The organism is Brevinematales bacterium, from assembly GCA_026415355.1.
GTDB lineage: Bacteria > Spirochaetota > Brevinematia > DTOW01 > DTOW01 > SKYB106.
On the sequence record JAOAHF010000001.1, the window covers coordinates 1 to 57,671 of the forward strand.

Sequence of the window (57,671 nt, forward strand, 5' to 3'; positions counted from 1 at the left end):
TCCTATAACATTTGAAGCACCTGTTACGGGTCCTTACCAGATAGAGTTTAATGATGCTACACTTGCTTATACCATAAAATATGTTGGTAGCGTGCCAATAACTACGATAGTATTAAGATCCTTTGTCGGAGGAGCAAACTTTGTCGGAGTTTGCGGTAGTTATTCTCCACCTACGAGTGCTAATGATAACAACAATATAGTTCCCGGTATGACTTGGTGGGGTAGTGGTCCTGCTACTGTAATGACATACAAAGGTACTGATAGTAGCGGTAGAAATATATGGGTCTGGACTTCTACTTCGGTTCCTAGTGGTAGAAATATTGAATTTAAGTTCAGAAGGAATGGTGTAGATTGGACACCAGGTGATAATTACAAAGTTGTAGGAGGTCAATCAGTAGATATAACTTATGACTGGGGTCTAACATCTAGTCAAGGTGCTCCTAATATGAATGATACAACACCACCGACTGTTAGTGTATCATATCCAGCAAGCAATCAGATGATAATGAACCAAACCAACATAACAATCTACGGTAGTGCCTCGGATGATAAAAGTGGCGTAAAAGAAGTGTTTATATCTATAAATGGATCTCCTTTCGTCTTGGCTTCAGGAACAACAACTTGGAGCTATACAACTAATCTTTCAATAAATACGACTAACCTGTTAAGGGTATTCGCAAGAGATGTTTCAAACAATGCAAGTTCTACTAATGCTATACCATTTACAATTACAAATATGCCATCCACCGGAATAACAGTCAAGTATTTTAACAACAGTTGGAGTAGTGTGAATATCCATCACAATATCAGTGGTAATTGGACTGCTCTTCCAGGTGAATCAATGGCTAGTGAAGGAAATGGTTGGTGGAGTAAGACAATAAACGGAACTTCTGAAACTTTTGATTTCGTATTTAATAATGGCTCTCAGTGGGACAACAACATGAATAGAGACTACATCTCGAAAATATCGTATGGTAATCTGATACATGTAAGCAACGGAATAGTTAATGTTGGAGGATTGTATACAGGAACTGCTCCTGTTAGTGTTAAAGTTAGATATTATAGACCTGATTGGACTACAGTCAAGATACACTACAATAATGGTAGTACTTGGACTACTGCTCCAGGTGAGGATATGGTAAATGAGGGAGGTGGTTGGTGGAGTAAGACCATAAATGTCGTTGGTAATAACTACGCTGTAGTCTTTAATAATGGAAGTGGAACTTGGGATAACAACGGAGGACAGGACTACAAAGCAAATATTGCATTCACAAACGTAATAATAAGAGGAATTAAATAGAGAACATAAGGGGGTATCCCCTCTTAAGGTTTTAGATTTCATTTCAAGGTAAATGTAGAATTGTATGATGTTTATTGAAAAATAAATTAGGTTTTGTTATACTTCCATTCGGCAGGATGGTATTATGAAATCTAATTTTGGTGTATTTTGTTTATTTCTATTTGTTATTGTTTCAGGTGGTTATGCTGTTGATATTGACATAGTTTTGGGTATACCTTTTTATGAAGATGGAACTGGAGTTATAGTTGAAGTATTACCTAGAAGTAGTTTAAAAAGCTTGTTTGGTGTTAATGTGCCTGTTTATCTTAAGGGTGGGGTAGGGGGACAGTATGCTTTTGGATCTGATGGAGATTATGTTGTCAACCTTTTAAAGTTTAATTTGATAGTTGGTAGTGATTATATGTTTAGATTCAGTAAGATTAATTTCGGTATAGGTGTAGATTTAGGGATTTCGTATGGTGTTGGTTTTAGTGAGCTAGGTAGTATTGGAAGTATTGGAGTTGATGTAAGGCCTTCTTTTGGTATAAGCTATGATATTTCTGATAGATTTGGAGTATTTACTAGATTTGGTTATAATACAGGTATATACAATTTCTATCTGGGATATGTTTATTTTAACTTAGGGGTTTCTTTAGGTCTTTAGGAGTGGTTACTGAAAATTGGTAGTTTGTGTTTGAGTAAATTGTTTGTTAATGTTACTACTGGTATTTTGCTGTAATTTCAGGCATTTATGTATGTTATAATACTTTTATAGGTCCATTACTAATACCGCTTAGAAACTGTTTTGTGTATTCATTTCCATTTGATATCATATCAAAAAGGTTGCCAAAGAATACAATACTTGCATTCTCAAGCATAATCACTTTGCCACCAATTTTCTTCATAACTTCGATATCATGTGTAACAACTACTATTGGTATGTTTAGATGGTTTTTGAGTTCTATTACGGATGATATAACGTAATCTGATGTTATTGGATCTAAGCCAGTTGTGGGTTCATCGAGAAATAAGATTTTTGGGTATGTTGATATAGTTCTTGCTAAAGCAACTCTTTTTTTCATTCCGCCACTCAGTTCAGATGGCATTTTGTTGCCTACATTGGGTAATCCAACCATCTCCAAAACTTCTTTTGCTCTTTTTTTAGCGGTTTCTCCTGTTATGCCTCTTACATTTTCTAGAACAAAAAGTATATTTTCTTCAACTGTAAGTGAATCAAACAATGCTCCGCTCTGAAACAGAAAACCAACTTCTCTCCAGAATTCCTCTAATTCTTTCTCACTAAGTGATGATACGTTGATATCGTTAATATATACTCTACCTCTATCTGGTTCTAATAGTCTAACGATACTTTTTATGAGTACGCTTTTGCCCATTCCACTTCTTCCTATTATGAGTAACCTATCATCTTCAATTGAGAATGAAATATCTCTAAGTACCAGGTTATTCCCAAAAGATTTATACAAATTTTCAACTTTTATAGTATTCATAATACTACTTCCAGTGTTTTTTTATAATATCTAGTGCTTTTTGGATGATATTATAAACAGTTCTAGTGGAACATCCAAAAGTAGTTGAGATCTCTTCGGGTGAAAGATTTTGGTAGAATCTTAAGAAGATAACTTCTCTTTCTCTATCAGGTAACCTTAATACTATATCTCTTACTTGGTTGATAAGTTCAATTTCAAACTCGTAAGGATTTTTTGTATATGAAGTTATTCTATAATTTTCGTTTTGGTATTTGTGCTTTTTCAAAAAGTCGTAGGCTGTGTTCCTAACTATTGAGTAGAACCAAGGGAAAAACTTTTTTCTAATGTCAAAACTGCCTATTCTTTTTATAACTTTTAGGAATACTTCTTGAACAAAATCTTCACAGTTTTCCCTATCTATACCCATTGTTCTGCCAAAATCATATACTAAGTTATGATATTTATTGTATAACAAGGTAAAAGCCTCTTTTTTGGCATTACCTTGTTTGGATAAAAATTCTTTTATGATATCTTCATCTGTGATCATCTGAAGTTTATTCTTCGGGTATTGGTGGTATTATTAGTTCTGTTCCTACTTCGATTATATCGGGGTCTGTTATTTTATCTTTGTTTAATGTGAATATCTTTGGCCACCACCAATATTGTCCTCTGAATAATTTGCCTGCTATCCTTGATAGGAAGTCACCACTTTTGACAGAATATATGTTTTTAGAAGGTTGTTTGGCAAATTTTGCTTTTCTCTTTTCAATTTCTTTTTCTACGATGTTGAATTGGTTTAACTTTAGTGAATATACCTCAAGCAACTGATTTATTCTGTCTAGTTTTTCTAATGAATCTTCGTAGTTTGAGTTGTTGTAATCTTCCTGTGCTTGAGAGTATAGGACTTTGATTTCTTCTTTTATTGATGATAGTTCGGTTTCTAAAGAGTTCTTATAACTTTTGAGCTCTTGATCTGACATTTTTGAAACATCAATATTTTCTTGTTTTGGAGATGCTGCTTCTTCGTATACTAGCGCTATTTTGATTCCAGTGTTTTTTAGTGCGTTATATACTATTTCTTTTGAGCTTGCAAAGTATAAGAATTTTATTGAAATACTGTTTATTTTATACTCCTTAAGCTTTTTACCTGTGTTATCAAGTTCTTGTTCGTTTTTCTGTTTTAGTTTTTGGACTATTTCGTCTATTTTGGTGTTTGCCTCTCTTGATTTTTGGATACTTTCGTCTAATTTGGCTTCGTTAAGTAAGTTTCTAGCTTCATTTATAGTTGCTTCAATTTCTTGGACTTCAGCTGATAACCATTTTGCTACTTTCTTTAATCTTTCCGTTCTTGATATTACTCTATTTAGCTCTGACCTGGCAGTATTCCATTTGTCCTTGAGTTCCTTTAAAGTTATTTCTACTTCTGATATAGTTTTTTGTGAATTGTTAAGAGATTCTACATAGTTTGAGGAGTTATAAAGTGAGATAGATAATGCATAAGAGTTTGTATAGTTATTATAACTCTCAGGATATACAACATCCATTCTTAATGATTCTGCTTCTTTTAGTAGATTTTCTAATTTTGATAGACTTTCCTGAGCTTTTCTCATTCTAGTGTTTAATATTGCTCTTTCGGAATTTGTTATAGATATCAGTGCTTTTGTTTTGGCATCTTCGTTTTTACCTTGGTTGACTAGGTTCGTTGCGTCTATATAGTTTTTTTCTGCTGTTGTAAAGTCTTCTTTAGCAAAAACAGGCGCTTCTTCATTTTTTGCAATTTCTAGTTTTTCTTTAGCAAGTTCCAACTCTTTGTCTGGTCTAGGAGCAGGACATCCTAGCATTAAAAATATGAATATTACTGTTAAGCCTAAGTAGAAAACTCTTTTCATAATCTCCTCCTACGAGAAATAGTATAAAAAAATCTAATCCTCTTTTCTACTTGATTTCAAATTAATTAGTGGGTTTAGTATGTTGTTAATTTTGGGATTTTTTGTTTAGGTAGAGTGTTTGGTTTGATTGTAAAACTTTTGATTTGAGAGAAGGCCATTGGTTTACAAGTATAGCATTTATTTAGTTTGTAGTATTTTGGATATGAATTGAAGATTTATTTTATTGAAATTTATTTAGTACATACTTTTAAATTCACATTTAGGAGGGTTTTATGAAAAGATTGGTCTATGTAATGATACTCTTGATTGTAATTTCTTTTGCGAGTAGTTTGTATTCTCTTTCAAAGGATTTTGATCTTGCATCGACAGGTGGAACTGGTATAATAATGTATCCATCTTTAGATGTATCAAAGTCGTTTGAGATAGGAATAGGAGGACAAGTAGTTTTGTTGCCAGATGTTGTTTTTTCTCCTGCTTTGAGTATTGCATTTCAAGGCTTTAATTTAGGTGTTGCTGTTGATTACTCAACTTCTGGTGGAATTCTACCTGTTATATTTTCAGCAAAGTATCAGATAGCATCTGGTATAGGGATATATGGTGATTTACAATGGTTTACTCAAGTTGATGACATAGCATTCTCATTGATGCTACTTGGTGGTAATGGACTTTTTGGACTTAGCATAGGTGGTGGTTGGGATTTGACATTTGGTTTTGGAATGGCGTTTACTCCTAGATATGATTGGAACTTGAATGTATTTTTCGGAGTACAGAAGTCTGTATATGCTGATATTTTATTTATTAGAGCAGAGTTGGCTAATTACTCTTATAGAATTTTCTACGATCCATTCTTTGCTAACGATAGAAGAGGGGTGTTTAATCTAGGTTTAAACATCGTACCTGCTAAGTGGATAAGTATTGGTGTAAATGGACTTGATTTGTTAGATGCTAATAGAAGTTTAGCATTGTCTTTTGCTCTTAGATTCAACCCCTAATGCATATCTTATGGCGTTAAGCATACTTATGTGATTAGCAATTCCTTTTCTTGCTATATTAAAAGCAGTCCCATGATCAGGACTGCTTCTCACAAAAGGTAATCCTAGTGTAACATTAATTCCGTCTTCGAAGTGTAATATCTTAAATCCTATTAATCCTTGGTCATGGTACATACATATAAGACAATCCAATTTTTCCCTTTTGTACTCAACAAAAGCAGTATCAGGTGGTAGTGGACCTATGATTTCGAAGTCAAAAAGTTCTATAACATTTTTTATTATTTTTTCTTCTTTACCTATTTTTCCCCCCTCACCAGCATGAGGATTTAATCCGCAAATTCCAATCTTTATGTTTTCTCTATTTTCTAACTCTAATATCCATTTGTAAGCATTTTGTATAGTTGTTTTTAGTTTACCTTCGGATACATATTTGGGTACATCCTTTAGTGGAATATGTTCTGTTAAAAGTACTATTCTTAAATCGTTACTGTAGAAAGCCATGTTGTAGTTTTTTATGGTGAATTTGCTAGCATAGTACCCAGTATGACCTTTGAAGTTTGGTAGAATGGAAGAGATTCTTTCTTTTGATACTGGACTATTGACAACTCCTTTTATTTTTTTATTTTTCAAGAGATAAATAGAAGCGTCTATACTTAAAAGTGATATCTTTGTTGAAATGTCTAGTGATAATTCATCAATGGTATTTATATCAACTCCTACATCAAAGACTTTTATACCTTCTTCTGATTTTTTTGCATAATTGACTAATTTCAAATTTATTCCGTAAAACTCAGCCCAACTTCTGAATAAGTTTATACTGCCTATAAGTATGATATTGCTTTTTTCTTCTTCAGATAGGTGTAGTAGTGATTTTATAAGTACTTCTGGCCCTACACCAAGAGGATCTCCTATGGTTATTCCTATCATTAAGCTCCAAGTATTGCTTTTAGCCTTTCGAGAACTTTTTGTCTGTCAAGAGGCTTGAGGATGAAACCTTTTGCTCCGTTCATTATGGCAGTCTTAACTATGTCCTCTCTTCCTAGTGCGGTAACCATTATCACTTTAGCATTCTTATCGAATGATAGGATTTCCTTTAGTACCTGTAATCCATCGATGTCAGGCATAGTTATATCAAGTGTGACAAAATCAACATTAGGATAGAATTCTTTGTACATCCTTATAGCATCTTCTCCCCTTGGAGCGTTACCGATAACTTCGATACCTGCAGACATTAGAATTTGGGTAATCTGTTTGAGTGTGAATGCAGAATCATCTACTACTAATGCTTTGTATTTACTACCATCGGGTTTTACTATATTTATTTGTTCTACCATAATCTATAACCTCCTCTAGAAGCTTTTGACTGCTAAGAACTCATTTGGATATATTAAACTTTCGTCTATACCTTCTTCAACTAAAATGTTTTTGATTTTTTCTCTTAAGAGTACTATTCTTATATTGCTAGTATTACTTTGTAAAACTTCTTTCAATTTACCTAGTGTTTCTGGATTTAAATTAGATGAACTAATACCGTTTAGTGATATTATTACTTTTGTATTATTTTTTAATATTTCCTTAAGTTCTTTTATGATTTCTTCTTGGAAATATCCGAAAATATTGACAGTTATTATATCATTCACTTTTCTTGTATATATGGCAAATCCTTTTTTGATGTTTCTTTCGTTTATTTCTTCTTTTGATTGGTATTCTTTGAGGAGTTTGTTTAGTATTTCTAGATCAAATGGTTTTTTTATGTATTTGTAGATTCCTAGTTTTAGAACTTCTAACAAGTCTGTGTAAGATTCATTATTACCCAACACGAATATAGCTTTGTTTGCATCTAGCTGTTTGATTTTTGATATAGTTTCTTTTAAATATGAAGGAAATACATCCACTATTATGATATCGGCTTTTTTTACAAAGTCTGCTATGGTATCTTTAGAAACTTGATTAGAAGATAAAACACTACCACTAAACCCCTTCTTTTTGAGGAATGATAGTAAATTGTTACCGCTTATGGAAATACTACTTATTATTCCTACGTACATACTACGATTCTTTAAGTGCTATGTTTATATCAATTTGGCCTATTGGTGATATTACGGGAACTACTAAAGTTTCTATTTGTGGAGTGTCTATTTCGTAATCTTTTCCTATAATAACTGTTGGTGGAGTAAGAACAAATGTAAACCCTTTTTTATATAGTCTAGTTATTGCATTTCCTGTTATCATGTTCCCTAACTCGCTTAATGCTGACTTTTCATAGTCCCCTAGCTGCGAGATAGAGTTGATTTCAGAAGAGGTCATTATAGATACTACCTTGATTGCTGTTGTTTCGTCCATATCAATTATTACTCTGCCATTTGCTGGTCCAGTAACGCCAACTATTATACTTACAGAGTGTGTGGGGGATGTACCTTTCTTAAGAAATAAGTCTCCTCTTTTTATTTGGTCTGTCTTTAGAATCTCAGAGAGAATTTCGAATGTTGCTTCTATAAATGGATTTATATATTCTATCCTCATTATTACCTCCTTGATAGTTTGTAAAAATCCTTATTTGTTTTATCGATGTACTTTATGATGTTTTGGATGTCTATGACACCTATTAAAGCATTGAACTCTTTTACGTCCACGAAAAATTTTATAAATCTAAGGTCTTTCCATATGTTTTCTGTATAGCTTTTTATATTTTCATCACTTGCATATATAACTTTGTAAAGTTTATCAACAAGTAAGCATAGTTTCTTGTCGTTAACTTTACATGTTATGATGTTTGTCAAAGTATTTCCTGTTATGTCTTGTTTAGTTCCAAACAAAATGTTTTTTAAGCTGAACACTGGTATTATTTCTCCCCTTATATTTACAAGTCCTACAGTAAAGCTAGGAACTTTAGGAATTATGAAAAATTCTTTGCTACTAATTATCTCAACAACATTATCGATTTCTATTCCGAAAAACTTATTATCTATACTAATAGGTATTAATGATAAAACCATCTGATAGTTATTATGAAAGATGTTTCAATTAGTTTTCTACTGGAGATTACATCGAGGGGGCAAAGATGTTTAGAAGAATGTTGAGAAAAGATTACTCTCTTGTAAAGGATGAAAGTAAAGTTATAAAACGATATTTAGTAACTTATTTTCTTAGTTTCTTTTATTTTTTTCTCTTCAATAGTTAGAAATTGTTTTTCTTCTAGTAATTCCTCGATAAGTTCCTGATCTGGTGAGGTTTTTGAAACTTTTTCTATGATGCTCTGAAGTTCTTTTTTCTTTTCTCTTATTGTTTTTATTTTGTATAGTGTAAGCAAAAATTCAAAATCATCTTTTAGGTTTTCAGAAAAGGTCTTTATTATTGAGGATGCTTTTGATTCAACTTCAGACTGAAGCAAGTAAAGAGTATTGATCTTATCGTCATCGATTTCTTCATTATTCAAATAGTTATCTAAGAAACTTAGATAATTTCTTGAGGTTTCATCTTTTATATCTTGAATATCCACTTCTGCTTTTAGGTTTTCTAGTAGGGAGTTGTTTTTACTTATAAAGTATGAAATTACAATTTCTAAGCTGGAACTAGGTAATTTTGAATATGATATTGAAATATTATCACTTATGATTTTCTGCTTCTGTTGATATTTTTCAAACTCTGATTTTATTATAACTTCGCTAACTTTCATAACTTCAGCAATTTTTTTCAAGCCTTCTTCTTTATCGTAGATATTTTTTAGTAAAGATATAAAGTAAAACATTCTTGTTAAGAAAGACATTTTTATATTTTTATCTGATGTCCTTATTTGCTCTTTGTTTACTTCCAAGAAGAAATCAATTATGTTATAGGAGTATTTAGTTATAAGGTTTTGATCTATTGTTTCAGTTTTGTGTTCAAATGATGATATAAATTCATCAGGATCTTTATAAGGTGTTTTTACTATTTTTACTTCTAAATCTGAGTTATTGATTATGAAAGGAATTGTTCTTTCAGTAGCATTTAGTCCGGCGCTATCATTATCAAAGAATAAATAAATCTCTTTTGCCATCTTTGAAATTAATCTTAGCTGCTCTAATGTAAGAGCAGATCCCATAACCCCACAACTATTTGTTATATTGTTCTTGTGAAGTGATATTACATCAAAATATCCTTCTACTAATATGACTCTTCCTGTTTCTCTTATAGAATTTCTAGCGTGGTTTAGTCCGAAAAGAATGTTTCTTTTTTTGAATATTGGGGTTTCAGGTAAATTTAGATATTTTGCCTTTTCATCTTTAGATAACGTTCTACCAGCAAAACCTACAATCTCCCCATACTCATTCTCAATCGGTAATGTGATTCTATATCTAAACGTGTCTATTGGACCACTACTTGTGTTAACAACTAGTCTTGACTCAAATATGGTGTCATCAGTAAAGAACTTCGATTTCAAAAACCTGTATAAGGTATCCTTTGAATTTGGAGCCATACCGAATTTAAACTTTTCGGCAGTTTTACTATCTACCTTTCTACTTTTTAGATATTTTATTCCTTCTTTTGATTTATCTCCTTTTGTTAGGTAAGATGAAAAAAATTTCTGTGCTTCTATATTGATCTGTTTGAGATTTGAGATGAGTTTTGAACTTTTTGAACTTTTGGACAAAAACGAATCTATATCAACACCATATTCCATAGCTAATTTTTTAACTGCTTCCATAAACGATATTTTTTCAATTTCCATTACAAATGTGAATATATCACCACTTTTGCCACATCCAAAACAATGATAAAATCCCTTCTCCGATGATACTGTAAAGGATGGGGTCTTGTCATTATGAAATGGACAGTTTGCTATGTAATTTTTCCCAGACTTTTTAAGGTTTATGTATCTGCCTATAACTTCTTCTATTCTTATTCTATTTCTTAATTCCAATATAGCTTCTTTTATGCTCATAAAAACTAAAATTCAAGTAAAAAGCGTTTTAAAACTTTCTCACCATTTTTATGACTTTTTTCGGGATGAAATTGGACAGCAAATACATTGTCGGCGAAAATGGATGATGTGAACACCTCTCCATTGTAGTTTGTAGTTGTGTTTATTATTGTGGTATCTTTGGGAATTGCATAATAAGAATGGACAAAGTAGAAAAATTTACCGTTATCTTCATTTCTAAAAAAATTAGATTCATTTACAATTTCTATTTGATTCCATCCTATGTGCGGTATAGGTTCTGCTTTGGAGAATTTAACAACTTCTCCTTTGAAAATTCCTATACCTTCGTAAGTTCCGTTTTCGTATCCTACTTCGAATAAAACTTGTAACCCTACACAAACACCCATAAATTTTTTGCCTTTTTTTATCCAATCCCTTACTAGTTTATCTATACCTTTTTGTTTAAGATTCATTATAACATCACCAAAAGCTCCTACACCAGGTAATATTAGCTTATCTGCTTCTTTTAGAGTTTCAATATCAGAAGATACTATAACTTGAATTCCAACACTCTGTCCGACCCTGATAATAGCATTAACCATACTTCTTATGTTGCCAGCTCCATAATCAATTACCGCTACCATAAGTTAATTATAAAAATATAAAGCTTCAGCTTTATACAAACAATTACTTTTATCAATGGTACTTTACAGTTAATAAAAACATTCTTTTTAGTCACGTAAGAATTACTAGGAGGTCAGAAGATTAAGCAAAATTTTAGTATCAGATGGTAAATATAACATTAAGTACAAAAATGAGATCTTACAAAGGTATTCTATTGGTAGTTTGGATTTTTGAAGATTTTTGTTATTAGTCTGTTCGACAAAGTTTACGGACTGTCAAGAAAGCAGCTAAAACAAGTTTCACTTTTTCAAAGCATTTATCGTAAGTAATGAAAAATTTCTGACTTGAAAAACTCAGAAAAAAATCCTACTATATTAATAGAAATTTATTTAGTGGAGGTTGTGTATGGTTAGGGTAACTAGACTGATAGTTTCATTTACTTTGTTAGTGTTTCTCTTTGCTGGTGTATGGTTTTTGTATACAAGTTGTTCGCCTGCACCAGCTGGTAATCAAACAGATAGTATGACTCAGCAACAGCAGACTATTACCATATCGGGAAAGATAATCAACTATGTATCTAGTTGGAAGCCTTTTGCTACCAAAGATAATGTGAATTTCATATATGGTACAGTTGCGAGTAGTGGAGAGCCCAGGGATTATTCTGTAAAAGTTCCTATAAACTGGGGGATTGCTACTGTTGGTATTTATAAAGATGACAATAATAATGGTTACGTTGATCCTGGCGAAAGTAAGATTACTAAACAAATTACTATTGGAACTGCCAATCTAACTGTTGGATTTGAGGTAGTGCCTATACTCACGGTTAGTGGAACACTTACGGGGTATCCATTACCTCAGTGGAAAGTTGTTGCTATTGTAGGTACTCAATACTATATATATGGTGTAGTTAATACTTCAACTTATTCATACACTATCAATATAGCTTCGAATACTTATGTTTATAAAATAATTGCTTTTAAAGACAACAATAACAATGCTCAGTACGATTTTGGAGAAGCATTTGTTGAAAGTTCTTTGAATTCCTTTTATATAACGAATAATGTTACTCAGGATATTAATATACCTAACCTCCAAACTATGACATTAAAGGTAGGTATTAGCAACAATATCTACGGTCTTAGAATAGGTGTTTATGCTTTTTCAAGTACAGGTAGTTATGTTGAAAAAACGCCTACAAACTTAATTAATTATGAACATACTATACAAATTGATGGTTTTCCAGGAGGTAATGTAACTATAGGTTTATACTATGATATAAATAATAACAATTCTCTTGATAAAACAAATACTTTATATTCTCCAATACCTTTGAATTTGGAGGGTACTCTTGAGGTTACAAATGTATTTTTTGATGCTGTAACTGTTAATGTTCCCGTTAATCTAGTACCACATACGATAACAGGTAAAGTTGAATACATAAATGGTGCAAGTGGTTTTAAACCTGCTGTTAGTGCTGTTTCAAGTCAGTCATTATTTAGTTTATACTTGTTGTCCATTGGTAGTGTTGCTGGTAGTAGTTATGTTGTCAGATTCTACACTGTAACAAATATGACTAATACTGATATTGTGGTTAGTATGTTTAAGGATATAAATAACAATTCTTTGAAAGATCTTTCTGAACCTGCTGTGGAATGGTACTCTACAGGATTTTTTGGTGGTAGTTCATCAAACATAACAATCGATCCTGAGACACCTTCAACAAATACTGCTAACTTCCACATATTGAGAACATTGATTAATTTATCTTTGGTAGGTACTGATGCTAATCAATTTAAATTTTTAGACTTAGAGTATTTTATATCATTACTAGCAGGTAACGTTTACCAAGGTATAAATTTACCTCTAAACAACTACGAGTTGTATATCGATACAAATACTAATTTCAACTTTTTTATTATTATTGCTAAGGATGATAATAATAATGGTATTCTAGAATTACAAGGTTTTTCAGGGAGTTCGGAGTACGATACAACTGGATTTTATCATGTTATAATTTCCAACCAAACAACTGTAAATTTGAATTATAATCTTGTGAAAGCTACAATTACTAATGTCATAAATGGTACTCCAAATTCAAGTTATAATCCATTCTTATTTGGTTGTGGATTGTTTGGAGATACTGGTCAAGGTTATATTTGCTCAACTAGGAAGGTTGAAGCTAATACTGTAGTTATAAACCTATATTCGACTAAGACATTGACAGGTGGTATATTTAGCTGTAAGTTAGTTGATGACAATAACATAAACGGTGGTGACTTTTCAGATTTTTCTATTGCAACAAACACGGTAAATGGAACTGGGGAATATAGTCTGTTGTTTGTTGGTTCAGATGTTTTTACTAATGTGACTTGGTATTATACTAACTGATATTAAAGGGAGCATCTATGCTCCCTTCTTATTTTTGGAATCAAAATTTTAGTTACGTTATTTACATTTGTGGCAGCATTTTGTCATTCAAAAAAGTTTCAATCGGAATTCAGTATGTAATATTTTTTACTATGTTAGTTGGTTTTTGCATTTTTAGTTGATTACTCTGTTTTTCTATTTTTTTTCTCTTATAAGTAGATATAGAGCTGGCAAGCCTAATACAAAGTTTGAATACCATGCTCCGACTATTGGATTCATTTCTCCGTTTCTTATTGGTATTTCTGCTACGAATGTTAGGTATGTTTGGAGTAGTATTACTACTATACCGATTATAAGAGATCCACCTTTACCAGTTCTTACTTTTATCATTATACCGAAGACAAATCCAATAATTCCATAAACAATCGCTGATACGGGTATTGAAGTTTTTTTATGCTGTTCAAAAACGAAGATATTGTAGTTTACTATTTCCGGAGTTGTATTTATAGTTTTTATCTTTAGATTTAAATCTGAAATGTTAGATATTATTTTTTGCAAATCTCTATGACTTTTGTTTTTTGTATCATTATCTCTTAGAAGAGATGTTATGTAGATAGGTAGGAAGTATATTAGCTTCTTGTACTCTTCCATGATTTTTTGGTTCAGTATTTCTAGTTCCTTTAGTTTAGCTTTGACAAGATTTTGAGATGCTATATTGATTATTATTCTTTCTGTTTTATATCTTGACATCAATCTAGGTTGTTGTTCTGTATTGAATGATGGAATGTAAGATACTTCATAGTCTACCCTTAGTTCTGCTTCTTTGAACTGTGATGAAAAGATGCTACCATCGGATGATTTTTCAATATATGTTCCGTTATGAAGTAGTATAGTATAATATGGAGTATCTTCTGTTGATATTATTCTTCCTGTACTTGCTTTGATTATTCTTTCTGAGTTCTGTAGTTTTTGGTATATTTCAACTCCTTTCATGTCGCTACCTTGTATATCTTCAAATCCTATGTTGAAGTCTCCTATTTTTGGAAACTCTCCAGGACTTATGTCGATGAATGGTTTTTCTATTCTCATTTTTATCATTGATCTTAGGTACATTTCATTGCCTTTTATTAATATCGTATCGAAGAATACATAGGTTAATCCTGCTACAAATATAGAGAATATAAGTACAGGTAAAAATAATCTAGTTTTTTTAATACCACTTGCTCGTAAAATTAGAATTTCTAAGTTGGTGGATAGCTTGTTAAATGTCAAGAGGGTTCCCATAATCATACCTGCGGGTATTGTTATTGCCATAGTAAATGGAAGACTGTAGAAAAATATACTTATGGTAGTCCAAAACTGTGCCCCTTTTTGTATGTATTGTATGTATATTAGATATATCTCTTTTATCCAGACTACTAGTGATATAACGAGGAATGAGAGGGTATAACTTACTGCTAAATCTTTGTAAATCATTATGTCGTATCTTTTTATTGGTAGATACTTTGAACTTATGTGTTTAGAAAGTTTCTTGAGCAGGTTATTTGTGAATACTATTATTTTATCCATTTTTTATAAACTTATTCTTTTTGAGTTTCTCTGCTAAACTCAAATTTTCTAATATTTCGGAGAATTTGGTAAGGGAAAATTTTGTAAATGTAACTTTGGTAGAGTAATAGATTTTTAAATAGAAAAATGATAGGATAGTTTTTTAAAATTTATAGGAAATGTCGGATTTTAGAGGTAAAAAAGTTTTTATTGAAACACTGGGGTGTGCTAAGAATGTAGTTGATTCTGAAAGAGTTTCTTATTTACTTGCTCAAAAAGGGGCTACTATAACTAATACTCCTGAAGAAGCGGATATTATTATGGTAAATACTTGTGGATTTATAGAGGATGCTAAACAAGAATCTATTGAATATATACTTTCATACGCAAAGATTAAGGAAGAAATAAACAGAAAGCGACCAAATGTACAAAAATTAGTCGTGTTTGGTTGTTTAGCGGAGAGATATAGAGATGAGTTGCTCAGGGAAATACCAGAGATAGATTACATATCTGGTGTAAGAGATTACTTAATGATGGTGGAAATGTTAGGTAGTGATAGTAAATCTAAAATTTTGGATACTTCTTTGGAGTACAGAGATATAGTTTTTGCTGAAAGAGATTTTAGAAGACTTGTGAATACTGATTTACCTTATGCTTATGTTAAGATATCTGAAGGGTGTAATCACACTTGTTCTTTTTGTGCTATACCCATTATAAGGGGTAAGCAAAGAAGTAGAAGTATTGAAAGTTTGGAAGATGAAGTTAAATTTTTGGTTGATAACGGTATAAAAGAAATTATACTTGTATCTCAAGATACGAGTAGTTATGGTATTGATTTGTATGGTAAACCAAAGTTATCTGAGCTTTTGTATAGACTAAGTAAGATACAAGGGGTAGAGTGGATAAGATTACACTACCTATACCCTACAGAGGTTAGTGATGATATAATAGAGTCTATTGCATCAATTGATAAAGTTTGTAAGTATGTAGATATTCCGTTTCAGCATGCTAGCGATAGAATTTTGAAACTTATGAGAAGGGGTGGTAGCAAAGAGGATTATATAAGGCTAATCAATAAATTGAGAAATAGAATAAGGGATGTTGCTATAAGAAGTACCTTTATAGTTGGTTTTCCCGGTGAGACTAAGGAAGATTTTGATGAGCTTAAAGAGTTTGTAGAGGATGTTAAATTTACATGGGTAGGTATTTTTTCATATTCTAATGAGGAGAATACGTATGCTTATAGTATGGTAGATAATGTACCAAGGGCTACAAAAACAAGACGAAGAAATGCATTATTAAAACTTCAACAATCTATAACTCAAAACAATTTGAAGAGAATGGTTGGCAAAGTTAAAAAGGTGTTGGTTGATGTTGTTTTAGATGACAATAACTATATAGCTAGGACAGAATATAATTCTCCTGAAGTTGATGGTTCAGTTCATTTAGTTTCTTCAAAGAAACTTAAAAAGGGAGATTTTGTTGATGGTTTTATAGTTAAAGTAGTAGGATATGATCTGTATGCAAGAACAGTATAGAGTTAAGATTTTCATAGTGAATGCTTTTACTTTATCTAGAATTTTGATATTACCAATAATATTTTGGTTAATAGTTAGTGGGGGTGTTGTTAATTTTTTTATATCTCTAATCCTTTTTATTTTGAGTGCCTTAACTGACGCTTTTGATGGTATTTTAGCAAGGAAGTACAATGTTGAGACTAAGTTTGGATTTATTCTTGATCCTATAGCTGACAAAATTTTGGTTTTAGGAACTTTACTTGCAATTTTGACAATAGACTACCTTATGATACCATTATATTTCTTTTTTATCATATTGGTTAGAGACTTTATAGTTAGTTTACTTAAGCCTATTTCTGACAAAAAAGGTTTTCCAATTCCTACCACATTTTTTGCTAAGGTCAAAACTTCAACACAGTATGTATTAGTGGTATTCGTACAAATCTACCTTGTAATCGTCAATTTGGTTATTGATAAGCCTACGAAAGAACTGTTGTTTTCAAACTTAGGGATTTTTTCGTTATTTCCTTACTATTCCACACTTATTCTTGTATTGATTACAGTAGTTTCTGGTATTGAATACTTAGTATTGTTTATCAAAGGAATATTTGGTAGGAAAGTCTAATTATGGAGATAGATTTAACAAGGTAAGATAGTTTTGTGAGTATTTTAGGAGATAAATTTAATTTTGAGTTTTTCTTATAGGACTTTAAACTTTAGTTTATATTCCGAAGATAATATTAGAGGTTTTTTATGTGGGAGAAGGAATTAGTTGATATTCTTGAGGAAGAGAGAAAACTTCTTGAGTTGATATTGGAGAGAGAATGTGAAAAGAGAGAAAAGCTATTATCTAGAAGTATTGAAAGTTTACCAGATATAAACCTTCAGGAAGATGAAATATTCAAGGAATTAGATAGGTATGAGTTTATTAGAAATGAACTTACTAAGAGGATATCAAAAAAGCTTAACCTAGATGGGGAGGTAAACCTGTCTAGAATAATAGAATTTGCTTCTAATCGAGATCATCTTATAGCTTTGAGAGATAGGATAATATCAATAATTTCTAACATAAGGGAAGTTTCTTTTGAGAATAGGATTTTAATAGAGAGTTCCATGAGTGTATCGATGGCTGTTTTGGAGAAGATGATTTCTTGTAAAACGTTTCAGGAGAACTACAACAGTAGAGGACAAAAAGAAATAACATCGGTAGACATAAACACTTATTCTACTATACTATAATCTTTTAATCAAACCAGGATGGATCATATAAATATCTGAAACAATTTGGACACTGTACAATATCTGCTTTATGCTTTATTTTTTCTATGATTACATAAGGTAATATTATGTTACATCCTGTACAATATTGGTATTCTTCCTTATATTTTTTAGTTTCGCCCAATTTACTAATAGGTACTATTGCTACACCGCTTTTCTTTTGGAGTATATTTGAGAAGTGTTGCGCTATATGTAAAGGAATTTTTGAGAGTTTCTCCTTTTGTATATCTTCTAATCTTTTTATTTCTTTTGAGACTTCTTTAGTTTCTTCTTCTAGTACTTTTTCGTCAGCTTGAAATTCTATTTTTAGATTTTCATATCTCGTTTTTGTTTGGTTGTATCTATCTTCTATGTCGCTTATCTGTTGATCTATATCTCTAAGTTCTTCTGATATAGTACTTATTGTTGCTCTTATTGTAGTAATTTCTATGTTGTAGGACTCAATACTCCTCTGATTTCTTGCTATTTCTTCTTCTCTTTGCATTAGTTCAATTAGTCTTTCTTTGTTTGATGTTAGGTTATCATTTACAACTTGTTTTTGTATTAACAATTCTTTTTTCTTGCTTTCGTATTTTTGAAGGCTTCTTTGTAATCTAGATAATTCTCTTTTATAGCCGTCTATTTTTTGATATTTTTCTTCTAGGTTTTTTTTGTGCTGAGTTATGTTTGAATATATATTCTGAACTTGGATTAAGGTAGAGATAATATCCAAAACTTCTTGGGGAGTTATTTCTTTTACTCTCATCTGTTTATACCTTATGTGGGCCCGGCAGGACTCGAACCTGCGACCCGCTGATTATGAGTCAGCTGCTCTAACCGACTGAGCTACAGGCCCTTTGCTTGGGAAGGGGCGGAATCGAACCGCCGACGCAGGGCTTTTCAGGCCCTCGCTCTACCGACTGAGCTACCTCCCCACATTGGAGAGAGGAGGATTTGAACCTCCGAAGGCGTAAGCCAGTAGATTTACAGTCTACCCCCGTTGGCCGCTTGGGTATCTCTCCAACCTAAAGCAACATATAGTATAACAATTTTAATCATTTCTTGTCAACTTTAAACACTTCTTAGGATCCTAAAGTTTTGCTAAGCTTTGAAAATTGATATTTCTAAATTTTTTAAATAGTGACTTTTGAAATTTATTGTAGTATACTATATAGTTTAAAATAGATTTGTGCTTTATTTTATAAACGTTATTGTTAATTCAAGTGGTACGCTTTTATCAAGAGGTCTTGGACTTTTTAAGAATATTCTTGTTAATTTCTACTTTGGTCTTGCTGATACTTTTTGGGGAGCTTTTCAGATAATAAACACATTTAGAGTTTTTGTTGGAGAGGGTGCTATAAACAATGTTTTTATACCTAATTATAAGAAACTTAAAGAATCTAATCAGGATTATCTTAAGTACTTTGTTTTGAAGTCATTTCTATTTGTATTTTTATTATCATGCTTATTTGTAATACTTCTAATCGTGCTTTCATATCCTATTTCAAAGTTAATTTTACCAGGTTTTAGCGAAGATAAAATTCTTGAGACATCATTTCATATAATGATAATGTCTTCAGTTGTTTTAATGATTAGTGTTCAATCTTTTCTATCTGCTTTTCAAATTGCTAAGTTCAACAATTTTTTTGGTTTTGCATACAGCCCTGTTATAGCTAATATCTTTACTATAGTGGTAATAGTACTTTTGAATGCTGTAGGTATATATTCTTTATCTTGGGCTGTTTTAGTGGGTGCTTTTGGAATGGTTTTATTTCAGATTTTGCTCCTTATAAGAAGAGTTGAGGTATATAGGCTTAGTCTTGATATTAGAGAAATTTTTAGAATTGATGATTATACAAAATCATTTGTGATGGGCTTTTTATCTATTATAGGTATTTCTATGATAACTCAGATGAATAGTCTTGTATCGAGATTTTTTAGTTCTTTTTACGAAGGTGTTGTCGCTGCTTCTACAAATGCTTATATACTTATGCAAGTTCCTATAGGTATTTTTTCAGTAGCTATATCTGTTGTAGGACTTAATTCTCTTTCAGATTACTTCTCAAAAAACAAGATTGAAGATTTTAGAAAATTCGCCTCGCAAAGTATTAGAGTGTTGAACTTGATAATTATACCAATAACCATTTTTATGTTTGTTTTGAGTAAAGATGTGGTAAGAGTTGTGTATAGGGATATCTCTGGAATTATTTTGGGAGGTGTAGGTAAGTATTTAGATTCAGCACTTGATCTTACGCATGAGTTGTTTTCGGTATATTCTCTGTCAATCTACTTTTTGTCAATATCTTTACTACTGGTTAGAATAAGCTTCTCGAGGGGAAATACGAAAATACCTATTCTTAGTTCAATAATAAACTTTGCAGTTAATTTGGTGGTTAATATGTTTGTATTTTTTGTTTTTAAGTCGTACGTTGGAATACCTTTAGCATTTTTGCTTGCTAATGTTATATCTTCGTTATATCTTTTTATAGTAGAGTATGATAGTATTAGTCACAAAAGCATAATTTTTTCTGAAATGTTTAGATTATCTTTGATATCACTAGTTTTATCCTTTTCTATCAAGTTTTTTTACTCTTTCGTTGATTTTTCGAATTATATAATTTCGTTGATTTTGATTTCTTCTGGCGGATTGATTTTCTTAATAGTATTTGCATTGTTAGGATATATTCTGAATATTAAAATCGTACATTACGTTTTGGATAGAGTTAGAAATCGGTAGAAATAATAAAAGTGAGGTCTAATTTCGCGTTAAGAAAGGGACTTTTTTATGGAATGAGTGCTTAATAACGAGGCAACTTTTGAAGCTAATGACATGTATATTCCTGATACGTAATGATTTTCGTCTTCAATTACTATTGGAGTACCCTTGTCACTATATTCTGCTACTTTTGGATCTAGAGGTATTTCTGAGAGTATTTCAAGTTTTTTGTTGTCGAGATAGTTATTTATATCTGCTTTGGGAAAAATGTAGTTTTTGGTTCCGCAATCTAAACAAACGTAATATGCCATATTTAAAACCATGCCTAGTATTGGTACTCCCATCTTTTCAAACATATTAACTCCTTTGACAGTATCTATTACAGCTACTAATTGTGGGGTTGAAACCATAACAATTCCTGATATTGGTATATTTTGAGAAAGTGTTATTTGTATATCACCTGTTCCTGGCGGTAGGTCAAGTACTAGATAGTCAAGTTCTCCCCAGCCAACATCTTCAAATAGTTGTTTTACTGCAGTAGTTTGAATAGGTCCTCTCCATATTATTGGTGATGAGTTGTCTGTAAGTAACCCTACAGATAAAACTTTAATTCCATATATTTCTGGTGGTATGATTTTGGAATTTCTTATTTTGGGTTGTCCTACTAATCCTAGCATAAGAGGTATGTTAGGACCATGTAAATCGAGATCAAGTAGTCCTACCTTAGAACCATACTTAGCTAGAGAAAGTGCTAGATTAACTGAAACGGTTGATTTACCTACACCTCCTTTGCAGCTATAAACTGCGACTATATTTTTTACATCTTTTATATTTTCAAGATTTATTATTCTATTTACGGGAGTCTTGTAAGTTGGGTTTTCAGGTGCTCTAACAACTTTACTATTCATAGAAACACTAATTTTGTACTTATCTCCAAATCTTTCCTTTAAAACATAGTTAACATCTTCTTCAATTTTTGATTTAACAGGACATGCAGGTGTTGTTAATACTATTTCACATGTTATCTCGTCTTCTTTGATGTCAATGTTTCCTACCATCCCCATCTTAACAATATCTACTCCTAAGTCAGGGTCTAGCACTTGTCTTAGTGTGGTTATAACATCTTCTTTGGTTACCATATTGTTTCTCCTTGTCTAAATTTGTTTTATTATATTAATAAAATTTGAACCATTTTTCAAATAGAGTGATATTTCTTGTGATGTACCGATAATTCTTGCTGGATTTGTAATAATTTTGGATATTTTGGCGACATTTTTCCAGAGAAGGGTAGAGTTTGATTTATAATTTGTGTATGAATTCATACAGGATCGACATAATAAGAAAATTTCTGAATGATAAGAATCTATTAAGTAGTGATTTTGTTGAATTACTTGATAAGATGTTTGAAAAGCTTAGTGATGAAGATCTTTATTATACTCTCAATCCTTATTATTCTTCTTTCTTTTCGCCTTTTGAATTTAGAGATATGCCAAAAGCTGTTGATAGAATAATCAAAAGTATTCGCAAAAATGAAAATATACTTATATTTGGAGATAAGGATGCTGATGGAGTTTTAGCAACTTTTATGTTGAAGAAATTTTTAGAAGACTTGAAGAAAAGGTTAGGTTCTGTTTCAGAGATATTTTACGAAGTTCCGGAGGGTAACGATGTTTATGGTATTATGCCTGAAGATGTTGAGGACTACTATGGTAAAGTTTCTTTAATTATAACTGTTGATAATGGTATATCTGCTGTTGATGCAATTAGAAAAGCGAAAAAAATGGGTATAGATGTAATAATAACAGATCATCACGAGTTACACAACAAGGATATATTCGATTATGCATATGCTGTTATAAATCCTAAAGTGGATAAAAAAGAAGGTGTGTATTTGTCTGGAACTGGTGTTGTATTTTTCTTGATACTTGGATTGCTTATATATGAAGAGTATGGAGACGTAAGGTTGAGTTTTATATTTGATGTGGATGATAAGATTGAGATTGTAGATATCATAAATTTTGTTCCTAGAGTTAGGATATTTGACACACAGGAGATAAAAAAATACTCTTCCAAGAAGATTTTTGTTTTTATAGATGAAAAACATTTGAGTAGAACTCTCAAAATTGTACCTAACTTAAATGAAATAACTTATCAATTTATATATCTTAGGAGAATATGTGAAAAGTTTAATGTGAAGTTTAGCAGTCTAGAAAACCTTTATGAAAGATATATGATACCAAACTTTTATGTCTATGGTCAAAGGTTTTCTAAGCTTATATTCATCTTACACATATTGGGGAATACTCGTATAAAGAGTTATATAGATAACTTTAGTCCAATAGTTGGTTTATCTGTTTTATCTGACAGTATGCCTTTTATATCTTACAACAGATTTTTTATCAAGAATGCTGTAGAAAGGATATCAAAAATTGAAATTGACAGTATTAAGTATGTAGTTTCGAAGGTTATGAGTGATAATGCGGTTACTTATAGAAGTTTAGTTATGTTACTAGTTCCGTTTATAAACACTCCTGGTAGGATGGGACAGACTAAGAGAATTATTGAGCTACTTATAGAAGGGGATTTAAAAAAGATTGAAAGCCTTGTTTCAGAGATAAGCAAATTAAACGATCATAGGAAAAAGGTGGTATCTGAGTTTATGAATGTTTTTTCAGAGAAAATAAAGTCCGAAAGAGTTTTTGTTGGAACTGATATAGACAAGGGGGTTATAAGTCTTATATCGACTAGAATATCAAGTGAAGTTAATTATCCTATTGTTGTTATGAGTAATGGTGGAAATGGAGATGTTTTTTCGGGATCTGCTAGGTTTAATAAGGGAGATGTGTTTTCCATTATTAAAATGCTTTCATCTCATCTTGAAAATTTTGGTGGTCATAAAAAAGCAGCAGGTTTTGTTATAATGAAAGATAAAATAAGTGACTTCATACAAGAGTTTATGAGAATAGATTATACAAAGTTTTACGATAAGCTAATTCCTTTGGTTAGGATAAGTATAAATTACTTCTATAAAAACTATTCAAGGCTTTTGTATTCAATAGAACCTATGAACGAGGAGTATAAACCTATTATTGAGGATGTAGTTGTTATAGAAGACTTTAGAAAGTTATATAATGCCTACCAAGTCAAAATAGGTGGTGATTGGTTTAACACAACAATTAACGAAGATTCAATTAGAGAGTTTGTTGGTAAAAGGGTGATAATTATATATTCGTATGATATTAAGTTTGATGTTAGACTTCAGAAAGATATTTTTATCCCGAAAATTTTGGAGATAAAGGATGCTTGATGAGGGTATCTTTGAAAGTCAAAAAATAACTGCTTTTTTGAAAAGATTGAGAACAATAAATGCGGTAATTGAGGTGATTTATCAAAATACAAAAACAAAGGCTTCGATAAGATATGTAGGTGATTATAGTTTTGAAGTTTATTGCCAAAATCCGATAGAGGTAAATGATCCTGTTATAGAATTAGAGTTGCCTTTTGAAAATAAAATTTACCATATAAAAACTGAAGTTTTGAATAGGAGAGACAATGTCTTGCTTCTTATGATGCCAACTAAAATAGATGTATGGACTAAAAGAAAGTTTCCGAGAAAAAATGTGTATGGTAAGCTATTTATTAGTATTTCATTTATAAAGCCAATTGATTACTCTATGGTTTCTGAAAGAAATGAAATTCCCGATAAACTTAAAAATATAAAAGATGAGCTTGATAAGGATGTACCTGATCTCAAGATTATAGTGAGTATGGTTCTAAAAGAAATAGAGAGTATTGCTGAGAAGTATGACTTCGTGTTTTACAAAAGAGGTATGACTTTGCCTTCATCTGCTTTAGTTAGCATGTACTTTAAAAAACCCCTTCTAGTTGAAGATACTTCAAATCTAGAGAGTTATATTACTGCATATGAAGGGTTTAACATAATAACCTATGGAGATTATATGAGGAAAATGTCTTGGAATGATGAAAAGGTTTTGGAACAAATAAAGAAACTGAGAGCAACATTTCTGGAACAGAATGTTAAAAGTTTTTTATGTATTCCTATAAGGGTTATAGATGACATAATAGGTTTTATATTTTGTAGAAATTCAAGTAGAATGTTTTCTATAAAGGATGTTCTTTACATAAGTGCTTTAGGTGATGTAGTATCTGAAGCTTATGTTAAGAATAAAATTAATTCTCTTAAGAACACAGGAGAACTTCAGTTTCCTGTAATAGACATAAGTGCTGGTGGTGTTAGATTTGAGGTCGACGGTATAATAAGTAAATTGATTAAAGTTGGAGATTCAATTAGGATGTTTCTAAATATAGAAGGTAGAAGTATTCAGACTATTTCAAAGGTACTTAGGATAGATACAACGAAGAATCTAAGAAAATTGTGGGTTGCTACTATGTTTACATTCATAGCACCTGATGATCAGCAATTTATATTATCATATACATCAAAAACTTAGATTATTTGAGCAATATTCGTTTTTAGGAATTTGGTTTCTGTAATTGTGATAAATTTTTGTGTTCTTATCCAAGTGTGTGTTTGTTCTTGAGTTTACCTAGGTTGTAGAGGAATTCCGGTTGAAATTGATTTAGATGGTCTACTCTTGTTTTCTGGAATTTTTAGAAAAGTTTAGTGTTTTTTGCAAAAGAGTATTCTAAATATAAATTATTCAAAAAATTCTCAAATCTTCTTCTCACAATTCTTACTATGTCCTACCTTGGCTAAAAGTTGTAGGTTATACTTTACTTTTACTTCTTTCTTCAAGCTACTTCTTACACTATATTATCCCATAAAATGGTAGCTTTTTTGAGAATAATGTTATCGATAAGGTTGTAAAAGTAACCTCTGTATTGATTTTATGTTTTTGGAATTTGATAAACGATTTTTGAAAGTCTTAAAATAAAATTCATAATTTATGAGGAGGTTTACATGGCTGATGTTATAGTTGATGTCATTGGTAGAGAGATACTTGATTCAAGGGGTAATCCTACTGTTGAGGTTGATATTGTGCTTGATAGTGGTATTGTTGGAAGAGCGGCAGTTCCATCGGGTGCTTCAACTGGAGAAAATGAAGCAGTTGAATTGAGAGATAACGATAAGAGTAGATATCTCGGAAAAGGTGTTTTGAATGCTGTTAAGAACGTTAATGAAGTGATAAAGAATGAAATTGTTGGTATGAGTGTCTTTAGGCAAGTTGATATTGATAAAAGGTTAATAGAGCTTGATGGTACTCCTAATAAATCAAAACTAGGTGCTAATGCAATATTGGGAGTCTCCCTAGCAGTAGCGAAAGCAGCTTCTAATCTTCTTGAAATACCACTTTATAGATATATAGGTGGTACCAATGCTAAGGTTTTACCAACTCCTATGTGCAATGTACTCAATGGTGGAAAACATGCAGATAGTAATGTTGATTTTCAAGAATTCATGGTTGTTCCAACTAATGCTCCTTCCTTCAGAGAAGCCATAAGGATAGCAGCTGAGACATTTCATGCTCTGAAAAAGGTTTTATCCTCAAAAGGATTGTTTACGGGGGTAGGTGATGAAGGTGGTTTTGCCCCTAATCTTTCTTCAAATAGACAGGCAATTGAAGTTATTATTGAAGCAATTGAAAAAGCAGGATACAAGCCAGGAAAAGATGTATATTTAGCACTTGATCTAGCGTCAAGTGAGTTGTATGATACATCTAGAAGAGTTTATGTACTCAAAGGAGAAGGTAAAGAGCTTACTTCTGAAAAAATGGTTGATCTGCTTGAAGATTGGGTGAAGAGCTATCCTATAATTTCGATTGAGGATGGTATGTCGGAACACGATTGGGATGGATGGAAAATGTTAACAGATAGAATTGGTAAAAAAGTTCAATTGGTGGGCGATGATTTGTTTGTTACTAACACTAAGATATTAAGAGAAGGTATACTGAAGGGTATAGCAAATTCAATACTTATAAAGGTTAATCAGATTGGTACTCTAACTGAAACTCTTGATGCTATAGAGCTAGCAAAACAAGCAGGATATACTTACATAATTTCTCATAGATCAGGTGAAACAGAGGATACTACTATAGCTGATCTTGCAGTTGCAACGAACTCAGGACAAATAAAAACCGGATCTTTGTCAAGGACTGATAGGCTTGCTAAGTATAATCAGTTGATAAGAATTGAAGAAGATTTAGGAAGTAATGCTATATACAAAGGTTTAAAATCTTTCCAAGGGCATCTTTTTGAGTAAGGGGTAGAATATGCCTAAGGGCAATAAACCGAATACTTCAGCACAAAAAAGGTTTAAAATAACAGGTACTGGTAAAATCTTAAGAAGACAAGCAGGTATGAGACACCTTCTTTCTGATAAGTCAAGGAGAAGGAAAAGAAGGCTTAAAAAAGAAGTTGAGTTAACATACGGACAGGCAAAAAGGTTGAAGCACCTTCTCTAGAATATATTCCTTGTGAATTATATAGTACCATCGGAGATTAGAAAATCAATAATAGGAGAGTTAGTTGATCTTAACTCTCCTACTCTTATTATAACTCCTAGCTCGATTTCTGAAAATTTAACTTCGTTTCCTTTCAAAGTTTTGACTCCTAAAAATCTTACTCAATTCAAAGAAGATGCTAAAAACTTTAAGATAGTTATACTTGATCCTGAATTTTTTTACCCATTTTCACCTATATTTCGTAGTAGTATTAGGGGAGTCTTTGATTTTATAAAATCATCTACTTTCAAGGAAGTAATAACTGTTTCTTGCTCCTTGCCTGTTAAAACTATAAGGAAATTTTTAAGAGAAGTAAAAGGATCAACAAAAAGTGTAAGAGTAATCACAGATTTCAACTTTGGAATCGATGTTAGATATTGTGATAGCAAACTAGATATACTTGAGTATTACTTGGGGAAATATGATGATTTACTTATTGTGTGCAGGGATTTAGATCAAGCAAATTTTATATACAACTTTGTTACACAGAGTGGTAAGAAAAGTTTTTTTATGAAATATACTGATTTTGATTTGAGGAAAGTGTTATTGACTAAGTACAAATCATGTGGAGGTATTTTTGTTATACCTTTTGAGTTTAAAGTTTTTTTGAAGGATTTGGAGTTTGAGAATGTAATTTACGTAAGGTTACCTAAAAGTATTCAAGAGTTTATTTTTGATACTATATACATTACTTCAAAGGGATATACTTTTTTGATATCTGATAAGGATGAGGAGATATTCTTAAAGAGAATAAAAAGATCCCTATTTTATAGGGATTATTATTTGGACTTTCTGAATTTTCTAGGTTTTAAGGGTGATAGAAAATTTTATTTGGAGAACTATTTCCACTCAAGAATTAGTTTGAAAAGTGTTAAATACTGTGAAGATGATGTATGTAAATACTTGTCGGGTAGGTATATTAAGTATGAAGAAGCTGTTGATATGCTTATAGGCAAGGGGGATATGTATTTGAGTAGGGGATTTGGTATTTTTCGAGGAGTAGATAAAAGTGAGGTTAGAAGTAAAATAAACTTACTGATTAGTAATGGGCATTTAGGGCTTAAATATTTTTATGTTGATGGTAGTATCATTAAAAAGTTATACTAGACTATTTCTTTATTTCAACCAAAAATCTGGTAGTACAGAAATAGTTAGCACCTGCATGATGTATAAGTATGATATCTTTTTCTTCTAATAACCAATGATCTGAAAAGAGATCTTCTTCAACAATTGCTCTTCTTGCTTCACCCATTATCATAGCGTGTTTTTGCATAGGTACTATAGATTTGACTATAAATTCAACATTAGCTACACAATTGTCGAGTATAGGCACTTGAGTATACTTGCCTTTTGAAAATGGGATATTAAACTCTTTGAATTTATCTCTATCTCTTCCTGATACAGATCCTACTTTTTTTACGATGTCGAGTATTTCTGCTGTTGGAGTATTGAGTGCAAACTCACCTGATTTATCTATTAGTTCGAAGGTAAAGGAAGATTTATCGAGAGATATCATCACTAGTGGTGGTTCTTTCTCTACAGGAGTTATCCAAGCAACAGTTGATACATTTTTTATACCTCCGTATCCTACGCTTACTAATTGTACATTTCCTAAGTTAAATATTCTGCTTGTTAGATCTATAGGTAATTCTTTCTTCATACATTTCTCCTAATTATGTTCTTTTTGTTAGTATTTCATCAATTATTCCATATTCTCTTGCTTCTTCGGGAGACATATAGAAGTCTCTGTCAGTATCTTTTTTGACTCTTTCGATTGGTTGTCCTGTATGTTTGGCTAGTATTTGGTTTAATAAGTCCCTCATTCTCAAGATTTCTTTAGCTTGAATTTCAATATCTGTTGCTTGTCCTTGAGCTCCTCCTAGTGGCTGATGTATCATAATTCTTGAGTGTGGTAGAGCAAATCTTTTTCCTTTTGTTCCTGCAGAAAGTAATACTGCTGCCATGGATGCTGCTTGTCCTACACATATTGTAACTATGTCAGGTTTTATATATTGCATTGTATCGTATATGGCAAGTCCAGCTGTTACAAGTCCTCCGGGGCTGTTTATATAGAAATGTATGTCCTTGTCTGGATCTTCAGCTTCCAAAAAAAGAAGCTCTGCTACTATTATATTAGCTACATCTTCAGTTATCTCTGAACCCAGAATTATTATTCTGTCTTTTAGTAGCCTTGAATATAAATCATATGCTCTTTCACCTTTACCTGTGTTTTCAATAACCATGGGTATAAGATAAGATTTTTCTCTTATTGTGTTTCTCATCAATTCCTCCCCAATTCAGAATAAAAATATATAATAAATATCTATGTATTTCAAGTTAATTTCCCTAGAAATGATTTCTTATGTTTGTGTTAGGTTTCTGATTGAAAATTAGATCAATTTAGTGTTGTTTTAGTTAGAAATCTTCGATTTTGTATATTAATAATTACTACAACTATGTTGGACCTTTTGATATCTCAGTTTTTTAACGGTGTAACACTTGGGGGTATATATGCTCTTATAGCGTTAGGTTATACAATGGTTTATGGAATTTTGTTTATGATAAATTTTGCTCACAGTGAAATTTTTATGTTAGGTGCGTATGTATCTCTTGGAGTTTTTATACTATTGTCTTCTCTTACTGCTGTGTTTGGAGTTGTGCTACCTTTAGCCGTTGTAGTTGCAGCGATTCTTGTTGGGGTAGTTGGGGTGGTTATAGAACTAGTTGCTTACAGACCTTTAAGGAATTCGCCTAGGCTTACACCACTTATAAGCGCTATTAGTGTTTCTATCATACTACAGAATATCGTTTTCATATTTGTGAGTAGTTATGCAATACCATATAGCCAAATTGCTGATCTGTTTCCAAAGGGTAGTTTACTTGGTTTTGAATACAAAGGCCTTATAATTACTGGTATAACTTTAATTTTAATGTTAGTTTTAGCACTCTTCTTATCTAGAAGTAAGTTTGGCATAGCTATAAGGGCAACATCTCAAGATAGAAATACTGCTAGTTTAATGGGTATAAATGTGAATGTTGTTATATCTCTTGTTTTCTTTATTGGTGCTTTTTTAGGAGCCGTAGGGGGATTCTTCTACGGAAGCTATTACTCAATGATAAGGTATGATATGGGTTTTATACCTGGTGTTAAGGCTTTTACTGCCGCAGTTGTTGGTGGAATAGGTAGTATTCCAGGAGCAGTTGTCGGGGGATTTTTGATAGGTATATTTGAAGTTTTTGCTGAAAGCTATATATCTTCGGCGTACAAAGATGTTATTGTTTATTCGATTCTTATTATTACTCTTCTAATCAAACCAGAGGGACTTTTAGGTGAAAAGCATGTTGATAAAATTTGAGAGGTTGTTATGAGAAGTAATGCTTGGCTAAGGAATGTCAGTTTTTTAACAGAAGAAGAAATATCAGAGATGGTATTTAGGAAGCTCCTGGATAAAAAGAATTTTACTCTACTGTTGCTTGATACAAATTTGTTGTACAGTTTTATTTTTGATAACGATTTTAATAAGTCTTTGCCTGAGAATACTATAATAGTTCCTTCGACAAAGTTTTCAAAGTTTATTGTTTCAAGATTGTTAAATTCAAAGCCTACTGCTATTATCAGGGAGCCGTCTACTGTGTTTAAGTTGATAAGGAGTATATCAGATTACCACTACAGAATATTGATAATAGAAAGAAATGAGAAAATTGTATTAAAGTTCAAGAAAAATATTAAGTCTTCTTTAAGAGATTCTAGTCTTAACATAATAGGTATATATAATATATTCGGCTATAAAAATAGGAGCGAAAAAATGGAAACTATGAGAAAAATATTACCTGATTTAACAATAGTAGGTACTAGCATTGTTAAGTTTGTAAAGTTTTTGAAGAAAGATAGTGATACTTATGGTGATAAAAAACTTTTAAAAGAATCTTCAATCATATTTTCAAGTAGAGGCGTTAAAGGAATAGCAGGGGTTGGAGGAATTTTACAGGTTTTGGTTGATTTGAGAAATTTTTTGAAGTCAATTCCTATTTTTTTGTGGCTTTTGAAAGAAGAAATTGCCAGATTATTAAGAGGTTTGTAAGATGGAAGTCATTAGGTACCATGATGGAGTTTTAACGCTACTTGATCAGAGGTATTTGCCTGAAGAAGAAAAGTACTTTGAATGTAGGACTGTTGAAGATGTGGTGTATGCTATAAAAGAGATGGTTGTTAGAGGTGCACCACTCATTGCTATTGCTGCGGGATATGGGGTTTGTGTGGGACTAAAACAATATAAGACGTTGAGTAAACTTGATTATATCTTGGGCTCTTTGAGACAAGCAAGACCAACAGCATATAATATATTTAACATACTGGATAGACTTGAAAAAAAGTTAGAGTTATTACGCTCAAAAGATTTTGATACCGCTTTTAAACTTTTGGAAAAAGAAGCTAAAGGTATTCACGAAGAAGATAAAAAGCTTTGTTTGAGAATAGCTGAAAATGGGCAAAATGTATTACCAATTAATGCAAATGTGATAACAATATGTAATACTGGTATGCTTGCTACAGGTGGTATTGGTACTGCTCTTGGAGTTATATATAAAGGCTTTTGGAGTGGTAAAGTAAGGCATGTTTATGCCCTTGAAACAAGGCCCTTATTACAAGGAGCAAGACTTACTATGTATGAGCTTATGAAAAATAATGTACCTTCTACCTTAATTACGGATAGTATGATATCATTTCTATTTGCTAGTGAGAAAATAGATATAGCACTCGTAGGTGCTGATAGGATTGTAAAAAATGGTGATACAGCGAATAAGATAGGCACATTCAACTTGGCTGTAATTTGTAAACACTTTGGGATACCATTCTATGTTGTTGCTCCATATACTACTATTGATTTTAATCTGGAACGCGGAGATCAAATACCAATAGAGGAAAGAAGACCTGATGAAGTTAAGTACTTTAGACAGCAACTAATAGCTCCAGTAGATTCAAGAGTTTGGAATCCTTCATTTGATGTAACTCCATCTGATCTTATAACCGGTATAATAACAGATAAGGGTATTTTCAATCCAAACGAAATATCAAAAATAGGTTCTCTCATATAAATTCTTTACATATAAAATATCTTCATTGAGTTTAGCGAGAAATTCTTTTTCGGTGTATTCCCTTAATAAAATGTTTTGTAATCCGATCTCAAACAGATATTTCAAAAATTCATTTTTTGTGAGAGTGTCAACTACACCATAAATGCCATTTCCCTCGTATTTGTTAAATACTTCTTTGATTGATCTGTGTATGAATCTTATCACATTTTCATAACCTTGAATTATATCTATTGATATTAGATTTCTCTTTATGTTTTCTATTCTTTCCCTTCTAGAAGAGAAATATGATTGTTTGTTTATTTCCGAGTTGATGTTATTGTTATCTATTAAGTTACTAATTTCTGTGCTTGTATTTATGTTGCTAGATGTTTCGGATTGTATTTTAAGTCCATTACTTGATGTATTGATTAGTTTGATATTATTTGTAGTAACGTATTTTTCGATCCATTCTTTGAAAGTTAACATTCTGGGATCTGTGAATACAGGAGTATTAGTTTTTGACAGTCTTAATATTAGTGGATATTTTGAGAGTATGTACCAGGGATCGTAAGTATTGAAGATGTTTGATGTTATAAACTTGCTGAGTTCGTAATAATTTCCTTTAGAGTATATTCTTAAGTTTGGGAAACAGAAGTCCCCCCCTATGAGTATTATATTTTTTGCACCTAGCTTGTTAGCAAGGTCGATTGAACTACATATTACAGATCCGCCAACTAGAATATCTCCTTTATCTAGATTAAAGTTATCTTTGAGTAATGTCCACACTTTCAAGGGTGAGTTAAACATGAATATGTTATTATAGGGAATAAATTTGTATATTATTGGAGGATAGAGAGTGTCTACAACAAATAAAGTATTGGTATAATTTTTCTTGATTAAGTTGTATATTACATTTCTCATTTGAGGATCTACTGATACTACTATATCTGGTATTATACCCATCGAAATAAGGTAACTAAAAGAGGTGTCAACCGATATAATTATTGAGTTTCTATACAAGTTTTTTAAGATATCTTTATTTTCATCGAGTGAAGGTCCTGCTCCTACAACTACTACATCAAACTCATTAAAAGTTCCAAAAAGTAATTTAACAGGTTTGGCTTTTACAGAATTCTCAAAAGAAAGTATAAAATTCTTAAGCCATAGTCTCCCAAAGCGTATTAGTGTATTCCTGTTTATCTCTAGATTATGTATCGTTTCATTGATAATCTTTTCAAACATGTGTATTTCAAATAGGGATTTGTATTGAGGATTTATATAATAGTCAAAGTATCTTATATCGGAGAGTAATGATTTTAGTTTTTCAGTGGTTTCTACCAATTCTATTTTTATATTACTGTTACTCAATAATCTTTTGAAATAAGGGTTTGATAAAACAGTTTCGTATATTTCTCTAAGTGGTTCTATAACTATTACAGTTTTGTCTGGGTTGTTTTTGGATATTTCATAAGCTAGGTATGGATTACCGATTCCTGTGAGTAAAATTAGGTCATTTTTTATGTTTATCGATTTTGATACTTTTTCGGCTTCACCTAGGGGTGAATACCTTGATGATAGATATATCTCTCTTCTATCAAGTTTTACCTTTATTATAGGGTTGCCGTCTCTTGAGTTTTCTACTTTAACTTCCATAGTAGTTATGATTTTATCCTAATTTGATCTTTACTATCAAAAATATGGATTTAACCTATGGTATTTCTTACATTTGATTGTTTTAATTAGGGAAATATTAGGAGTTTTTGTTTGGGAATGCTATTTATCTTTAGTAGTATGGAATGAACTCAAAATTAATAATTTTTGTTTTAAACATAAAAAAGTTCCTTTCTGAATCATCTAAAGACAGATGTGAAAAGTATTTTGTTAGAAGTTACGTTTTATGTTTAGTTGGATACTTATGATGTTAGTTATTTTACTTGCTTTTCATAAGAAAAGTGATACTTAGTACTTATGTAAGGAAAAATGTTGATGAAGTTAGCTGCTTTAATGTGCCTTGGGTTATGTATTTGAGGTGGTTTAGTGTGATGAAAGCTATGACTGATGAGTTTAAATACTTTTAGTAGATGCAAAGGTAGGTAAGGAAGCTTATGGTTAGCGTGGTATTTTATTATAAATTATTGAAAAAACTTTGAAAATGTTTATAATATTCTAAAAATAAAAGATACTCGGAGGGTATATGAAGGATGTAAAAGCAGTTACAAATTTAATCTTTTTAGTAGCAATTTTGTTTGTTTTGGGATTAGGATATGTTTCATTTGCTAATGTATTGATTGTGAGTGAATCTCCTATTAAGGGCAAAGTTCCTTTATCAGCAGAAGATACCGACTTTGTTAATACTCTTACCACATATGCTCTTAATGATTTATCTGATGTTTTGCCTTTTTCTTATATTGATGTTAGGGCATCTCAAGATTGGTATAATTCTATAGTTGACTTGATAAACGCAACTAATACGAATGTGGTGATGGTAAAAGGTAAACCAAGTGTACCAAAACCATTACCTAAAATAAATATAACTGCTCTCAATCCAACAACTATTTCAACTCTAACTCGTGCTATATCGGATATAAAGGGTGTTATAGTGTCTTCGTATAGTGTTTCAGGTAATGTTGTAAAAGTAGTTATTCAGTATCTTGATCAGACAGGTAAAGTTATTAACAGGAAGAATATTGATATACCTATATCAACACTTAGGGATAGAGATACTGTTTTACTACAAGTTAAAGAAAATATTGTTGATTTACTCAACGCTTGGAAGTTTTATTACTACGATCCTAAGAGGACGGCAACAGTTAATATCTCGGTAAAACCATCTCCCAAGGATTTAAATATAACAGTTAGACCTGATAACATCCAACTCAAACCTGGTAAAAATACGATAAGTGAAGGTGAATATACTCTTATATTGTCTGCTTCGGGTTTTCAAACTATTGTTACGAATGTAGTTGTACCAGCTGGTGGTAATATCAACCTTAGTTTTAGCCTAGTGCCTTCCGTTAAGATCGATAGTCCTGTGCCATCTGGTGGTGTGTATATAGATGCTAATGTAAAGGGTGTAAGTTTGATAATAGCAGAAGGTAATGTTGTTGGTACTACTCCTTTGTATACAAACCTTACAGAAGGTATAAAGAATGTTATATTCCAGCAGTCTCCTACTACATTACTAAAAACAGTTCAAATAGAAGTAAAACCTAATCAGCTTAATTACTACTTTGTGAACCTTGAGAGAGTTGGAGCAGGTGTTAATATTATAGCAGATAATGGTGCATTTGTTGTTATAAATAGAAGGCTTGAAGGTGTGATAACAACAGGTAGCTACTCAAGAAGTTTGGGCAAAGGTATTCATACGATAACTGTATTTAAGAATGGTTTTGAAGCATTCAGAACTAATGTTAATATAACATCTGACGAAAAAGTTACGTTGAGAGTTTCTCTTACGCCAAAGAAAGTACCAGTGTTTATAGTTACTCCTCAAAGTAGAGAAGTTGTAGTATCGTATCAAGGTAAGAATGTTGGAGTTGTTCCATATACATTGAGACTTGAGCAAGGTCGAGAATCAAGAGTTGATATACTAGCTCAAGAGTTTGGTTTTAACAATTCGAGTTTTTCAGTTTTACCTTCAATGACGAGAATAAATACTATAGTTCAGAATTTGTCACCTCTTTATGGAGATTTGTTAATACTTACTGATCCCATAGATGCTGTAGTTAAGGTAGATGGTAGGGTTATGGGTAAGACTGGATTAGATGGACTTTTGTTAAGGAGTATCTCTGCGAGAAGATCATTTATATTCATCCAGAAAGAAGGTTATAAAGCTATTAAGACCAACTTTTATATACTACCTAACATCCAAAACTCTTTGTCTTATAAACTGAAGGAGGCACCGATTAAGTTATTCATTAATACCCTTCCTGTTCAAAATGTAAGTATATATATGAATGATGAATATTATGGTGAAAATGATGGGGTTGTGAATGTTGAATTGGGTAATTTTGTTATGAAACTTCTGAAGAGAGGTTATAAAACGATATATACTAATGTTTCTTTCCCAGATAAGATTGATACCGTAATACCCTTGACATTTCAAATGGTTACAGGGTTAAGTGAAACTGAGGTTTTGGAACAGGTAAACAGTAATATTTCTATTATTGACAGTTTAATAGCCAATGATAATTACCTAGATGCGTATAATTTGATTAAGGTTGCAAAAGATCAAATAGTCCTGTCAGGGTATACTAATAATTCTCAAGAATTGCTGAAACTATATAATTTCGTCCTATCGAAAGAGAGACAAGTTTTACCTAAAGTTGAGTTTATACTTCTTTCTAAAGAAGCTGACGAAACTATTTCGAAAGTAGATTCCTTCTCGAAAGTTGGTGTATTTGACGAGAGCATAAAGATTATAACTAATTTTCTCAAAAAAGTTGATGCTTCAACACTTTTGGATGATAGTAAGTCTCAGATAAGATCTAGAGTCAGAGATAAATATAGAGAGATAGCGCTAAATGTATTGTATTCTAAAGTTTCAAATGCCATAGCTCAAGCGAATAGGTTAGTTTTGAGGGGTGAAAAGTCTGCTGCGGTAGGAATCTATGATGATACTGTTAAATCAATAGATGAATTTAAAGTTGATTTCCAAGAGGTTGAAAGTGAAGCAAACTTCTTGAGGGATAGTATTTTGTCAAACTATATACCTTTAGGTATTGAAGTTTTTAGTAACAAAGTTGAAATAACAATTATAACGGTTAATGACCTTGAAAATAAGAAAAACTATTCTAATGCTATTGATATATTGTCTTCTGCGATAAAGGATATAAAGTTATCAAGGTTGTATTACTTAGATGAAATGAAGAGATTTGAAGCTAAGCTTAATGAGAGGTTTGAGGAATTAATTGGGAAAATATTTGAAGAGGAATTTGATATAAAGTCAATGATAAGAGAAGCTATAAGGTTAGCAAATCTAAAGGAATATGATTTGGCAATCAGAAAGTACAAGGAGATAATAGACTTTATAGATAGATCAAGATTTAAAGATAATCCATACGTTATTAAACTAAAAGATCAGATTATAACTGATATAGTTACACTTGAGCAAGAGAAGGGACGAGAAGAGGAAGAGAAAGCTAAAAGGCTTAAATTACAAGAGGAAATAGAAAAGAAAAAGAAGGAATTGCCTTGGTGGGTTAGGATGACGAGAGCTTGGACTGGTGTAGGGCTTGAATTTTTTGGTACTTTACTTATACCTAACGGTATGGATTTTTATACAACAAACATGAATATACCAGTAGGGACAAAAATACATGTTTCTTTCTTGCCTATACTTGGTCTTTCATTTGGTGGATATTATAATGTTAACTCTGATCAGGTTTCGCTAAGATCTGCGTATTTAAGGTATTCTGGTTTTGGGCAAATGGTCTTGAGGATACCAATAGTTAAACAATTCTCGCTGTTTGGTGCTTTTGGAGTAGGTTTGGGGCAACTTGTGAATGAGCCTCTAAAGTTTAGATTAGGACGAGACTATATCATGAATGCGGGTGTTGATCTCAAGTTTAGTTGGTTTGGTATTAGATTGTCTTACGATATGGCTTTCTATGATGACTTCACGAGAAATCAACTAGGTGGTAGTTTTGGTATAATACTCTGGGCTACTGAAGATTAGTTTCGCTTTGAGGGGGTTTTTAACTCCCTTTTGTTTTATTGTTTTTGGGATATTTGGGTTTCTGTTCTTGTGAAAAGACTTTAACTTCTTCTGCATTGAAGAAGGAAAGAACCATATTTTCAAGAGTGTTATTTTGGGGTTTTTGTGTTTGTTTTTGTGTTGATGATGAAGAGAGTTTTTGATCCGTTTGTTGTGCATCTATTATGACATCTTGAATACCTATTGCGGATTTTAGTTTTTGTTTTATTTTTTCAATATCCTTTTCTAACATGTCTTTAACGATACTGTTTGTCTTTATCTTGAGGATATTTTCGGATAATTCTAGTTTTATTTTTTTCTCTACTCCAGCAAACGAGTTTTCTGCTATTATTTGTTTTATTAACTCTTCGGTAGGCAGAGTTGTATCTATTTCTTCCATAAGTGCATCAACAGGATCAACAATTCCTGAGGTATTTGCCATTTCAGTGTTTTGTTGATGAATAAAATTAGATTTTATGAGATCTCTTATTTTTCTGACATCTTCCAAAAGTTTTGAAAGTGTAATTACATTATCAGGATTGACAATTCTAAACATAGAGTTTTCTAGATGAAAAAGTTCATTTATGGATGTTTTCATCTCTTGGTATGTTCTTATGAGAGTATTTTGTATGAATACAATGTCTTCCTTTTGGAATGAATCTTTGTAAGCTTCAATTATCTTTATTTCTTCATCAAGTGCTTTTATAAGACTTTTGTCAATTCCAAATTCTTTTGCTATGAGTACATTTCTAAAGAATGTTATTAGTTCTTCTACTAATTTTTTGAGATCGAATCCTTTGGACGATAGATCGTTTATTTTTCTAAGGAGTTTTGATAGTTCTTTTTTTGATATATAATCAACTATTTCTTGTAAATGTGATGTATCGATTACTCCAAGAAGTTTGGATATTTCTTCGCCGTCAATATTTTGGAATGATTGTGGACTATAGATATTTTCACCTACATATGATATGACCATATCGAATATACTTTCTGAGTCTCTCATTGAGCCGTTACCTGCTTTTGCTATTTTTACTAATATACTGTCTGGTATTTTGTACCCTTCTGCTTCTGATATCTTCTTGAGTTGCTTGAATATGAGATCAACTGTTAAAGGTTTTAGGATAAAGTGCTGACATCTTGACCTTATGGTGGATTTGACTTTATAAGGTTCTGTTGTTGCGAATATGAATATGGTATGTGGAGGTGGTTCTTCTAGTGTTTTTAGTAGTGCGTTAAATGCTTCATCTGTCAACATATGTACTTCGTCTATGATGTAGACCTTATATCTTGATTTTACGGGTACAAATTTAACTGCTTCTCGTATATTTCTTACATCGTCTATTTTTCTGTTAGATGCTCCATCTATTTCCACTACATCGATAGATGTTCCTTCTTTTATCTCAAGGCAGTTTTCGCACTTACCACAAGGAGTTGGAGTTGGGCCATTAACGCAATTTAAAGATTTTGCTAAGATTCTAGCTAGGGTTGTTTTCCCAACGCCCCTAGGTCCTGAAAATAAGTATGCTTGACCTATCTTGCCTATCGAGATAGCACTTTTCAAAGCTTTTACCGTTTCATCTTGTCCTACTACTTCATCAAAAGATTGTGGTCTCCATTTTCTAGCAGTGGGTAATCCCATCTTACACCTCCATTTGTACTTCTAACATAATTTCTTCATCTTCATGTTTTACTATGTATTTGCCTTTTTTTATCCTAATATCTACACCACTTTTCCCTTTGGTTGATCTTATAATGTTATGGTGTTCGTCAAGGATAGTTATTTCTCCGTAGTTGTTTATTCTAGTGCTTAGTATTAGTTCATTAGCATCATATGAATCAACAAATATTTTCATTTTGTTTGATTCGTATACTATCTCTTTTTTTGTTTGATAAATTGTTTCACCTCTAAATGCTAATCTTGTTCCATATCTTGTTCCACTGAGAGCATCTATTATTTCTAGCATTCCTTCCTTGAGCCTAAGTAATATTCTTCCGTATCTTAGTTCGTTTGATATTGGTTCAAATTTTGATAACTCCATCTTCATGATTGCCATTTTTGTTTCAACAAAACTATCCGTGCAATCACTACACTCGTTGATGTGCTTTAAGAATTCATCTGATGGATTTTCTATGTTCTGTAGAAATGAAAAATATTCGTATTTCCCGCAGCCAAGTTTCATAAGTATATTATACTTATAAAACACTTCGCTGGCAATTTTTGATTTCAGTAATTTTGCAGAAGTATTTTAAATACAATAGTAGCTTTGAGTTATTGTCTTAATGGTTTTATACAGATTTTACTTTATCTATTGTCGACAAATTTGACTCTATTAGTTTAAATTTCTATAGTATATTATTATTGAGGGCTATATGAATAAAGAAATTGCTACCCTTGCTGGTGGGTGTTTTTGGTGTTTAGAGGATGTATTTAGAGATATTGAAGGAGTTATAAGTGTTGTTTCTGGGTATTCGGGAGGAGATTTTGAATATCCAACTTACGAAGATGTCTGTACAGGTAAAACTGGACATAGAGAAGTGGTTCAGATAGCTTTTGATAGTGATGTTGTCTCTTACGAAGAGATCTTGGGAGTTTTTTGGATGAACATAGATCCAACTGATAGTGGTGGCCAATTTTCTGATAGAGGTGAGCAATACAGAACTGCAATATTTTACCATAATGAACATCAAAAGGAGTTGGCAATAAAGACAAGAGAAATGATAGAAAATTCTAATATTTTTAGAAAACCTGTTGTTACTGAAATATTACCTTTCAAGAACTTTTATCCAGCTGAAGATTATCATCAAAATTTTTCAAGAGATAATCCTATAAGATACTGTATGTACAAGTATTTTTCTGGAAGAGAAAAGTTTATAAAGACGCATTGGCAATATTCAAATCTTTTTAAGAAACCAAAACTTAAATTAGATCCTAGATTTTTAAAGAAAGATTTGTCTAAGTTGAATGATGAAGAGTACATGGTTACTCAAGAATGTCGTACTGAATTACCCTTTAGGAATAAGTATTGGAATAATAAAAGTGAAGGTATATATGTTGATGTAGTGTCGGGAGAGCCGCTTTTTGCTTCGGTACATAAGTTTGATTCGGGGACTGGGTGGCCTAGTTTCTACAAGCCGCTTGAAGAAGGTAATATTACATATCATATTGATACCAGTTATGGTATGATTAGAGTTGAGATAAGAAGTAAACATGGAAACTCGCATTTAGGACATGTTTTTGATGATGGACCTTATCCTACGGGTTTGCGATATTGTGTAAATTCTTGTGCATTAAGGTTTATACCCGTTGAGGATCTAGAAAAAGAAGGATATGGAGAGTATAAAAAACTGTTTAATCCGAAATAACTTTAACTTTACCTGCTTTTTGTTTTTTAATTTGCTTATCTTCGGAAGCTGATTTTTCAAATACTTTGCTTATGTCGTTTACAGGCTTTTCTTCCAATGCAATATTGAGTACGTCGTTCACATTTTTTACTGGTATTATTTCAAGGTCTTTTTTCTGCTCTTCTGGTATTTCATCGAGATCTTTTATGTTTTTTTCAGGGATGATAACTTTTCTAATGCCATATCTTTTAGCTGCTAGTATTTTTTCTCTTATACCACCTACCGGTAAGATTAATCCTCTTAAAGACAATTCGCCTGTCATGGCAATATTGTCTTTTACACGTTTTTGAGTTAACAATGATACAATTGATACGAGTAGTGTTATACCAGCCGAAGGGCCATCTTTAGGTATAGCACCTGAGGGTATGTGGATATGTAAATCGTATTCTTTAAATATATATGTGGGAATACCAAGATTTTGGGCATTGGATTTGATGTAGCTAAATGCTATTGATGCAGATTCTTTCATAACGTTTCCAAGTGATCCTGTAAGTATTAAATTTCCTCTACCTTTCATTGCTATACTTTCTATGAACAGTATTTCTCCACCTACAGGGGTCCAGGCAAGCCCTATAGCAACTCCTGGCTTTTCTGTCATATCATTTATTTCAGGTATAAATTTCTCTGCTCCTAAATATTCTCTTACTTTTTGTTCGTCAATTATTATTTCTTGGTCTTTTGAGTACGTATTGTTGTTTTTAACTATTTCTGTTGCGATTGATCTCATTATTGATCCAATATTTCTCTCGAGTTCTCTTACCCCTGCTTCTTTTGTATAGTCATTTATAACTTTTCCTAATCCTTTGTCGGTTATGGTGATTTTGTATTCTTCTAAGCCGTTTTCCTTTTGTTGTCTAGGTATTATATAGTTAATTGCTATCATTTTCTTTTCATGTTCAGTATATCCTGGTATATTTATAACTTCCATTCTATCCAGTAGTGGCCATGGTATAGTGTTAAGTGAATTTGCTGTTGTTATAAACAAAACCCTTGATAGGTCGTAAGGTATCTCTAGATAATGATCGCTAAAAGCGTTATTCTGCTCAGGATCGAGTACTTCAAGTAATGCTGATGCTGGATCACCTCTAAAGTCGGAAGCTAATTTGTCTATTTCATCAAGCATGAAAACAGGATTTGAAGATCCTGCTTTCTTTAGGCCTTGTATTATTCTACCTGGTAGAGCTCCCACATAGGTTCTCCTATGTCCTCTTATTTCAGCTTCGTCTCTAACTCCACCTAGCGAGATTCTTATAAATTTTCTACCTAATGCTTTGGCTATTGATCTACCTAAAGAGGTTTTACCGACACCTGGTGGACCGTAGAAGCATAGTATAGGTCCTTTGACACTACCACCCTTAAGTTTCATAACCGATAGATATTCAAGTATTCGTTTCTTTACCTTTTCAAGGTCATAGTGATCTTCGTTTAATACTTTCTCGGCATAACTTATGTCAAGGTTGTCTTCTGTATATTCGTTCCAAGGTAAATCAAGTATTAAATCGACGTAGTTTCTAGTTACAGTGTATTCTGGCGACATTACCGGTATTTTTGAAAGTCTATCTATTTGTTCAGTAGCAACTTTCTTGGCTTCTTCACTCATCTTTTTCTTTTCTAGTTTGTTTCTTAACTCTTGAATGTCTTTTTCTTGATCACTAAGTTCACCGAGTTCTTTTTGGATTGTTTTTAGTTGTTGTCTTAAGAAATACTCTTTTTGTGCCTTTTCTACATCACTTTTTACTTTTTCTTGTATCTCTTTGCTGATTTTGGCTAACTCCAAATCTCTACCTAGGTGGTTTACTATTGATTTTAGTAATTCTTTCAACGAGTTTTCTTCTAGCATTTTTTGTTTTTCTTCTATTGTTGCGTTTACTCCTGAGGCTACAAAATATGCTAGTATGTCAGGTTGATCAATGTTTTGTATAATCATTTCTGCGTCAGGTGGGGTCTCAGGTACGAGATGAATAAGAGATATTGCCATGTCTTTTATAGTCTTTACGTAAACCTCGATATTGTTATCTTTAGTTATTTCCATCTCTAAGTATTCAACATTTGCTCTTATGTATGGGTCATAACTTTCTATTTCAACTATTTTAAACCTTTTTTCGGATCTAACAACAACATTTATACTACCATCTGGTGATCTGAATACCTTGAATATATTTGCCAAAACACCAACAGTGTACATGTCATCAGCTTTTGGATCTTCAACATCTTTGGATTTCTGGGTTACAAAACCTACTATTTTATCCTTTACAAGTGCTTCTTCAATAGCATTTAATGAGCGTTTTCTACCTATAGAGAGTGGAGTTACTATCCCTGGAAATAGAACCATGTTTCTCAGTGGTACTATGGGGATAGTTTTCGGATAACTTTTGTTTGACTTGTTTTGGTTTTCATCATTCTCTAGAAGGTTTCCTATGTTGTTGTCTATTTCACTGTTATCATAAGGATTATTTAAAGCAAATATTCTATTTATAATATCCATATTCATAACCTCAGCTTTTCTTTATTGTTATAACTAAAAGACCATCTTTAAGGTCTGCTTTTATATTTTTTTCATTTATGTCTCCAACTTCTACTAATTTTTCGAAATATCCATAGCTTATTTCCATTTGGTGTATTTTAACTCTGTTTTCGTTGTGTATTTCTTTTCGTACTCCAGATATCCTTAAAAAACCATCTTTTAGAGTTATGTCAACATCATTTTTGTCGACTCCAGGAATTTCTACGATAATGATAAACTTATCTATGAATTCGTATATGTCAGTATGAGGTATCCAGTGTACGTTAGGTCTGACAACGTTATAATTTCCCATTCCTAGAAACATTTTGAAAAACTCTATATCTCTTCCCATAACCACACCTGCTCTTACTGTCTAAAACTATTTGATAAAACTTGGTTGCTATATGTTGCTTCTATTATGCTGTGGTAAATAAATTCCGAAAGTCTTATGAGCTGTTTATAGTCAAGACCGAAAAACTTAAATCCGCAGAACAATCTATCTCTTCTTACCAGGAATATCTTTGTTTTTATGACTATGTTGCCGAATATCACCTCACAGGGGTATGATTTATTATTTATAAACATATTTGCCTCTTCTTCTGTACTAAAGTTGGCACTTACTCCACCTGCACTTATATCAAATATCTTACCTTCAATGATTTTATTAGGCAAGATTTCTACTTTCAAGATACCGTAATCAACTTTTACTCTGTAGTGTTTTCTCTTATCATCATCTACTAAAGGTAGTGTTTGTAATATTTCATAGATTCTTTCGGATATATCTTCTGTTTTTAGAGAACTGTCAACTATACCTATTATTCCTTTTGATAGGAATTCTTTTAATTTTGATATTTCTTTCTCAGAGGTTATTAAGATTAAATGTTTTTTTAATAAGGTTATTTTATCAATTATTTCAGAAATATTGTAAGAGTTAAGTTTTTTAATTCCGTCAAAGTCTAAAATAAAAACGTCAAAATTTTTATTATTGTCAATGCTATCAGGGAATATGTGGTTGACATAATATCCTTTTGATATTAAAACAATACCTATAACCCTTGAGAGTACTACACTTCCTGAAACTATACCTACTTTAACCATAGTTAATAATATAAAGAAGTGGGATTGTTTAATCAAGTCTATATGAATCTATACCAACCTGTTTCTGTACCGACTATTATAGTAGAAAATTTTGTGAATATACCGTTTTCAATTATACCAGGTATACTCTTAAGCCATTTTTCAGTTTCTCTGGGGTTTTCAAGTTTCATATAGCATTCAAGTAAGAAGTTTCCGTTGTCACTTACTACAGGACCTAGCTTACCTTTACCAACTCTTAGTACGGGGTTATAGTCTTTCAACTCTCTCATAACTATTGGTGCTGCGAATGGTAAAACTTCCATGTTTACAATACCTTCTAGTACACCGTCAACTATTTTAGTTTCATCAACTATCACTATAAACTCGTTTGCGTTGTAGTCAATTATCTTTTCTCTTGTTAATGCTCCACCTCCGCCTTTAAGGAGTGCTTGTTTATTTGCTTTATCTGCTCCATCTATTGCTATATCTATTCTATCAACTGCATCTGTATCTGTAACTAAGATACCGTTTTGTATAGCGAGCATTCTAGAAGCATAAGATGTTGTGACACATACTACATCAAGACCGTCTCTTACTCTTTCTCCCAAGAGTTTAATGAATTCTTGAACTGTAGTACCGCTACCTAGGCCAACAATCATCCCGTTTTTTATATACTCGAGTGCTGCTTTGGAAGCATTTATCTTAGGTAAAGATGATGAAGATATCATGTGTTTATCCATATGGATTTATATTCTTTCTGCTTGATCAAAATTAACGTTTAATGGAGTTTCTCTGTTAAATATTGTGACATTGACTTTAAGTTTATATTTATCAGGATATACCTCAACAACAGTTCCGACGAGTCCTTTGAAAGGCCCATCTATTATTCTTACTTGGTTGCCTACTTCGAATGAAGATGATAAATCAACAAATGCTCTGCTCTTGAATTCACCAGTCCTTTCAAATATAGATCTCACTTCTTCTATTGATAGAGGTTTTGGAGGGACTTTGAAAGAACTTACACCTGTTTTGTCTTTTTGAGATCCTAGGAAACCTATGACTCCACGGATGTTTTTTATAGTCCTTAGAAAATATTCCAAGCTTTTTTCTTCCGTAGGAAGATCCAACTCCATTAGTACGTATCCTGGAAATATTCTTTGTTGCTTGATTATTTTCTTGTCATTTTTTCCTTTGGTTTCGATATTTTCAGTTAGTATTTTAATGTTAGCTATAATTCTCCTTATATTTTCATCTTTTTCAGAGATACTTTTTATCTTCTCGACTACGCTTTTTTCAAATCCTGAGATAGTATGTAGTACGTACCAGGCTCTACTCATAAATTTTACCCTTTACTTAAGAATGAGACCAACTATTGTTGAGGAGATAAAATCAACAATTCCTAGTATTATTGAAAGTATTATTATAAAGACTATTACGACCCATGAAGATGATATAACCTCTTCTTTTGGTGGCCAAGAAACCTTCTTCATTTCTTCAGCTACATCTTTAAAAAACTTTACTATTGTCTTCATACAAGAATCCTTACCTTTTGTATTCAGGCCTGGTGGGGCTCGAACCCACAACCTCCGGATTTGGAGTCCGGCGCTCTGGCCAATTAGAGCTACAGGCCTAGAATGGGGATGGAGGGACTCGAACCCTCACGGGCTTTCACCCAGGGGATTTTAAGTCCCCCGCGTCTGCCATTCCGCCACACCCCCAAGCAAAATTATTATATATAACATCAACATGACATTTCAAACTCTGAAGTAGCTATCAATTAAAATCTAAATTCTTTAGGACAAAATTCAAAATAAATTTGTATAAATCTGTGTAGTTTTATAAAAGTATCACAGGATATAATTTATGGCCTACTCAAAGTTTTGTATTTTTGTTATCATGCTTCCAGATTAATACAGGTGGGTCTTGTCTAAATTTCACTAACCTATTTCGTAGATGAAATAGTAATTTGTGTGGTATTTACGTTTTATTTTTAAGTATGAAAATAAATTGTATTAATCGCTGACAGTCTTATAAACTAAAAGTCGTTGGAGTAGTAGTATGCCAAGAGTTCATCATACAGCAATAATTGAAGGTGAAGTAGAGATCGGGTCTGAGGTGGAAATTGGACCTAATGTTGTTATAAAAGGTAATGTTAAAATAGGGGATGGTACTACTATAGATGCTGGTAGCTGTATATATGGGAATGTTTTGATAGGTATTGGAAACAGAATAGGACCTTATACAATAATAGGTACTTCTCCTCAAGATCTTAAGTATGGTGGTGAGGAAGTTGGACCTATAGAAATAGGTAATCACAATACAATAAGAGAATTTGTTACTATACATAAACCTACTTCAAAGGATAGCAGGACTAAAGTTGGTGATAAATGCTTGATCATGGTTGGTTCACATATAGCTCATGATGTAATTGTTGGGAATGAGGTTGTTTTGGTGAATAATTGTCAGCTTGCGGGTTTTTCTGTAGTAGAAGATGGGGCATTTATTTCAGCTCTTATAGGATTACATCAGCACACTAGGATTGGTAAATACGTTATGGTAGGTGCTTTAACAAAGGTTACTCAAGATATACCTCCTTTTACTATGGCTGTTGGAATACCAGCAGAAGTAGTTGGTATAAATTCTGTGGGACTTAGAAGAAGAAGTTTTAGCCCAGAAGAAAGAAACAGAATAAAAGAAGCATATAGGATAATATACAAATCGGAATACACAATAAGAGAAGCTAGTCAGAAAATACTCGAATTATTTCCAAACGATGCAAATATAGAGTATATATCCAAATTCATACAGTCTTCTAAAAGAGGTATAGTCAAAGGATTTAGAAGAGAAGAAGGAATTATTGAATAGCATGTTGAGATTGAAAGTGAATCTGTAAATATTAATCTAATGTACTTCGATAGATGAAGATAAATAGGATATTGATTTGCGTTGCGTGAGACATAAAATTTGTGTATCAGTGTAAAACATCAAACTTTGCTAAATATCGGCATCAGGTGTTATAAACAAAGATATCCGGAACTTATCTTCTTTGGTAAAGCAAGATGAATGTCTAAACTTTACTATTTCAATATCTTAACTGCCTACGATGAGTAGTGAAGCGAGTTTTGAGAGATAAGGTAGATGTCCTACAATTATGATTTTATCCTCAATTTCAAGTCTTTTAGCCCAACTTGGAGGATCATCAAGAAGAGACAAACCTTTTTCCTATATCTCTTAAGTGTTTCTCAGGATCCTTGACCTCTGATTTTGCTTCTACATGCTGAGTTAGGAATATTAACTTACTCATACTCATATATATTTACATATACTTTCAAAACTAAAAATTCTACAAGCTGTTTAAATTTGGTATATTATAAAATAAACTTTTGACAGATCTTTCGGATTATTTCAAGTTAAAATAACATACTATACATCCTTTTCCATCCTATAAAAACAGAAGGTATACTCATTAATCTTAACTGGCTTTGTATGAGCTCTTTACTTTTCATAAAGTCTTGAAGCTACATTATTTTCAACGCTCGTCTAGAATAACTTTACTTAGTATAATTGGAAACATATTTTAGCATTTCTCTTCCTATACTTTTCCCTCCGTATTCTGGAAAAACAGATATATTACTTAGGTATATGCTATTTTTAGGTATAGGTAAAAGAATATTAAGATATTTTCATAAAGTAGAGGTATTTTTAGAAATATTTTCGGTCTCATATTAGTTAGGATTTTTCGTCCCGTCGTTAAATTTTGGTAAAGAAAATCCTTTTGTGAAAATAAAATCATTACTCCAACAATTTGTTCTTTTTAAGGGTAGCTTATGTGTTTTTGTGACTGTAGAGTGTTACCTTAGCTAGGGGTAAATCTTTTATAATGTTTCTCGCATCATTTCCAAACATGACTTCAAAGGACTATTGGGAACTCATAATGGTAAGATCAAAAACTTTATAACTGATCTCAAGTAAGGTGTTTTTCGAAAAATCACTAAACCTTACAACGTTAAGCATGTAAGTAATTATCTAAATAGTATAAACATACATTCAAGAATGAATATTTGGGATTACCAAACTGTTAAAATTCTGTCGGTTTCACAATTAGTAGAAATCAAGATGTACTATGATTTAAAATGGAATTAGGTAAGTTTGTAGTTTTGGGGATGTAGCCAAGGGGCCTAAGGCGGCGGTCTGCAAAACCGCTATTCGTCGGTTCAAATCCGACCATCCCCTATTTGCCAAGTTTGGCTCTTGCTATATATTTCCTCGCTTGTTCATTGCTTGGGTCTATATCAAGAATTTTCTGCCAGTTTTCTATTGCCTTACTTATGTTTCCTTTCCTATACTCTTCAACTCCTTTTGACATAAGAGATGCTATTTCTCTCTGTATCTTTTCGGTATCTCTTAAGATGATAGAATTATACTTTATCCTAGCGTCATTAAGAAGGTTTCTGGCATTCGTGTTGTTAGGATCATCATCTAATACCAAAAGCAATATTCTGATTGCTTCTTTGTAGTTACCTGAATTATAAGCATTTCTGCCGAGAGTAAAATTCTTAGAAATTCTGTCATTCAATCTACTCTGTGCTAGGGATAATTTGATTTTTGCATCAGCATCGTCAGGGAAATATTTAAGTATTGCTTTTAATCTATTAATTGCTTTTTTGTAATCTTCTCTCTTTATAAGATCATCTGCTTCGTTTCTTAATGTAGAAACTTTTGCATATAACTTCTCGAGAATGCTTTCTTTCAAACTCTGTAGATTAGGGTCTTTAGGATTTAAAGCCAAAAGATCATCTATTATGTCTAATGCATCTGAATATTCTCCTACTTGGAATAGATTTCTTACTTCGTTAAGGTCATCTTTTATTTTTTGTATGGTTTCAATCATGAATTTATAAAGTGGATTATCTGGTGATATCTTTGAAAGTGTATTATAATCTTCGAGTGCTTTGTTATATTCTCCTAGTCTAAAATTGTTGTCTGCTTGATCTAATATATCTTTTTCAATCATCTTTAGTTTATTATTAACTTCTGTTAAGAGTAGCTTGATTTCAGAGGAATTTGGATTATTTTTAAGTGCAATTTCAAGTAGTTGTTTTGATTTGAGGTATTCACCTTTCTCGTAAGCTTTTTTACCTTCTATGAAGCTTGTATTTTTCTCAAGGTTAAATTCTTCTTCTGCGTTCTTTATGTAATTATCAATAATAGATATATCATCCCCTAAGGATAAAAATCTGTTTCTTGACTCCTTGAGTTTTGAAATACCTTCATTGTAGTTTTTTCTTCTAATTTCTTTTAGTCCTGTGCTTAGTAATAAGTTTGCTTCGTCTCTTAACTGTGTTTCTTTAGCTTTTGTTTCAATTTCTTTTATTCTTTTACTTATTTCTGAATTGTTTGGATCAATTTTTAAAGCTTCTTGTAAAACTTTTTTAGCACCTTCGTAGTCGTAGTTTACCAGTAATGCATCTGCTTCTCTTATTTTTTCTTCTATTCTTCTGCTTAACTCTATTTGATTAAGTTTTTGTTTCGAGTCATTGTAGTAAATTTTTATTTTAGGAAATCTCCTATCGTCCTCTGGTACGAAACTTACAAGTTCGTCAAATATGTTGAAAGATTTTTTATATTCTCCGTTTTCGTACGCTTTTAATCCTTCGGAGTATTGGTTATCTACATAAGCGTCAAATATTTTTTTAGCTTGATTGTATATTTCGATAGCCTGTTTGTTTGTTGGTTCAAGTTTGATAACGGTATTTATAGTTTTTATAGCATTTGTAAAGTCTCCGCTTTTTAGAAGTTCTTTGGCGTTTGCTATCTTTATATCTATATTAGCTTTAAGTTCTGTTATTTTAGAATCTACTTTTTGCTTGAGTATGACTGCTTCAGGTAGATCTTTCAAAAGTGATATAGCGGTATTCCATTTGGATATGGCAGATGGTATTTTGCCGTTGATGAAAAGTTCATCTCCTTCACTTTCCAGTTTCTTAGCTTCAGCCCTTATCGTTTCAGTTGTATTGCTTAATTCAATTTTAGCGATTTCATTGTTTCTGTAAAATCTGATTGCTTCTCTAAATTTGGATATAGCTTCCCAGTATTTTCCTTCGCTTTTTAGTTTTAAACCTTCAGCCACGAGAGAATCTGATCTTGATTTATTTTCTTGTATCTTTGAGGATGCTTCAATTTCACTTAATGTTTTCTTAATCGCATCTTCAGCATCTTTGTTTTGAGGGTAAATTTCTAGTGCTTTATTGAAAAGTTCAAGTGCTTTGTTGAAGTTATGGACTGAAAATTCTTTCATACCTTGCGAGTATAGTGAGTAAGACAAAGATTTTCTCTGCTCAAGTTCGAGTTTCTTGGTGGTTTCTGTTTGTATTCTGTCGTCTATCTCCTTGGATAAGTTTATTGAAGGTTCGTGAAATGGATTTAAATCAAGATTTCTATTTATAACTTTTTTAGCTTCTATAAGCTCGTTATTTGAATATAAATTTAGGGCCTCTCTGTAGTTTTTGTTAATCTCTTCTGATACTATAGCTTCAATTTGCTTTATTCCGTCGTTTGCTTCTTTGTTATAGGGATTTATCTCAAGTACTTTTTTGTATTCTTTAATTGCTTCTCCATATTTGCTTTGTAATCTTAGAATGTTTGCTCTTGTTAATAGGGTTTTTATGTATTCTTGTTGTTCTTTAGTTAATATTTCGTTACTTTCAAGCCAAAGCATAAGTTTTCTTTTGTATATTATTGCTACTTCATTTGATGGATTTATACGTAATGCTTTATCGAAATATTTGTTTGCATTTGTAAAGTTACCTTTTTCGAATTCCACAATACCTCTTTCGACTTCTTCCTTGTCAGGAGATATACCTACAATTTGATTGATTGTTGCTTCGTTGAATACTAAATAGAGTGAAGGTACTAAATCTAGATATTGTTGACTACTATCGTGACTTATATTTCCTATTGATATTGGTGAACTGAAAAATGTCAAAACAAGAGAGAAAGACCATCCCTTGTTATCAATACCAAAAGATAGTTTAAAGTTATCAAGTACTTCTGAATTTAAGCCTACCCCGTATCTGAAATTATTGTAACTATTTACTTGAAACTTTGTAGTTACAGAAGTCAGATAAGTGTATGAAATATATGGGTAGATAACTAGGTATTTATAAATATTTTTGTCTTTGCTGAATAGTGATAGAAGATAGTATCTAATACCTAATTTAGAACTGAAGCCTAAAGATGTACTTTCTAGTAATCCACCGATGAAAAAAAGTTGAGATAGAGATATGTCAACATTGTAGTATGTTTTTAAGGTAGCACCTATTAGTGGTATGAAGTATCCCTCAAGTATGTATGAATCGTAATAAAAGATGCCAGTTGGAAAGGAGTATATGTCTAGTGATCCTAAAATAGATATTCCCAAATCGATATTTCCGAATTCGTATAACAAAATATTACTTAATTTTGTTCCTATACCAAGTAGTATGAAATTTTGGTTGTAATTACCTAGGTAATTGAAATCTTTACTGTATACTTCTGATTGACTGTTCAGAGATGATAAACCTAATAGGATAGGATATCCTAAAATGTTGATGTGTCCCGATATAGAGAATATAGTTTCTGTTGCAAAGTTTCCTAGAAATAACCCTAGAGAGTAGTTATTAGGTATGTTGAATGATTGTGGAGCATTGAAAAGGGAGAATGAATAACTGTTAAAAGGAGTGAAAACAACAGAAATTCCTTCACTGCTTGGAGTTAATATTTCTTGATATTTTGGAGTATTGTATGATAGTAGTTTGTCGTTTAGAATGAAAAGAAGTATAAAAACTGTGAGGAGAAATACCTTTTTTACCATAACATAAATATAATAAACGATATTCGGAATAATAAGTAAATAAAATTCTAAAGTTTGTACTATGTGTAATGTTATAATTTTAAATGTGTATTTTTTGATTGTTTGGTTTTTTTACTTTTGGTTAGCTCAAGGAATTTTTTTATAGTTAGCAGCTTAATTTGTTGAAATTCATGGAATCGATGTATATTTATACATAGTAATGGAGATGGTTTTTGTATTATTTTTAGTTGGTAGTGTTTTAGGTCTTGTTATCTCGTTAGTGGTATTGTTCAGGTTTATTAATTTCTTTTACAGAAAAATTGATTTTGACAGAATCAGGGTTGATAAGAAAGATATTTCTGTGATAATACCAGCTAGGAATGAGGAGAATAGGATTACAAGACTTTTGAAAATTCTGGTTAGTGAGGGGTTTAAAGAGATTATAGTAGTTGATGATGACTCTGAAGATAACACTTACGAAGTATCAAAATCTTTTGGGGTTAAAGTTTTAAAAGTCAAGGAATTCTATTCTGAATTGAGTGGTAAGAGTATAGCTTGTTATGTAGGAGCAAGTAAGTCAAGTGGAGAGTATTTGCTTTTTTTAGATGCTGATGTTTTTTTCTCAGATGGTGCTTTTGATTATGTGTTATCGAATGTTCCGAAAGATGGACTTTTAACGATACAACCTTATCACTTAACATTAAGTTTCTATGAAAAACTCTCTATGTACTTTAACATAATAGCAATAGTAGGTTTAAGTGTAGGTAGATTTTGTTGTCCCTTTAATACTAAGGGAGGATATTTTGGTCCATTCCTAATTGTTAAAAGGAACGATTATTTTAGAGTAGGGGGACATTTATCTGTTTTTGATAGGGTAGTTGAGGATATTGAGCTTGGTAAGAGGTTTGAGAATAACAACATAAAAATATATTCAATCCCCAATAACAAACTTGTTTTTTTTCGTATGTATGGAGATGGGGTAAAAAATCTCATTGATGGTTGGACTAAGAATATGTCTCTCGGTGCTAAATCAACTGATCTTTGGAATCTGATTTTGATTTTTGGCTTAATTGCTTTTGTTGTAAATATAACGATATATGGATTTCTGTCTATTTTTTTAGGGCAATTTGAATATTTTGCTTTTATGTATCTTACTTACAGTTTTATTATGTTTTTAGTTTCTAGGAAAGTTGGTAATTTTGAATTTTTCTCTTGGATTTCTGTAGTTTTTGGGTGGTTTTTTTTGTTTATACTTATAAGATCGTTTTACTTTCTCAAGACAGGTAGGAAGGTTAAGTGGAGAGGTAGAGAGGTAGTGATAAGATGAATTTTGATATATGGTTTTTAGTATTTATGATTATTGTTAATTCTGTTTTTTGGATTTCTGTTCACTTTTTTTCAGGGTATTTAGTACACTTCATTCCGAAATCTTTCTATACTGGTAATAATCCCTTGTTTAAGGAAAGGTTTTGGGAGTTTAATGGTAAGTTATATGAGAAAGTGTTTTTGATAAAGCTCTGGAAGGATAGGTTGCCAGAAGCAGGAGAATTGCTGAGTATAAATCCATTTAATAAGAAGAAATTTCTATCGAGAGATAAGGAGTATATTTCAAGGTTTATCACAGAAACTTGTAGAGCTGAACTATCTCATTTATTACCTTTTCTTTTCTTACCTATAAGTTTTGTATGGAATAATTTTATTGAAGCGATGGTAGTTATGGTACTTTATTGTGTAGTTGCGAATATACCTTTTGTTATGATTCAGAGGTACAACAGGATAAGACTTTCTAAACTTAATAGAAAGAGTTTTTGAAATATTTTTAAAATCAGATAATATGCTTCTTGAGGAAACGAAAAAGATACATATAAAAGATCTTAAAATAAGATCATTAACTACTGCTAGGAAGAAATTGCTATATAGGCTTAAGTTATACACAGTTTTTGATGTATTAACGTACTTTCCTATTAGGTATGAAGATAGAACAGAACTAAAAAATTTTTCAGATATAATGAGAGATATATACAAGTCTTTGAATGGTAAAGTTAATGGTACTGTGATAGCTGAGGTTATAGATTATGAGTATGTGAAGGTTAGTGATAGAAAAATATTGAAAATTATAGTAACTGATGGTGAAATAAAAGCAGAGCTTGTTTGTTACAATAGGGAATTTTTAGCGAATGTTTTGAAGGTAGGGGTTAGGTATATAATAACAGGGATTTGGGAGTACAAGTATAATAGATTACAGAGTGCTACTTTTGATTATGCTGAACTTGGTAACCAAGGGTACAAGAAGGATGAATTTGGAGTTGTTTTACCTATATATTCATCAACGGAGGGTGTTAGGCAAAGAACTGTAAGGAAAACTATACATATCATAGTTGATGAGTTTGCAGATAAGATAGATGATGAATTGCCGGAGTATGTAATGGAAGGTAGAAATCTTATGTCTTTAGGTAAAGTTATAAAGATACTACACAAACCTCAAAAGATGGAACATATAAGCATTGCTAGAAGGAACTTTGTATATTATGAATTTATGAAGATGAACTTAGTTATAGAGTATAGTAGGGTTGAAGAAAAGAAAGTGGATAAAGGTAGTAGGTACAGATCGACAAAGTTGGCAGATGAATTTGTGTCTTCACTACCTTTTGAACTTACAAGTGCGCAGATTAGAGTTATTGAAGAGATAAAGAGAGATATGTTATCAAACAAGGTTATGCATAGACTTATACAGGGGGATGTAGGATCGGGTAAGACTATAGTTGGTTTGTATGCTATGCTTGTTGCTGTGGATAATGGTTATCAAAGTGCTCTTATGGTACCAACCGAGGTTTTAGCAGTACAACATTACATAAACATATCAAACTTACTTAGCAAGTTTGCTAAATATCACAACATAAATGTGAGAATTTTGAAAGGTGGATTATCGAGTCAGACTAGAAGACTACTAAACTTTGAAATGGAGTATGGAAGATCTCATATAGTAATAGGAACTCATGCTTTGTTTCAAGATGATGTAGTTTTTAAGAATCTTGGGCTTGTTGTAATAGATGAACAGCACAGATTTGGTGTTGAGCAGAGAGCAAAATTGGTAAATAAAGGATTTCATCCTGATGTCCTTGTTATGACTGCTACACCTATACCTAGGACTTTGACTATGACACTTTATGGAAATCTTGATTTGAGCGTTATAGATGAAATGCCGTATGGTAGGAAAAAAATAATTACAAATTGGTATAAGGATATTGATACAAGACTGGTTTACGAGAAGGTTAGAGAGGAGCTAAAAAAAGGTTTCAAAGCGTATTTCATTTATCCCATAATAGAGGATAGTGAGGATCTGACGGATCTTAAATCTTTAGTTGAGGCGTATGAACATTTGTCAAATGATGTATTTCCAGAATATAAAGTTGGTATGCTTCACGGTAAGATGACACCCGAAGAAAAGTACGAAGTTATGGATAAGTTTAAGAAGGGTGAAATTAATATACTAGCATCAACTACAGTCATAGAAGTGGGTATAGATGTTCCTGATGCTACTGTTATAGTTATAGAAGGGGCTGAAAGATTTGGTTTATCTCAGTTACATCAATTGCGTGGTAGAGTAGGTAGAAGTTCTTTCCAGTCTTACTGTTACCTTATAACATCAGATAGAATTTCCCAAGAAGCAGTTGAAAGGATGAAAGCTATGGTTAAATGCGAAGATGGTTTTGCAATATCCGAAATTGATTTAAGATTAAGAGGCCCTGGAGAATTACTTGGATATCAGCAATCAGGTATTCCTGAGTTTATCCTGGCGGATTTAATAAAAGATGAAGATATTTTGAAACTTACAAAAGAAGATGCTCGTAAGATATTATCAAAAGATCCAGATCTTTCCGATCCTAAAAATCAGAAAATAAAGTCTTTAGTCCAGAAAGAAAAGCAGAGAATATTTGTTGTTAAATCCGGATAGTTTGTTGTTTTTTGACAACAAAATCGTTGTAGGCTACTAGTACTATATGCAAGAAACCTTTTTTTAGAAGAGATTTTAATCTTGTGTTGTTTTGAAAAGTTGGCATACTCTTTGATTATAAAGTAAAGAGGAGGAAATTTATGGAAAGGTATGAGGTAAGAAATGTACTTCTTAAGTATTTGTCTAAAGATATAGCGAAGACTAAAGTAATTGAAGAAGATTTAATTACTATAATCAGGGCAAAGAAAGGTGATAGGGAAGCCATTAGGAAAATTATAGAGAATAATATAAGGTTTGTGGTAAAACTTGCCTCAAATTTTAGAGTACAAAATGATGTTTTTATGGATCTTATAAGTGAAGGATGTCTTGGAATAATGCGAGCTATAAAGAATTATGATATTTCGAAGGGTGTTAAATTTAGTTCTTATGCAAACATATGGATTAAACATTATATTTTGTCATATCTTTCATCGAATTCAGTAGTTAAACTACCAGCTAGAAAGAAAAAAATGGTAAAATCGCTTAGTGTTAACAATAGTTTTGTTGGAGTTGAAGAGAGTCTTGTAGAGTATAATATGTCTGTTGAAGAATATCAAAACATGATGTCGTTGAATAACATAATGTTTTTTTCTGATATTTCTGATGAGAGTGTTATAACTAATAAGAGAAATCAAGTTGATGAAAAGATAGAATTCAATCATTTGGTGAGTATTATCAACGAGAAAGTTTCGAAATTGAGTCCCAAGGAGCAGTTTATAATAGAGCATAGATATGGTCTTAATAACAAAGAGGTAAAAAGGTTAGTTGATATAGCAAGAATATTTAAGTCAACGCCTGAAGGTATAAGATACATAGAGCAAAAGGCATTAAGTAAGTTAAGAGTGATGTTAGAAAAAGAAAGTATTATTTAAACTCTTCGTAAATTTTACTTATTATTATATCTTTACTCTGTGAGTATTTACCTCTGTAGACTTTATCAATTTCGCCTGTGACTTCGCAATAGTATATTTGACATATTTCAACAAAGGGGTATACAACAACCGGTTTTATTACGGATATTTCTAATGTCCAGTA

General features: G+C 31.9%; 50 protein-coding genes and 6 tRNA genes (1 of these 56 running past the window's edge). 24 read left to right on the forward strand and 32 right to left on the reverse strand.

What is annotated here, in order from left to right; genetic code table 11:
- Together N2712_00005 and N2712_00010 are read left to right on the forward strand one after the other, a co-directional pair.
- A partial coding sequence (locus tag N2712_00005; GenBank protein ID MCX8028369.1) for a carbohydrate-binding protein occupies positions 1–1,300 on the forward strand: 1,300 nt, incomplete at its 5' end.
- A gap of 124 nt (positions 1,301–1,424) precedes the next feature.
- Complete coding sequence (locus N2712_00010) at positions 1,425–1,943, forward strand: hypothetical protein (GenBank protein MCX8028370.1); 519 nt, start codon at positions 1,425–1,427, stop codon at positions 1,941–1,943.
- Between the two features lie 94 nt (positions 1,944–2,037).
- On the opposite strand, the gene N2712_00015 is transcribed toward N2712_00010, so the two are convergent.
- From N2712_00015 to N2712_00025, 3 genes are read right to left on the reverse strand one after another with little or no spacing between them, the layout of a single operon-like run.
- Entirely contained in the window at positions 2,038–2,787 is a 750-nt protein-coding gene (locus tag N2712_00015; GenBank protein MCX8028371.1) for an ATP-binding cassette domain-containing protein, read from the reverse strand.
- Between the two features lie 4 nt (positions 2,788–2,791).
- Complete coding sequence (locus N2712_00020; protein MCX8028372.1) at positions 2,792–3,313, reverse strand: sigma-70 family RNA polymerase sigma factor; 522 nt, start codon at positions 3,311–3,313, stop codon at positions 2,792–2,794.
- Positions 3,314–3,320: 7 nt separating this feature from the next.
- Positions 3,321–4,655 (reverse strand): LysM peptidoglycan-binding domain-containing protein, encoded by a 1,335-nt coding sequence (locus tag N2712_00025; GenBank protein MCX8028373.1) that lies wholly within the window; start codon positions 4,653–4,655, stop codon positions 3,321–3,323.
- A gap of 272 nt (positions 4,656–4,927) precedes the next feature.
- On the opposite strand from N2712_00025, the gene N2712_00030 reads away from it, so the two are divergent.
- On the forward strand, positions 4,928–5,647 hold the full coding sequence (locus N2712_00030; protein MCX8028374.1) for a hypothetical protein: 720 nt from the start codon (positions 4,928–4,930) through the stop codon (positions 5,645–5,647).
- Here N2712_00030 and N2712_00035 read toward each other — a convergent pair.
- The 7 genes from N2712_00035 to hisH all read right to left on the reverse strand — a co-directional run bounded on the left by N2712_00035 (position 5,612) and on the right by hisH (position 11,191).
- Entirely contained in the window at positions 5,612–6,574 is a 963-nt protein-coding gene (locus N2712_00035; GenBank protein ID MCX8028375.1) for a 4-hydroxythreonine-4-phosphate dehydrogenase PdxA, read from the reverse strand. The genes N2712_00030 and N2712_00035 overlap by 36 nt on opposite strands.
- Positions 6,574–6,981: a response regulator gene (locus N2712_00040; protein MCX8028376.1), complete on the reverse strand. Its 408-nt coding sequence runs from the start codon at positions 6,979–6,981 to the stop codon at positions 6,574–6,576. The genes N2712_00035 and N2712_00040 overlap by 1 nt, the downstream gene beginning before the upstream one ends.
- Before the next feature lie 15 nt (positions 6,982–6,996).
- On the reverse strand, positions 6,997–7,695 hold the full coding sequence (locus N2712_00045) for a hypothetical protein (GenBank protein MCX8028377.1): 699 nt from the start codon (positions 7,693–7,695) through the stop codon (positions 6,997–6,999).
- 1 nt (position 7,696) lies between these two features.
- The gene (locus tag N2712_00050) at positions 7,697–8,170 is read right to left on the reverse strand and encodes a chemotaxis protein CheX (protein MCX8028378.1); all 474 of its coding nucleotides are present in this window, start codon (positions 8,168–8,170) and stop codon (positions 7,697–7,699) included.
- Between the two features lie 2 nt (positions 8,171–8,172).
- The gene (locus N2712_00055; GenBank protein MCX8028379.1) at positions 8,173–8,643 is read right to left on the reverse strand and encodes a chemotaxis protein CheW; all 471 of its coding nucleotides are present in this window, start codon (positions 8,641–8,643) and stop codon (positions 8,173–8,175) included.
- Between the two features lie 134 nt (positions 8,644–8,777).
- On the reverse strand, positions 8,778–10,568 hold the full coding sequence (gene dnaG / locus N2712_00060) for a DNA primase (protein MCX8028380.1): 1,791 nt from the start codon (positions 10,566–10,568) through the stop codon (positions 8,778–8,780).
- Positions 10,569–10,573: 5 nt separating this feature from the next.
- Complete coding sequence (gene hisH, locus N2712_00065; protein ID MCX8028381.1) at positions 10,574–11,191, reverse strand: imidazole glycerol phosphate synthase subunit HisH; 618 nt, start codon at positions 11,189–11,191, stop codon at positions 10,574–10,576.
- 385 nt (positions 11,192–11,576) lie between these two features.
- On the opposite strand from hisH, the gene N2712_00070 reads away from it, so the two are divergent.
- A complete protein-coding gene (locus N2712_00070) occupies positions 11,577–13,559 on the forward strand; it encodes a hypothetical protein (protein ID MCX8028382.1) in 1,983 nt (660 codons plus the stop codon).
- A 174-nt stretch (positions 13,560–13,733) separates the two neighbouring features.
- Here N2712_00070 and N2712_00075 read toward each other — a convergent pair whose 3' ends face one another.
- A complete protein-coding gene (locus N2712_00075) occupies positions 13,734–15,107 on the reverse strand; it encodes an LptF/LptG family permease (protein MCX8028383.1) in 1,374 nt (457 codons plus the stop codon).
- Positions 15,108–15,265: 158 nt separating this feature from the next.
- On the opposite strand from N2712_00075, the gene rimO reads away from it, so the two are divergent.
- The 3 genes from rimO (at position 15,266) to flgN (ending at position 17,842) form a co-directional block, all read left to right on the forward strand.
- The gene (gene rimO / locus N2712_00080; protein MCX8028384.1) at positions 15,266–16,624 is read left to right on the forward strand and encodes a 30S ribosomal protein S12 methylthiotransferase RimO; all 1,359 of its coding nucleotides are present in this window, start codon (positions 15,266–15,268) and stop codon (positions 16,622–16,624) included.
- Positions 16,608–17,228: a CDP-alcohol phosphatidyltransferase family protein gene (locus tag N2712_00085; GenBank protein ID MCX8028385.1), complete on the forward strand. Its 621-nt coding sequence runs from the start codon at positions 16,608–16,610 to the stop codon at positions 17,226–17,228. Before rimO ends, N2712_00085 begins: the two co-directional genes overlap by 17 nt.
- 128 nt (positions 17,229–17,356) lie before the next feature.
- Positions 17,357–17,842, forward strand: a complete 486-nt coding sequence (gene flgN / locus N2712_00090; GenBank protein MCX8028386.1) for a flagellar export chaperone FlgN — start codon at positions 17,357–17,359, stop codon at positions 17,840–17,842.
- 4 nt (positions 17,843–17,846) lie between these two features.
- On the opposite strand, the gene N2712_00095 is transcribed toward flgN, so the two are convergent.
- The 4 genes from N2712_00095 to N2712_00110 form a co-directional block, all read right to left on the reverse strand.
- Complete coding sequence (locus N2712_00095; GenBank protein ID MCX8028387.1) at positions 17,847–18,626, reverse strand: hypothetical protein; 780 nt, start codon at positions 18,624–18,626, stop codon at positions 17,847–17,849.
- Between the two features lie 16 nt (positions 18,627–18,642).
- Positions 18,643–18,716, reverse strand: a tRNA-Ile gene (locus tag N2712_00100).
- A 6-nt stretch (positions 18,717–18,722) separates the two neighbouring features.
- A tRNA-Phe gene (locus tag N2712_00105) sits at positions 18,723–18,795 on the reverse strand.
- Positions 18,796–18,799: 4 nt separating this feature from the next.
- A tRNA-Tyr gene (locus tag N2712_00110) sits at positions 18,800–18,882 on the reverse strand.
- A 167-nt stretch (positions 18,883–19,049) separates the two neighbouring features.
- On the opposite strand from N2712_00110, the gene N2712_00115 reads away from it, so the two are divergent.
- Positions 19,050–20,597 carry a hypothetical protein gene (locus tag N2712_00115; GenBank protein MCX8028388.1) on the forward strand — a complete coding sequence of 516 codons (1,548 nt, stop codon included), beginning with the start codon at positions 19,050–19,052 and terminating at the stop codon, positions 20,595–20,597.
- 29 nt (positions 20,598–20,626) lie between these two features.
- On the opposite strand, the gene N2712_00120 is transcribed toward N2712_00115, so the two are convergent.
- Positions 20,627–21,715: an Mrp/NBP35 family ATP-binding protein gene (locus N2712_00120; GenBank protein ID MCX8028389.1), complete on the reverse strand. Its 1,089-nt coding sequence runs from the start codon at positions 21,713–21,715 to the stop codon at positions 20,627–20,629.
- A gap of 173 nt (positions 21,716–21,888) precedes the next feature.
- On the opposite strand from N2712_00120, the gene N2712_00125 reads away from it, so the two are divergent.
- The 5 genes from N2712_00125 (at position 21,889) to N2712_00145 (ending at position 28,165) form a co-directional block, all read left to right on the forward strand.
- On the forward strand, positions 21,889–23,883 hold the full coding sequence (locus N2712_00125; protein ID MCX8028390.1) for a DHH family phosphoesterase: 1,995 nt from the start codon (positions 21,889–21,891) through the stop codon (positions 23,881–23,883).
- On the forward strand, positions 23,876–25,048 hold the full coding sequence (locus N2712_00130; GenBank protein ID MCX8028391.1) for a DUF1577 domain-containing protein: 1,173 nt from the start codon (positions 23,876–23,878) through the stop codon (positions 25,046–25,048). Before N2712_00125 ends, N2712_00130 begins: the two co-directional genes overlap by 8 nt.
- A gap of 470 nt (positions 25,049–25,518) precedes the next feature.
- Positions 25,519–26,817: a phosphopyruvate hydratase gene (gene eno / locus N2712_00135; protein ID MCX8028392.1), complete on the forward strand. Its 1,299-nt coding sequence runs from the start codon at positions 25,519–25,521 to the stop codon at positions 26,815–26,817.
- A gap of 10 nt (positions 26,818–26,827) precedes the next feature.
- Positions 26,828–27,019 carry a 50S ribosomal protein L35 gene (gene rpmI / locus N2712_00140; protein ID MCX8028393.1) on the forward strand — a complete coding sequence of 64 codons (192 nt, stop codon included), beginning with the start codon at positions 26,828–26,830 and terminating at the stop codon, positions 27,017–27,019.
- Positions 27,020–27,031: 12 nt separating this feature from the next.
- Complete coding sequence (locus N2712_00145; GenBank protein MCX8028394.1) at positions 27,032–28,165, forward strand: hypothetical protein; 1,134 nt, start codon at positions 27,032–27,034, stop codon at positions 28,163–28,165.
- Position 28,166: 1 nt separating this feature from the next.
- Here the strand turns inward: N2712_00145 and N2712_00150 are convergent, their stop codons facing one another.
- Both N2712_00150 and clpP read right to left on the reverse strand, forming a co-directional pair.
- A complete protein-coding gene (locus tag N2712_00150) occupies positions 28,167–28,718 on the reverse strand; it encodes a flavin reductase family protein (protein MCX8028395.1) in 552 nt (183 codons plus the stop codon).
- Between the two features lie 13 nt (positions 28,719–28,731).
- Entirely contained in the window at positions 28,732–29,340 is a 609-nt protein-coding gene (gene clpP / locus N2712_00155) for an ATP-dependent Clp endopeptidase proteolytic subunit ClpP (protein ID MCX8028396.1), read from the reverse strand.
- Between the two features lie 174 nt (positions 29,341–29,514).
- On the opposite strand from clpP, the gene N2712_00160 reads away from it, so the two are divergent.
- The 3 genes from N2712_00160 to mtnA are packed head-to-tail and all read left to right on the forward strand — an operon-like array spanning position 29,515 to position 32,152.
- Entirely contained in the window at positions 29,515–30,414 is a 900-nt protein-coding gene (locus N2712_00160) for a branched-chain amino acid ABC transporter permease (GenBank protein ID MCX8028397.1), read from the forward strand.
- 9 nt (positions 30,415–30,423) lie between these two features.
- A complete protein-coding gene (locus N2712_00165; protein ID MCX8028398.1) occupies positions 30,424–31,140 on the forward strand; it encodes a hypothetical protein in 717 nt (238 codons plus the stop codon).
- Position 31,141: 1 nt separating this feature from the next.
- Positions 31,142–32,152 carry an S-methyl-5-thioribose-1-phosphate isomerase gene (mtnA, locus tag N2712_00170; GenBank protein ID MCX8028399.1) on the forward strand — a complete coding sequence of 337 codons (1,011 nt, stop codon included), beginning with the start codon at positions 31,142–31,144 and terminating at the stop codon, positions 32,150–32,152.
- On the opposite strand, the gene N2712_00175 is transcribed toward mtnA, so the two are convergent.
- The gene (locus tag N2712_00175; protein ID MCX8028400.1) at positions 32,129–33,784 is read right to left on the reverse strand and encodes a DUF115 domain-containing protein; all 1,656 of its coding nucleotides are present in this window, start codon (positions 33,782–33,784) and stop codon (positions 32,129–32,131) included. The genes mtnA and N2712_00175 overlap by 24 nt on opposite strands.
- A gap of 541 nt (positions 33,785–34,325) precedes the next feature.
- Here N2712_00175 and N2712_00180 point away from each other — a divergent pair.
- Positions 34,326–37,808: a PEGA domain-containing protein gene (locus tag N2712_00180; GenBank protein ID MCX8028401.1), complete on the forward strand. Its 3,483-nt coding sequence runs from the start codon at positions 34,326–34,328 to the stop codon at positions 37,806–37,808.
- A gap of 19 nt (positions 37,809–37,827) precedes the next feature.
- On the opposite strand, the gene dnaX is transcribed toward N2712_00180, so the two are convergent.
- Together dnaX and N2712_00190 are read right to left on the reverse strand one after the other, a co-directional pair.
- Positions 37,828–39,468, reverse strand: a complete 1,641-nt coding sequence (gene dnaX, locus N2712_00185; GenBank protein MCX8028402.1) for a DNA polymerase III subunit gamma/tau — start codon at positions 39,466–39,468, stop codon at positions 37,828–37,830.
- Position 39,469: 1 nt separating this feature from the next.
- Positions 39,470–40,009, reverse strand: a complete 540-nt coding sequence (locus tag N2712_00190) for a hypothetical protein (protein MCX8028403.1) — start codon at positions 40,007–40,009, stop codon at positions 39,470–39,472.
- Positions 40,010–40,199: 190 nt separating this feature from the next.
- Between N2712_00190 and msrA the strand changes: the two genes are divergently transcribed.
- The gene (msrA, locus tag N2712_00195) at positions 40,200–41,192 is read left to right on the forward strand and encodes a peptide-methionine (S)-S-oxide reductase MsrA (protein MCX8028404.1); all 993 of its coding nucleotides are present in this window, start codon (positions 40,200–40,202) and stop codon (positions 41,190–41,192) included.
- Here msrA and lon read toward each other — a convergent pair.
- From lon to N2712_00235, 8 genes are all read right to left on the reverse strand, one after another.
- Complete coding sequence (gene lon, locus N2712_00200) at positions 41,179–43,716, reverse strand: endopeptidase La (protein MCX8028405.1); 2,538 nt, start codon at positions 43,714–43,716, stop codon at positions 41,179–41,181. The genes msrA and lon overlap by 14 nt on opposite strands.
- Before the next feature lie 10 nt (positions 43,717–43,726).
- Positions 43,727–44,086, reverse strand: coding sequence for an Hsp20/alpha crystallin family protein (locus N2712_00205; GenBank protein MCX8028406.1), 360 nt, complete (start codon positions 44,084–44,086; stop codon positions 43,727–43,729).
- Positions 44,087–44,100: 14 nt separating this feature from the next.
- Positions 44,101–44,832 carry a hypothetical protein gene (locus N2712_00210; protein MCX8028407.1) on the reverse strand — a complete coding sequence of 244 codons (732 nt, stop codon included), beginning with the start codon at positions 44,830–44,832 and terminating at the stop codon, positions 44,101–44,103.
- A 38-nt stretch (positions 44,833–44,870) separates the two neighbouring features.
- The gene (gene rpiA, locus N2712_00215) at positions 44,871–45,551 is read right to left on the reverse strand and encodes a ribose-5-phosphate isomerase RpiA (protein ID MCX8028408.1); all 681 of its coding nucleotides are present in this window, start codon (positions 45,549–45,551) and stop codon (positions 44,871–44,873) included.
- A gap of 6 nt (positions 45,552–45,557) precedes the next feature.
- Positions 45,558–46,148, reverse strand: coding sequence for a KOW motif-containing protein (locus N2712_00220; protein MCX8028409.1), 591 nt, complete (start codon positions 46,146–46,148; stop codon positions 45,558–45,560).
- A 12-nt stretch (positions 46,149–46,160) separates the two neighbouring features.
- A complete protein-coding gene (gene secE, locus N2712_00225) occupies positions 46,161–46,343 on the reverse strand; it encodes a preprotein translocase subunit SecE (protein MCX8028410.1) in 183 nt (60 codons plus the stop codon).
- A 24-nt stretch (positions 46,344–46,367) separates the two neighbouring features.
- Positions 46,368–46,442 (reverse strand) — tRNA-Trp (locus N2712_00230).
- A gap of 4 nt (positions 46,443–46,446) precedes the next feature.
- Positions 46,447–46,529, reverse strand: a tRNA-Leu gene (locus N2712_00235).
- 340 nt (positions 46,530–46,869) lie between these two features.
- On the opposite strand from N2712_00235, the gene lpxA reads away from it, so the two are divergent.
- Entirely contained in the window at positions 46,870–47,676 is an 807-nt protein-coding gene (gene lpxA, locus N2712_00240) for an acyl-ACP--UDP-N-acetylglucosamine O-acyltransferase (protein ID MCX8028411.1), read from the forward strand.
- Between the two features lie 225 nt (positions 47,677–47,901).
- Here the strand turns inward: lpxA and N2712_00245 are convergent, their stop codons facing one another.
- Positions 47,902–48,024 (reverse strand): hypothetical protein, encoded by a 123-nt coding sequence (locus N2712_00245; protein ID MCX8028412.1) that lies wholly within the window; start codon positions 48,022–48,024, stop codon positions 47,902–47,904.
- 946 nt (positions 48,025–48,970) lie between these two features.
- On the opposite strand from N2712_00245, the gene N2712_00250 reads away from it, so the two are divergent.
- Positions 48,971–49,044 (forward strand) — tRNA-Cys (locus N2712_00250).
- On the opposite strand, the gene N2712_00255 is transcribed toward N2712_00250, so the two are convergent.
- Positions 49,043–52,663, reverse strand: coding sequence for a tetratricopeptide repeat protein (locus N2712_00255; protein ID MCX8028413.1), 3,621 nt, complete (start codon positions 52,661–52,663; stop codon positions 49,043–49,045). The two genes, N2712_00250 and N2712_00255, sit on opposite strands and share 2 nt — an antisense overlap.
- Before the next feature lie 199 nt (positions 52,664–52,862).
- On the opposite strand from N2712_00255, the gene N2712_00260 reads away from it, so the two are divergent.
- From N2712_00260 to N2712_00275, 4 genes are all read left to right on the forward strand, one after another.
- On the forward strand, positions 52,863–53,969 hold the full coding sequence (locus tag N2712_00260) for a glycosyltransferase (protein ID MCX8028414.1): 1,107 nt from the start codon (positions 52,863–52,865) through the stop codon (positions 53,967–53,969).
- Positions 53,966–54,454 carry a hypothetical protein gene (locus N2712_00265; protein MCX8028415.1) on the forward strand — a complete coding sequence of 163 codons (489 nt, stop codon included), beginning with the start codon at positions 53,966–53,968 and terminating at the stop codon, positions 54,452–54,454. The genes N2712_00260 and N2712_00265 overlap by 4 nt, the downstream gene beginning before the upstream one ends.
- A 22-nt stretch (positions 54,455–54,476) precedes the next feature.
- On the forward strand, positions 54,477–56,597 hold the full coding sequence (gene recG, locus N2712_00270) for an ATP-dependent DNA helicase RecG (protein ID MCX8028416.1): 2,121 nt from the start codon (positions 54,477–54,479) through the stop codon (positions 56,595–56,597).
- Positions 56,598–56,737: 140 nt separating this feature from the next.
- Entirely contained in the window at positions 56,738–57,508 is a 771-nt protein-coding gene (locus N2712_00275) for a sigma-70 family RNA polymerase sigma factor (GenBank protein ID MCX8028417.1), read from the forward strand.
- On the opposite strand, the gene dcd is transcribed toward N2712_00275, so the two are convergent.
- Positions 57,501–57,671 carry the 3' portion of a dCTP deaminase gene (gene dcd / locus N2712_00280; protein MCX8028418.1) on the reverse strand. Its footprint extends 351 nt past the window's final position, so only the last 171 of its 522 coding nucleotides appear in the window; its start codon lies beyond the right edge, outside the window; its stop codon occupies positions 57,501–57,503. The genes N2712_00275 and dcd overlap by 8 nt on opposite strands.

Bases quoted from the DNA above. Each gene is read 5' to 3' on its own strand.
- lon (MCX8028405.1), bottom strand. From the start codon at position 43,716: ATGGATATTATAAATAGAATATTTGCTTTAAATAATCCTTATGATAAC.
- N2712_00125 (MCX8028390.1), top strand. From the start codon at position 21,889: ATGAATTCATACAGGATCGACATAATAAGAAAATTTCTGAATGATAAG.
- N2712_00205 (MCX8028406.1), bottom strand. From the start codon at position 44,086: ATGGGAAGAGATATAGAGTTTTTCAAAATGTTTCTAGGAATGGGAAAT.
- N2712_00055 (MCX8028379.1), bottom strand. From the start codon at position 8,643: ATGGTTTTATCATTAATACCTATTAGTATAGATAATAAGTTTTTCGGA.
- N2712_00190 (MCX8028403.1), bottom strand. From the start codon at position 40,009: ATGAAACTTGGCTGCGGGAAATACGAATATTTTTCATTTCTACAGAAC.
- N2712_00275 (MCX8028417.1), top strand. From the start codon at position 56,738: ATGGAAAGGTATGAGGTAAGAAATGTACTTCTTAAGTATTTGTCTAAA.
- N2712_00260 (MCX8028414.1), top strand. From the start codon at position 52,863: ATGGAGATGGTTTTTGTATTATTTTTAGTTGGTAGTGTTTTAGGTCTT.
- N2712_00150 (MCX8028395.1), bottom strand. From the start codon at position 28,718: ATGAAGAAAGAATTACCTATAGATCTAACAAGCAGAATATTTAACTTA.
- N2712_00255 (MCX8028413.1), bottom strand. From the start codon at position 52,663: ATGGTAAAAAAGGTATTTCTCCTCACAGTTTTTATACTTCTTTTCATT.
- N2712_00085 (MCX8028385.1), top strand. From the start codon at position 16,608: ATGCAAGAACAGTATAGAGTTAAGATTTTCATAGTGAATGCTTTTACT.
- hisH (MCX8028381.1), bottom strand. From the start codon at position 11,191: ATGGTAGCGGTAATTGATTATGGAGCTGGCAACATAAGAAGTATGGTT.
- N2712_00210 (MCX8028407.1), bottom strand. From the start codon at position 44,832: ATGGTTAAAGTAGGTATAGTTTCAGGAAGTGTAGTACTCTCAAGGGTT.
- N2712_00120 (MCX8028389.1), bottom strand. From the start codon at position 21,715: ATGGTAACCAAAGAAGATGTTATAACCACACTAAGACAAGTGCTAGAC.
- eno (MCX8028392.1), top strand. From the start codon at position 25,519: ATGGCTGATGTTATAGTTGATGTCATTGGTAGAGAGATACTTGATTCA.
- N2712_00165 (MCX8028398.1), top strand. From the start codon at position 30,424: ATGAGAAGTAATGCTTGGCTAAGGAATGTCAGTTTTTTAACAGAAGAA.
- N2712_00265 (MCX8028415.1), top strand. From the start codon at position 53,966: ATGAATTTTGATATATGGTTTTTAGTATTTATGATTATTGTTAATTCT.
- N2712_00160 (MCX8028397.1), top strand. From the start codon at position 29,515: ATGTTGGACCTTTTGATATCTCAGTTTTTTAACGGTGTAACACTTGGG.
- N2712_00050 (MCX8028378.1), bottom strand. From the start codon at position 8,170: ATGAGGATAGAATATATAAATCCATTTATAGAAGCAACATTCGAAATT.
- N2712_00010 (MCX8028370.1), top strand. From the start codon at position 1,425: ATGAAATCTAATTTTGGTGTATTTTGTTTATTTCTATTTGTTATTGTT.
- secE (MCX8028410.1), bottom strand. From the start codon at position 46,343: ATGAAGACAATAGTAAAGTTTTTTAAAGATGTAGCTGAAGAAATGAAG.
- msrA (MCX8028404.1), top strand. From the start codon at position 40,200: ATGAATAAAGAAATTGCTACCCTTGCTGGTGGGTGTTTTTGGTGTTTA.
- N2712_00075 (MCX8028383.1), bottom strand. From the start codon at position 15,107: ATGGATAAAATAATAGTATTCACAAATAACCTGCTCAAGAAACTTTCT.
- dnaG (MCX8028380.1), bottom strand. From the start codon at position 10,568: ATGAGCATAAAAGAAGCTATATTGGAATTAAGAAATAGAATAAGAATA.
- rimO (MCX8028384.1), top strand. From the start codon at position 15,266: ATGTCGGATTTTAGAGGTAAAAAAGTTTTTATTGAAACACTGGGGTGT.
- N2712_00175 (MCX8028400.1), bottom strand. From the start codon at position 33,784: ATGGAAGTTAAAGTAGAAAACTCAAGAGACGGCAACCCTATAATAAAG.
- N2712_00095 (MCX8028387.1), bottom strand. From the start codon at position 18,626: ATGAGAGTAAAAGAAATAACTCCCCAAGAAGTTTTGGATATTATCTCT.
- N2712_00035 (MCX8028375.1), bottom strand. From the start codon at position 6,574: ATGATAGGAATAACCATAGGAGATCCTCTTGGTGTAGGGCCAGAAGTA.
- N2712_00040 (MCX8028376.1), bottom strand. From the start codon at position 6,981: ATGGTAGAACAAATAAATATAGTAAAACCCGATGGTAGTAAATACAAA.
- N2712_00015 (MCX8028371.1), bottom strand. From the start codon at position 2,787: ATGAATACTATAAAAGTTGAAAATTTGTATAAATCTTTTGGGAATAAC.
- dnaX (MCX8028402.1), bottom strand. From the start codon at position 39,468: ATGGGATTACCCACTGCTAGAAAATGGAGACCACAATCTTTTGATGAA.
- N2712_00180 (MCX8028401.1), top strand. From the start codon at position 34,326: ATGAAGGATGTAAAAGCAGTTACAAATTTAATCTTTTTAGTAGCAATT.
- N2712_00070 (MCX8028382.1), top strand. From the start codon at position 11,577: ATGGTTAGGGTAACTAGACTGATAGTTTCATTTACTTTGTTAGTGTTT.
- recG (MCX8028416.1), top strand. From the start codon at position 54,477: ATGCTTCTTGAGGAAACGAAAAAGATACATATAAAAGATCTTAAAATA.
- N2712_00220 (MCX8028409.1), bottom strand. From the start codon at position 46,148: ATGAGTAGAGCCTGGTACGTACTACATACTATCTCAGGATTTGAAAAA.
- N2712_00045 (MCX8028377.1), bottom strand. From the start codon at position 7,695: ATGTACGTAGGAATAATAAGTAGTATTTCCATAAGCGGTAACAATTTA.
- lpxA (MCX8028411.1), top strand. From the start codon at position 46,870: ATGCCAAGAGTTCATCATACAGCAATAATTGAAGGTGAAGTAGAGATC.
- N2712_00025 (MCX8028373.1), bottom strand. From the start codon at position 4,655: ATGAAAAGAGTTTTCTACTTAGGCTTAACAGTAATATTCATATTTTTA.
- clpP (MCX8028396.1), bottom strand. From the start codon at position 29,340: ATGAGAAACACAATAAGAGAAAAATCTTATCTTATACCCATGGTTATT.
- flgN (MCX8028386.1), top strand. From the start codon at position 17,357: ATGTGGGAGAAGGAATTAGTTGATATTCTTGAGGAAGAGAGAAAACTT.
- N2712_00130 (MCX8028391.1), top strand. From the start codon at position 23,876: ATGCTTGATGAGGGTATCTTTGAAAGTCAAAAAATAACTGCTTTTTTG.
- N2712_00020 (MCX8028372.1), bottom strand. From the start codon at position 3,313: ATGATCACAGATGAAGATATCATAAAAGAATTTTTATCCAAACAAGGT.
- rpmI (MCX8028393.1), top strand. From the start codon at position 26,828: ATGCCTAAGGGCAATAAACCGAATACTTCAGCACAAAAAAGGTTTAAA.
- rpiA (MCX8028408.1), bottom strand. From the start codon at position 45,551: ATGGATAAACACATGATATCTTCATCATCTTTACCTAAGATAAATGCT.
- mtnA (MCX8028399.1), top strand. From the start codon at position 31,142: ATGGAAGTCATTAGGTACCATGATGGAGTTTTAACGCTACTTGATCAG.
- N2712_00030 (MCX8028374.1), top strand. From the start codon at position 4,928: ATGAAAAGATTGGTCTATGTAATGATACTCTTGATTGTAATTTCTTTT.